The following is a 57671-nucleotide window of genomic DNA, read 5'->3' on the forward strand; positions in this document are numbered from 1 at the left end:
ACCGGCGAAGAGGTGTACGCCACCCCGATCGACGAATTCCGCCTCTCCCGCTTCGTGCTGGCCGCCGACTCCGCGCCATGCGACCTGACGGCCCCGACCCCGCAGATCCTGCTGTGCACCGCGGGCGGCGTGACGGTGGGCGAGCTGGCGCTCGCCCCAGGCGAATCGGCCTTCGTACCGGCCGGCGAGATCGTGCGCATCACGGGCACCGACGGCGGCCCGGGCACGCTCTTCCGCGCCACAGTGGTGGCCTGAGACAGCGCCCCTTCGGGGTGCTGCAACAATGGCGCACCGCAAAGGCCGGGCAAAGCCCCGGAAGCGATCGACGTCAGTACGAAGGGACACCCGGAACACATGAGCGCGTCAGGCGGCACCAAGGCGATCGTGGCGGCACTCGCCGCCAACCTCGCTATCGCGGTAGCGAAGTTCGTGGCGTTCCTCTTCAGCGGATCGTCGTCGATGCTCGCGGAGAGCGTCCACTCGCTGGCCGACTCCGGCAACCAGGGACTCCTGCTGCTCGGCGGCAAGAAGGCCCAGCGCGAGGCCACCCCGCAACACCCCTTCGGCTACGGGCGCGAGCGCTACATCTACGCCTTCCTCGTCTCCATCGTGCTCTTCTCCGTCGGTGGCATGTTCGCCATCTACGAGGGCTACGAGAAGATCAAGCACCCCCACGAGATCACGGACTGGTACTGGCCGATCGGCGTCCTCGTCTTCGCGATCATCGCGGAGGCGTTCTCGTTCCGCACCGCCATCAAGGAGTCGAACGAGCTGCGGGGCAAGCTGAGCTGGCCGCAGTTCGTGCGCCGGGCCAAGGCCCCCGAGCTGCCGGTCGTCCTGCTGGAGGACCTGGGCGCGCTGGTCGGTCTGATCCTGGCGCTGGTCGGCGTGAGCCTGGCCATCGCCACCGGCAACGGCGTCTGGGACGGCATCGGCACCCTGTGCATCGGTGTCCTGCTGATCGTCATCGCCGTCGTGCTCGCCGCCGAGACGAAGTCCCTGCTGCTCGGCGAGGCCGCCGGCACGGAAGAGGTCGAGAAGATCAAGACCGCCCTCGTGGACGGCGACGTGGTCACCCGCATCATCCACATGCGCACGCTGCACCTCGGCCCCGAGGAACTGCTCGTCGCCGCGAAGATCGCCGTCCAACACGAGGACACGGCGGCCGAGGTGGCCGCGGCGATCGACGCCGCCGAGGACCGCATCCGCCAGGCCGTGCCGATCGCGCGTGTGATCTACCTGGAGCCGGACATCTACGACGAGTCCGCGGCAGCGGCGGGCGCCGACCGCGGTGAGGCGCCGGGCGGTTCCGGCCACTGAGCCGCTGACAGCACGGGAAAGGCCCCGGACCGGTGGGCGGTTTCCGGTGGTCGTCGCAACACGTGATCACTGACGTGTGGCGGCGAGCAGTTTAGACAGACGCTCGGCTGGGGTTTCCCAGCCGAGCGTCTTGCGTGGGCGGCTGTTGAGTTCGGCAGCAACGGTGTCGAGGTGCTCACGGGTGTGCCGGGACAGGTCGGTGCCCTTGGGGAAGTACTGCCGCAACAGGCCGTTCGTGTTCTCGTTCGACCCACGCTGCCAAGGGCTGCCGGGGTTGCAGAAGTAGACCGGAATGCCGGTGGTGACGCTGAACGTGTGGTGACCGGCCATTTCGGAGCCCTGGTCCCAGGTCAGGGACCTCTTCAGGTGCTCCGGCAAGGTCTGGACAGTATCCGCCAGGGCGTCGCCGACAGCGACCGCGCCGCTGCCCTGGGGCAGGTGTACCAGCATGAGGTAGCGCGTGCTGCGCTCCACCAGCGTGGCGATGGCCGAGCGGTGGTCCTTGCCGACGATGAGGTCGCCCTCCCAGTGGCCGGGCACGGCCCGGTCGTTGGCCTCGGCCGGGCGGTCGCTGATCAGCACCATGGGGTGTGTGAACCGCTGCTGGCGGCTGTGGGCCTGGCGTTGAGGGCGGCGCATGGCGCGTCCTGTCCGCAGGGCCAGGGTCAGTTCCCGGCGGAGCTCTCCGCGGCCTTGGACGTAGAGGGCCTGGTAGATCGTCTCGTGGACCACGTGCATCTCCGGCCGGTCGGGGAAGCGCCTGCGCAGAGCGTGACAGATCTGCTCAGGGCTCCACCGCCTGGTGAGGTGGTCCTGGATGAAGTCGCGCAGCTCGGGGTTCTGACCGATCTTGCCGGGCTTGGGGCGCGGGCGGCGCTGTTGGGCCCGGCGCTGGGCGGCATGGGGCCGGTAGGCCCAGCGGAAGCGGTCGCCGCGCAGGGGCATGCCGTTTCGGCGTATCTCCCGGCTGACGGTGGACGGGCTGCGGCCCAGCTCGGCGGCGATGGCACGGACTGTCGCCTTCTCCCGGAACCGGTCGGCGATGTGGATCCGCTCGTCTTCCGTCAGGTACCGGGACGGCCCTGAGGCCACCCGCACGGCATTCGCGGGTGGCCTCGGACGCTTCTTCCGGCCCTCGGGCCGGCCGTTGCGCCACTCACGACCGGTCCGAGGGTTGACCCCGACTCGTCTGGACGCCTCAAGATTGCCGAACCCGAGCTGCATGAGCCGGAAGTATTCCTCCCGCTCCCGCTCCCGTTGCAGCTTGCGGGGCCCTTGCTCCTTGCGGCTCTTCCGGATCTTGAAGTCCATCGCATCCCCTGAACTGGGGTGTTGCGACGACCACTAGAACGGAAGGTGAGGTCCGGGGCCTTTCCCGTGAACCGCCTTCGCGCTACGGGGTGTACACCGGGGGCGGGCCGTACGGGGCGCGGCGCCTGCGTCCGGCCAGCCACCCGGCCAGCCCGCATCCCGCTCCCGTCAGCCCGGTCACCGCTCCGAGCACCATGGCCGCACCGAGCGCCACCGGCACGTTCACGTCGTCGACGATCCGGCCCTGCACGGCCGTGAGCGGCACGGCCCCTCCGCCGGCCTCGTCGTCGAAGGAGCGGGAGTCGCGGGAGTTGCCCCGGTTGTCCCCGAGCATGAACAACCGGTCCTCGGGGACCGTCACCTCGAAGGGCATCCCTCCGACGGGGTCGGCGTCCCGGACGTACGGCTCCGCCAGCGGCTTCCCGTTGACCGTGATCGGCCCGCCGTCGATGCGGCCCACGAGCCGGTCGCCGCCGACGCCGACCACCCGCTGCAGCACGGGCAGGTCTCTGTAACGGGCCGGCATGCGGTAGAGCACGACGTCCCCGCGGCGCACCTGCGAGCCGTCGACCTTTTCGTAGAAAAGCCGGTCACCGACGCCGTACGTCGGACTCATGCCCTCGCTCGCGACCGTGAGCCCCGAATAGTTCGCCCGGAACGTCAGCAGCGAGCCCAAGAACAGCGTCACGCCCAGCGGCGCCAGCACCCATCCGGCCAGGCGCAGGCCGCGCCCCGGTCTCCCCGATCCCATCTCTGTTCCCTCCCCGGAACCCGTGCCCCCGGCGACCGCCGTCGACGGGCGGTGCGGGCGCAGCGCGAAGCCCGCGCGGCGCCCGACCCTACGGGACGCCGATCACCGACCTCGCGCAGCACCTCGAGAACCGCTGACTCGCCCGGGGCGGGCATGGGGAATGACGTTCTCCTCGCCGAGCCCCGTCGTGCCCAGCTCCTCAACGCGCACGCGCACGCGCCCGCGACCAGCGCCTCGGCGTAAGCCACCTTGCCTGCCCCCATGAACAGCGTGGACATGCCGGTCTCGCGCTCCTGCTCCGAGTCAGCTCGCGCCGGATGAGGGTGGCGAGGCCCTGGCCGAGCGGCATCACCGGAATCAAAAGCGCGGAAAGCGCTGTCGGATCAGGCCCCGGACCGCGGAATCTGGCCGGAACCAGGGGCCGGGCGGGCTGGGGCCGACTGGGCTGATCGGTGTAGATTCGTCACCGGTCAGACGTCGCTGCTGATGGCGGTCGGGCGGTCCCGCGCGGACCGGCCGAGGGAGAGAGGGCCTCCGACGGACTGTCCTGCGGGCTCCCGGGCATTCGTATGTCCAGGCCGCCGCAGAGCAAGCCGTACCCACCCTCGACCCGAACCACGAGGAGCAGCTCGCATGTCGACTGTCGCCAACGGCCAGGACTTCAAGGTCGCCGACCTTTCCCTCGCCGCCTTCGGCCGCAAGGAGATCACTCTCGCCGAGCACGAGATGCCCGGCCTGATGTCGATCCGCAAGGAGTACGCCGCCGCCCAGCCGCTGGCCGGCGCCCGCATCACCGGCTCCCTGCACATGACCGTGCAGACCGCCGTGCTGATCGAGACCCTGGTCGCCCTCGGTGCCCAGGTCCGCTGGGCCTCCTGCAACATCTTCTCCACCCAGGACCACGCCGCGGCCGCCATCGCCGTCGGCCCCAACGGCACCCCCGAGAGCCCGCAGGGCGTCCCCGTCTTCGCCTGGAAGGGCGAGACGCTGGAGGAGTACTGGTGGTGCACGGAGCAGGCCCTGACCTGGCCGAACACCCCCACCGGCGGCCCGAACATGATCCTCGACGACGGCGGTGACGCCACCCTGCTCGTGCACAAGGGCGTCGAGTTCGAGAAGGCCGGCTCGGCCCCGGACCCCTCGACCGCGGACAGCGAGGAGTACGGCCACATCCTGACCCTGCTCAACCGCACCCTCGCCGAGAACCCGCAGAAGTGGACGCAGCTTGCGTCTGAGATCCGCGGTGTGACGGAGGAGACGACGACGGGCGTCCACCGTCTCTACGAGATGCACCGCGAAGGCACGCTGCTGTTCCCGGCGATCAACGTGAACGACGCCGTGACGAAGTCGAAGTTCGACAACAAGTACGGCTGCCGGCACTCGCTGATCGACGGCATCAACCGCGCCACCGACGTCCTCATCGGCGGCAAGACGGCCGTCGTCTGCGGCTACGGCGACGTCGGCAAGGGCTGCGCGGAGTCCCTGCGCGGCCAGGGTGCCCGGGTGATCATCACCGAGATCGACCCGATCTGCGCCCTGCAGGCGGCCATGGACGGCTACCAGGTCACGACCCTCGACGAGGTCGTCGAGACGGCCGACATCTTCGTCACCACGACCGGCAACAAGGACATCATCATGGCCTCCGACATGGTCAAGATGAAGCACCAGGCGATCGTGGGCAACATCGGTCACTTCGACAACGAGATCGACATGGCCGGTCTGGCCCAGGTGCCCGGCATCGTCAAGGACGAGGTCAAGCCCCAGGTCCACACCTGGACCTTCCCCGACGGCAAGGTCCTGATCGTCCTGTCCGAGGGCCGGCTGCTCAACCTGGGCAACGCCACCGGACACCCGTCGTTCGTGATGTCCAACAGCTTCGCCGACCAGACGCTGGCCCAGATCGAGCTGTTCACCAAGCCCCAGGACTACCCGACCGACGTCTACGTGCTCCCCAAGCACCTCGACGAGAAGGTCGCCCGTCTCCACCTCGATTCCCTCGGCGTCAAGCTCACCACCCTGCGCCCGGAGCAGGCGGAGTACATCGGCGTCAAGGTCGAGGGCCCGTACAAGTCCGACCACTACCGCTACTGATCACCACCGCGACACCGATCACCTCCGATCGTCACTGATCTGATCGCTGGTCCGGACTGACGGCTGGTCCGGATCTGATCGCTGGTCCGCCGCCGGGTAGCGGCGGCGGACGTGATCGGTACCAGGCAGGCCCCCGCACCCCCGTGTCGGGGGCCTGCCCCGTACCTCTCCTCGAACGGTCCGGTCAGGGCGTGTCGCCACGCCGCCGAGCCTCACCGCACAAGGACACTCACGCCCCCATGCCCCGCGGCCGTTATTCGCTCCACGATCCGCACGATCACACCCCCCTCGCTGAAGAGCACTTCCAGTGCGCCCCCGGCCCTTCCGGCTGGCGCTACGTCTCCCGCACACTCACCCCCTCCGGTGATCAGGCCGGCACCGTCGACCTGGCCATCGACGATCTCGGCCGCCCCATCCGACTCGAACTCCACGCAGCGGGCTGGCAGGTCCGAGGCGCCGCCCTGGACGGCGTCACCTGGGTCCGGACCGACCCCTCCGGTGCCCATGCCACGGAAGGCAATGTGCGCGCCCACGCCTTCACCGGCACTTCCCCCGCCTTCCTCGTCGCGACCGCCCGCCTGCTGCGTCTCACCCCCACCGCCCCCGCGACCCGCGTACGCATGGTCGCCTTCACGGACCCGGTCCTCGCCCCCCGCACCGTCGACCAGTCCTGGGCCCTGATGAAGAGTGAAGCGCACGCCACTGACAATGGCCCCCTGACCGTGGACGAATACCAGGTCAGCGCCCTGGACACGGGCGAACAGCACACCGTTCACATCGCCGGCGACGTGGTCCTCGCGGCGCCGGGCATCGAGCTGGAAGACCTCGAAAGCCCGCCGTCGGTCTTCCCCTGACGGCGGGCTCTGCGGTGGGGGCATCGGCCCGTCGGCCGCCACTGGGGAGAGGCCGGCCGGTCGGGCGGGGTCAGGCGGGTGGTGCGAATCCGGTCGACGACGGCGGCTTGACCTCGACGGGTTCCGGACGCCCTGGCGCACCGATCGGGACCGCCGCACCCACCGCCGCGACTCCGGTATCGTTCCCGGCCGCCAGGCCGGGACTCGCCCAGGAAGCCCCGCCACCCCCGCCAGAACCGGATTCGACGGATCCGTGCCCTGCGGATCCCTGATCCGAGCTTCCCCGCCGTTCGCCGCCCGACCCGGCTGGACCGGCCGACTCCGGCCCCGAACCGATACCCGCCCCGGTCGTGTCCTGCCCCGCCGTGTCCGGCGCTCGCGACGGCTCCACCGCATATGCCCCCGCGGCCGCAGCGGCACGGTCGTCGGCCTCGGCGGACCTGGCCGCCGCAGCGAAGACACGTCGTGCGTCGCGCGCCTGCCGCTCGTTCACCACAGCCGCCAGATACGCGGCGGGCGGCACACCTTCGGGCGCCGGCGTGCCCGTACGCGCCGACAGGTCTCCCGCGAGCCGCTGCGCCATCGACCAGCTCACGGCGGCGTCCAGCTGCCGCATGCGCGTCAGGTATTGGCGTATGGCGAGCCACAGGTCATCCGGCACACCCGACAGATCGAGCCCGGAGAACCGTCCGACCAGCCACGGTGGCGGCGGCGGAACCGCCAGCGCCCCGCGGGCCGCCGGCACCCGCTCCCGTACGACCAGCGTCCCGGCGAAGACGTCACCGATGCGCCGCCCCCGTGCCGAGACCAGCGAGGCGATACAGGCGATGACCCCGAACGTCATCAGGATCTCCACCACCCCCATCGCACCGCGCACCAGCGCATGCCGGAACCGGATGGGCCCTCCGTCGTCCCGCACGACCCGTAGCCCACAGGCCAGCTTGCCCAGCGACCGCCCATGACTGAGGGTCTCCACAGCGATCGGCGCACCCACGGGCACCAGCAGGAACGTCGCGATCGACACCGCCATGACCGCAGCCTCGTCGAGAGACGCCGTGGCGACCGCCAGCCCGATCGACACCAGCAGATACGCCGTCCACACCACCACCAGGTCGATCACGATCGCGAGCGCCCGGCTCGGCAACCTCGCAGGCTGCAGCCCCAGTACGACCGCGTCCCCCGTCACAAGCCCACTCACCGCTGCCACCCCTCGTCTTCCTCGACCTTCCCTGCCCCTTGGTTCCTCAGTCTGCCAAGCTGACCGGCAGCGCGCCGCAGTAGTACGGACCGTACGCACCCAGTGCCTGGAGCAGCAGCCGACCATGGACCTCGACGTCTTTGTCACCGCCCACCGCGCAGAGTGGGACCGCCTCGACTACCTCCTGCGCAGGGGAGGCCATCTCACCGGAGCCGAGGCCGACGAACTCGTCGCCCTGTACCAGCGCACGGCCACGCATCTGTCCCTTATCCAGTCCAGCGCGCCGGACCCGGCGCTCACAGGCAGGCTCACCCAGCTCGTCGCGCGCGCTCGCGCCACGGTCACTGGCACCCGGCGGGCCGGCTGGCGGGACGTCGTCACCTTCCTGACCGCGGGCTTTCCGGCGGCGGTCTACCGCTCCCGTCACTGGTGGATACCGACAGCCGTCCTCTCCACGCTGCTCGCGGCCGTCATCGGCTGGTGGATCGGCGCCCACCCCGAGGTCCAGTCCGCGATCGCCGCTCCGGAGGAGCTGCGGCAGATGACCAAGCCGGGCGGGGACTACGAGACGTACTACTCCAGCCACCCCGCGGCGTCGTTCGCCGCCCAGGTCTGGACGAACAACGCCCAGGCTGCGGCCATGTGCCTGGCCCTCGGCGCGTTCCTGTGCGTCCCGGTCATCTGGATCCTGTTCATCAATGTCCTCAACCTGGGAGTCGGCATCGGCCTGATGTCGTCCGCCGGTCGCCTCGACACGTTCCTCGGGCTGATCCTTCCGCACGGGCTGCTGGAACTGACGGCAGTCTTCGTCGCGGCCGGCACCGGTCTCCGGCTGGGGTGGACCGTCATCGATCCCGGTCCGCAGTCGCGACGGACCGCCCTCGCCCAACGGGGACGGGCCGCGATCGGGATGGCCATCGGCCTGGCCCTGGTCCTCTTCGTCTCCGGCGTCATCGAGGCCTTCGTGACCCCGTCCGGTCTCCCGACCTGGGCCCGGATCACCATCGGCGTCGTCGCTGAGCTGGTGTTTCTGGCATACGTGTACGTCCTCGGCGGCCGAGCCGCCCGGGCGGGCGACATCGGTGACGTGGACGAGGCGGACCGGAGCGCGGAGCTCCCGTCCGCGGCCTGAGGGGCGGATGTGCAGAGAGGCCCTGTGAGCTGCTAGCCTCCTCTTCGCCCACCGGACCCGTTGACACGGGAGAGGTGGGGAGGTAGATTTAGACAGTTGCCTGGACTGGACAGGTTCGGGCGTGAACATCTAGAGTCTCTCTCGCTTCCGCCGGGATCTGATTCCCGAGAAGCCATTCCGAATCTTTATCCGGATCAGCTCGCCGATTTGGTCGGCTGAAATGCTTCTGATAAAGTCGGGTCCGCCGGAAAGGGAAGCGCGAAAGCGAAGAACTGGAAAGCACCGAGGAAATCGGACGCGAAAGAGTCTGATAGAGTCGGAAACGCAAGACCGAAGGGAAGCGCCCGGAGGAAAGCCCCAGAAGATGTTCTGCGGGTGAGTACAAAGGAAGCGTCCGTTCCTTGAGAACTCAACAGCGTGCCAAAAATCAACGCCAGATATGTTGATACCCCGTCCATCTTAGGATGGTCGAGGTTCCTTTGAAAAAGTCCATCCCGCTTGCGGGATGGCAATCACAGCGAGGACGCTGTGAACGACCGGTCTTATTCCGACCGGTTGTTCCGCTCTCGGATGTGTCACCCGATCACGGGTAAACATTCATGGAGAGTTTGATCCTGGCTCAGGACGAACGCTGGCGGCGTGCTTAACACATGCAAGTCGAACGATGAACCTCCTTCGGGAGGGGATTAGTGGCGAACGGGTGAGTAACACGTGGGCAATCTGCCCTGCACTCTGGGACAAGCCCTGGAAACGGGGTCTAATACCGGATAACACTGCGGATCGCATGGTCTGCGGTTGAAAGCTCCGGCGGTGCAGGATGAGCCCGCGGCCTATCAGCTTGTTGGTGGGGTGATGGCCTACCAAGGCGACGACGGGTAGCCGGCCTGAGAGGGCGACCGGCCACACTGGGACTGAGACACGGCCCAGACTCCTACGGGAGGCAGCAGTGGGGAATATTGCACAATGGGCGAAAGCCTGATGCAGCGACGCCGCGTGAGGGATGACGGCCTTCGGGTTGTAAACCTCTTTCAGCAGGGAAGAAGCGAAAGTGACGGTACCTGCAGAAGAAGCGCCGGCTAACTACGTGCCAGCAGCCGCGGTAATACGTAGGGCGCAAGCGTTGTCCGGAATTATTGGGCGTAAAGAGCTCGTAGGCGGCTTGTCACGTCGGATGTGAAAGCCCGGGGCTTAACCCCGGGTCTGCATTCGATACGGGCAGGCTAGAGTGTGGTAGGGGAGATCGGAATTCCTGGTGTAGCGGTGAAATGCGCAGATATCAGGAGGAACACCGGTGGCGAAGGCGGATCTCTGGGCCATTACTGACGCTGAGGAGCGAAAGCGTGGGGAGCGAACAGGATTAGATACCCTGGTAGTCCACGCCGTAAACGTTGGGAACTAGGTGTTGGCGACATTCCACGTCGTCGGTGCCGCAGCTAACGCATTAAGTTCCCCGCCTGGGGAGTACGGCCGCAAGGCTAAAACTCAAAGGAATTGACGGGGGCCCGCACAAGCAGCGGAGCATGTGGCTTAATTCGACGCAACGCGAAGAACCTTACCAAGGCTTGACATATACCGGAAACGGCCAGAGATGGTCGCCCCCTTGTGGTCGGTATACAGGTGGTGCATGGCTGTCGTCAGCTCGTGTCGTGAGATGTTGGGTTAAGTCCCGCAACGAGCGCAACCCTTGTTCTGTGTTGCCAGCATGCCCTTCGGGGTGATGGGGACTCACAGGAGACTGCCGGGGTCAACTCGGAGGAAGGTGGGGACGACGTCAAGTCATCATGCCCCTTATGTCTTGGGCTGCACACGTGCTACAATGGCCGGTACAAAGAGCTGCGAAGCCGCGAGGCGGAGCGAATCTCAAAAAGCCGGTCTCAGTTCGGATTGGGGTCTGCAACTCGACCCCATGAAGTCGGAGTTGCTAGTAATCGCAGATCAGCATTGCTGCGGTGAATACGTTCCCGGGCCTTGTACACACCGCCCGTCACGTCACGAAAGTCGGTAACACCCGAAGCCGGTGGCCCAACCCCTCGGGGAGGGAGCTGTCGAAGGTGGGACTGGCGATTGGGACGAAGTCGTAACAAGGTAGCCGTACCGGAAGGTGCGGCTGGATCACCTCCTTTCTAAGGAGCACAGCACCGATTGCAGACAAACGTTCTGCACGGTCAGCTCATGGGTGGAACGTTGATTATTCGGCGCACTCGGTCACTGGTGACCGCTAGTACTGCTCCTCGGAGCGTGGAACGCGACCATCCAGGGATCGGCTGTGCCGGGCACGCTGTTGGGTGTCTGAGGGTGCGAGCGTTGCTCGCCCTTCGGGATGCCGGCCCCAGTGAACTCGCCCTGTATCGGGGTGGGGTGGTGGGTGGCTGGTCGTTGCTTGAGAACTGCACAGTGGACGCGAGCATCTGTGGCCAAGTTTTTAAGGGCGCACGGTGGATGCCTTGGCACCAGGAACCGATGAAGGACGTGGGAGGCCACGATAGTCCCCGGGGAGTCGTCAACCAGGCTTTGATCCGGGGGTTTCCGAATGGGGAAACCCGGCAGTCGTCATGGGCTGTCACCCACTGCTGAACACATAGGCAGTGTGGAGGGAACGAGGGGAAGTGAAACATCTCAGTACCCTCAGGAAGAGAAAACAACCGTGATTCCGGGAGTAGTGGCGAGCGAAACCGGATGAGGCCAAACCGTATGCGTGTGATACCCGGCAGGGGTTGCGCATGCGGGGTTGTGGGATTTTCCTTTCACGGTCTGCCGGCCGTGAGACGAGTCAGAAACCGTTGATGTAGGCGAAGGACATGCGAAAGGTCCGGCGTAGAGGGTAAGACCCCCGTAGCTGAAACATCAGCGGCTCGTTTGGAGAACACCCAAGTAGCACGGGGCCCGAGAAATCCCGTGTGAATCTGGCGGGACCACCCGCTAAGCCTAAATATTCCCTGGTGACCGATAGCGGATAGTACCGTGAGGGAATGGTGAAAAGTACCGCGGGAGCGGAGTGAAATAGTACCTGAAACCGTGTGCCTACAAGCCGTGGGAGCGTCGGACGTACTTCGGTGCGTCTCGTGACTGCGTGCCTTTTGAAGAATGAGCCTGCGAGTTTGCGGTGTGTTGCGAGGTTAACCCGTGTGGGGAAGCCGTAGCGAAAGCGAGTCCGAACAGGGCGACATAGTAGCGCGCTCAAGACCCGAAGCGGAGTGATCTAGCCATGGGCAGGTTGAAGCGGAGGTAAGACTTCGTGGAGGACCGAACCCACCAGGGTTGAAAACCTGGGGGATGACCTGTGGTTAGGGGTGAAAGGCCAATCAAACTCCGTGATAGCTGGTTCTCCCCGAAATGCATTTAGGTGCAGCGTCGTGTGTTTCTTGCCGGAGGTAGAGCACTGGATAGGCGATGGGCCCTACCGGGTTACTGACCTTAGCCAAACTCCGAATGCCGGTAAGTGAGAGCGCGGCAGTGAGACTGTGGGGGATAAGCTCCATGGTCGAGAGGGAAACAGCCCAGAGCATCGACTAAGGCCCCTAAGCGTACGCTAAGTGGGAAAGGATGTGGAGTCGCAGAGACAACCAGGAGGTTGGCTTAGAAGCAGCCACCCTTGAAAGAGTGCGTAATAGCTCACTGGTCAAGTGATTCCGCGCCGACAATGTAGCGGGGCTCAAGCGTACCGCCGAAGTCGTGTCATTGCAGTACATACCCCCAACGGGGACTGTGATGGGTAGGGGAGCGTCGTGTGCCGGGTGAAGCAGCCGCGGAAGCGAGTTGTGGACGGTTCACGAGTGAGAATGCAGGCATGAGTAGCGATACACACGTGAGAAACGTGTGCGCCGATTGACTAAGGGTTCCTGGGTCAAGCTGATCTGCCCAGGGTAAGTCGGGACCTAAGGCGAGGCCGACAGGCGTAGTCGATGGACAACCGGTTGATATTCCGGTACCCGCTTTGAAACGCCCAGTACTGAACCCGTTAATGCTAAGGCCGTGAAGCCGCCGGCTGAGTCTTCGGACGAGGTCGGAGTGGTGGAGCCGCTGACCCAAGGCGGTAGTAGGTAAGTGATGGGGTGACGCAGGAAGGTAGTCCAGCCCGGGCGGTGGTTGTCCCGGGGTAAGGGTGTAGGCCGTTGTGTAGGCAAATCCGCACAACATCAAGGCTGAGACCTGATGCCGAGCCGATTGTGGTGAAGTGGATGATCCTATGCTGTCGAGAAAAGCCTCTAGCGAGTTTCATGGCGGCCCGTACCCTAAACCGACTCAGGTGGTCAGGTAGAGAATACCGAGGCGTTCGGGTGAACTATGGTTAAGGAACTCGGCAAAATGCCCCCGTAACTTCGGGAGAAGGGGGGCCATCACCGGTGATCCGATTTACTCGGTGAGCTGGGGGTGGCCGCAGAGACCAGCGAGAAGCGACTGTTTACTAAAAACACAGGTCCGTGCGAAGCCGTAAGGCGATGTATACGGACTGACGCCTGCCCGGTGCTGGAACGTTAAGGGGACCGGTTAGCTGACTTTCGGGTCGGCGAAGCTGAGAACTTAAGCGCCAGTAAACGGCGGTGGTAACTATAACCATCCTAAGGTAGCGAAATTCCTTGTCGGGTAAGTTCCGACCTGCACGAATGGCGTAACGACTTCTCGACTGTCTCAACCATAGGCCCGGTGAAATTGCACTACGAGTAAAGATGCTCGTTTCGCGCAGCAGGACGGAAAGACCCCGGGACCTTTACTACAGTTTGATATTGGTGTTCGGTTCGGCTTGTGTAGGATAGGTGGGAGACTGTGAAGCTTGGACGCCAGTTCAGGTGGAGTCGTCGTTGAAATACCACTCTGGTCGTGCTGGATGTCTAACCTGGGTCCGTGATCCGGATCAGGGACAGTGTCTGATGGGTAGTTTAACTGGGGCGGTTGCCTCCCAAAGGGTAACGGAGGCGCCCAAAGGTTCCCTCAGCCTGGTTGGCAATCAGGTGTTGAGTGTAAGTGCACAAGGGAGCTTGACTGTGAGACCGACGGGTCGAGCAGGGACGAAAGTCGGGACTAGTGATCCGGCGGTGGCTTGTGGAAGCGCCGTCGCTCAACGGATAAAAGGTACCCCGGGGATAACAGGCTGATCTTCCCCAAGAGTCCATATCGACGGGATGGTTTGGCACCTCGATGTCGGCTCGTCGCATCCTGGGGCTGGAGTCGGTCCCAAGGGTTGGGCTGTTCGCCCATTAAAGCGGTACGCGAGCTGGGTTTAGAACGTCGTGAGACAGTTCGGTCCCTATCCGCTGTGCGCGTAGGAGTCTTGAGAAGGGCTGTCCCTAGTACGAGAGGACCGGGACGGACGAACCTCTGGTGTGCCAGTTGTCCTGCCAAGGGCATGGCTGGTTGGCTACGTTCGGAAAGGATAACCGCTGAAAGCATCTAAGCGGGAAGCCTGCTTCGAGATGAGGACTCCCACCTCCTTGAGAGGGTAAGGCTCCCAGTAGACGACTGGGTTGATAGGCCGGATATGGAAGCCAGGTAACTGGTGGAGTTGACCGGTACTAATAGGCCGAGGGCTTGTCCTCAGTTGCTCGCGTCCACTGTGTTAGTTCTGAAGTAACGAACTCGCCTTGCCGGCTGGTAGTTCGGACATCTTCATAGAGTTTCGGTGGTCATTGCGTTAGGGAAACGCCCGGTTACATTCCGAACCCGGAAGCTAAGCCTTTCAGCGCCGATGGTACTGCAGGGGGGACCCTGTGGGAGAGTAGGACGCCGCCGAACAATCATTGTGGGAAAGCCCCGGAACACTGTTCCGGGGCTTTCCTGCGTTCCGGGGTGTTTTCGATGTGGATGCTTTTCGTGCTCGGCCGGCCACAGGATGTGGACGGCCAAGCACGCTGAGGCTGCTTACGCCTTCGTCGGCGTCACAGGCGACCGGCGGCCTTCAACGCGAGGTAGGCATCTGCCAGTGCGGGGGCGAGCTTTTCCGGAGTTGCGTCGACGACCGTGACCCCGTGGCGCTGGAGTTGTTCGGCCGTTCGCTGTCGCTGGCTATGGGCCTGCGTGCCGGCTGCTGCCTCGTAGACGCCCTCTGCGCTGCCGCGCTTGGCGGTCATCTGCTCGACGTGCGGGTCGGCGACGGACGCGACCAGCACGGTGTGCCGACGAGTGAGCTGAGGGAGAACCGGCAGCAGCCCCTCGTCGATCGGAGTGGCGTCGAGGCTGGTCAAGAGGACGACGAGTGACCCGCGGGGAGCGTTCTGCAGTGCGGCGGCACTGAGTCCACGGGCGTCGGTTTCGACGAGTTCCGGTTCCAGCGGTGCGAACGCGTTGACCATGGCGGGGAGGATGTCACCGGCCGAGCGGCCTTGTACCTGAGCACGTACCCGCCGGTCATAGGCCAGCAGACCGACTCGGTCGCCGGCGCGTGAGGCAAGGGCGCTGAGGAGCAGCGCCGCATCCATGGCGGCGTCCAGTCGCGGGACGTCGCCGACCCGGCCTGCCGACGTCCGGCCGGTGTCGAGGACCACGAGAATGTGCCGGTCCCGCTCCGGCCGCCAAGTGCGGACGGCGACGGTGGTCCTGCGGGCGGTGGCACGCCAGTCGATCGAGCGGGTGTCGTCCCCGGGGACGTAGTCGCGGAGGCTGTCGAACTCTGTGCCCTGCCCGCGGATCAGGGTGCTGGTCCGGCCGTCGAGTTCGCGGAGCCTGGCCAGCCGCGAGGGCAGGTGCTTGCGGCTGGTGAAGGGGGGCAGCACGCGTACGGTCCAGGGGACATGGTGATTGCCCTGGCGGGCGGCGAGGCCAAGCGGTCCGTAGGAGCGCACGGTGACGCGCTCGGAGTGCCGGTCGCCTCGGCGGGTTGGAGTGAGCAGCGTCGTGACCCGCCGGCGCTCTCCTGCGGGCACCCCCAGGCGATGTCTGGAGGCGGACTGCTCGGTCCCGGAAGCCCAGCTGCTCGGGGGCCATGCGTCCCGGAGCTGGGCGCGGAGCGGTCGACCGGACGGATTGGTGAGGGTCAGCTCGATCTGAGCCACGTCACCGAGTCGAACAGACGTATCACCGGATCGGGTGAAACGGAGCGTGCGCACTGGCGCGGCGAGGGCGTAGTCGCACAAGATTGCGAGTGAGAGAGGCGCGTTGATAGCGAGCACCCCCGTCCAGCTGGGGGCGAGGATGCCGACGAGGAGAGAGCCAAGAGCCGCGAGAAGCGCCGTCCGTCCGGTGAGGGCCATGACCAGCCTCAGCGGGGGACGGGGACGTGGGCGAGGATGGCGGTGATGACGGAGTCGGCGGTGACTCCTTCCATCTCTGCTTCGGGGCGCAGCTGGATCCGATGACGCAGGGTGGGCAGTGCCAGAGCCTTCACGTCGTCCGGGATGACGTAGTCCCGGCCCGTGAGCCAGGCCCAGGCGCGGGCGGTGGAGAGCAGGGCTGTCGCACCGCGGGGTGAGGCGCCCAGGGTGAGCGACGGGGATTCGCGGGTGGCGCGGCAGATGTCGACGACATAGCCCGCGATCTCGGCCGAAACCGAGACCTTGGCGACGGCGGCCCGGGCCGCGGCCAGGTCGGCGGCGCCGGCTACGGGGCGGACGCCCGCGGCAGCGAGGTCGCGCGGGTTGAAGCCCTCGGCGTGACGCGTGAGGACATTGATCTCGTCCTCGCGTGAGGGGAGGGGGACGGTGAGCTTGAGGAGGAAGCGGTCGAGCTGTGCCTCGGGGAGCGGATAGGTGCCCTCGTACTCGACGGGGTTCTGCGTAGCGGCGACGAGAAAGGGCTCGGGGAGGGGCCGCGGTGTGCCGTCGACCGTCACCTGGCGCTCTTCCATCGCTTCCAGCAGTGACGACTGCGTCTTGGGAGGGGTGCGGTTGATCTCGTCGGCCAGAAGGAGGTTGGTGAACACCGGGCCTTGCTGGAAGGAGAATTCCGAGGTGTGCGTGTCGTAGACCAGGGAGCCGGTGACGTCGCTGGGCATCAGGTCGGGGGTGAACTGGACGCGCTTGGTGTCGAGTTCGACGGAGGCGGCAAGTGCGCGGACCAGCAGCGTCTTGGCGACTCCGGGGACTCCTTCGAGCAGGACGTGGCCGCGGCAGAGCAGAGCCACGACGAGACCGGTGACAGCAGGGTCCTGGCCGACCACCGCCTTGGCGATCTCGGTGCGCAGGGCCTCCAGGGAGGTGCGGGCGCGGTCCGAGTTCTCGGCTGTCTCGGGGGTCGGGGCGCTCATGAGGTGCGTACCTCTCTTTCGAGGGCGTCGAGTTGGTCGGCCAGGTGAACAAGGCTGGGGTCGTCGGCCGGGGCGGGGCCGAAGAGCAGGTCGCGGATGTCCCGGGCGGTGGCGGGCAGTTGGTCGGTGACCGCGGGGACCAGAGCGTCGGGGGATTGCGCTTCGGCCGGCGGCAGACCTAGGAGTGGGGCGAGGCGGGCCCGGGTGGCGGAGCGCAGGGAGGCGGCGGCGCGGTCGCGGGCGTTGACCTTGCGGTAGAGGCGGGCGCGGCCTTCGGTGGCCTCTGAGGCGCGGATGGCGACCGGCAGGCGCTCGGTGACCAGCGGGCCGAGGCGGCGTGCACGCCAGATGGCGGCGAGGACGGCTGCAAGCGCGAGTTGGAGCGTGCCCCAGAGCCAGCCGGACGGGATGAGGTCCAGGAAGGCGCTTTCACTCTCGGCACGTTCTTCGCCGCCGTCCCGCTCTTGACCGCTGTCTACGGCGGAGGGGTCGCTGAGCGACGGCATGTACCAGACCAGCTCGGGCCGTGACCCGAGGAGTTGAAGCGCAAGGGAGGCGTTGCCGTGTTTGTCGAGACGGTCGTTGTAGAGGATGTCCGGGGCACCGAGAAGGATGGTGTCACCGTCGGCCGGGGTGTTGACCCTGAGCAGGGACGGCAGTCCGTCGCTCGGGTAGCAGCTGTCGGCGCCAGGTGCGTCGGTGCTGTAACGCTCCCCGCCGAGTTCGGCGTTGCCCGCCCGGCGCGCGACCGGGTAGGTGCACTGCGGAGTGCGGGGCGCGACCCGTGCCGGGACGTCGGCACGGACGCCGGGAGCCAGCGTGTCGATGGAGGCGGAGCCTGCGGCAAGGAGCACTGTGCGCCCGCCGGAGGACGAGGTCGCCGAGTGGAGGGCCTCTTGCTGGGCGCTGGTCAACAAGTCTGGTTCGGTGACGAGGAGTGTGGTGCCGGGGCCGGCGGCTGCGCCTGCCGCGTCGAGTGTGGTGACTACTCGGACGGACACCCCGCGGTTCTTGAGGAGTTCGGCAACCGCGCGGCTGCCGTACTGGTCCGCGGAGCGGGGGTCGAGACGGCCGTGGTGATCTCCGGAGCGCACGGCTGCCATGGCGATGCCCGCCGCGACGAGCAGGAGGATGACGACGAGGACTCCGCGAGCACGCGTCCACACCTGGCGCGCGGTGGGGGACATGGAGGTGGTGGCGGCCCCGGTCATTCGGCGGCTCCTTGGGCGGCCTCTGTCAGTTGGGGCTTGGCGCGCTCCAGTTCGAGGTCCAGGTCTCGCAGGCGTTCGTACGACTGCCGGTCCGCGGTGCGGCCGCCATATGTGATGTCGTCGAACGCTCTGGCGGCCGCGCGGAGTTCATCGGCATGGGGCGGCAGGGAGCGGCCGGCTTCGGCGGCGGCCTCGTCGGCGGTTCGCCCCGGGCGCGGCGCGAGCAGGGCTCGCTCCTCCAGGGAGCGGACGATGGCGCGCATCCGCTCCTGGACGGCCTGGTTCCAGCGTGCGGCGGCGGCGTGTTCCTCGGCGGCGGTGCGGTGTTCGGCAGCGCTGCGGGGCCCGGCGTCGAAGAGGGAGTCCGCCGAGACGGGGGTGCGCTGGGGTGTGCCGAGACGCCACCACAGGGCTGCCGCCAGGGCGATGACGACGAGGAAGATGACGACCAGTCCGGTTGTTCCGCCGATGCCTGCACCGCCTGCGCCCTCGAAGAGACTGCCGACCCAGTCCCAGAACCTGTCCAGTGCCCGCTCGAGCAGGTTCGGATCGTTCTCGTGGTACATCGGATCGGACAGCTCGCGTTCCGCGGCCTCACGGGCGGGGACACGCGGAATGTCCACCGGTACGTCGTCGCTCGCTCGGATCAGCGGCCCAGCTGCCGTTGCGCCCCCCGCACTCAGCACCGCATCAGCCCCCGGTGGAGTGGTTGCCGGGCGGCTCGGTTCCGTAGCCGGGGACGCCTGCGGCGCGGGCGAGCTCGAGGTCGAGTGCTTCGCGGCGGATGCGCTGGTCGACGTAGAGAAGCGCGGTCACGCCGGCCGAGATCGGGTACGTGATCGAGGAGGCGATCACGGAGCCGATGCCGGTGATGATCAGGAATGGCCAGCCGAACTCGGGGGAGTTGCCGCTGAAGAAGTCGCTGAGGCTGACGCCGTCCACGGCGAAGCCTATGATGGTGAAGGGGATGGCGATGACCATGCTGACCAGGAAGGCCAGCAGGACGGTCAGCAGGGTGATGCCGAAGACGCGCCACCAGGCGCCCTGTACCAGCTTGGCGGAGCGGCGCAGCGAGGCGATGACGCCCTGGCGTTCGAGTACGAGCGCGGGGGGCGCGAGGGCGAAGCGGATCATCAGCCAGATGACGACCACGATCGCGGCGATGCCGCCGACGATCGACAGGAGCACTCCGGCTCCGCCGATCAGCACGCCGGGCAGAATGCCCACGCACAGGACCAGCGCGCTGCCCAGCGGCAGCAGCAGGATCAGGACGAGCAGGTGGGGCAGCCGGGGCCGGGCTTCCCGCCAGGCCTCGGGGAGCGTCACGGAACGGCCCAGGACGGACCGGCTGATCACCACGGTGAGCAGGGCGGTGGTCAGGAGCGTGCCGATCAGCATGATGAGCAGCGCCGGGCCCATGGCGATCATGCTGGCCTGCAGGGACTCCACGGACTGCTGCAGAGCTTCCTCGGGGGTCGCGTCGGGATTGACCTCGGGCGGTTCGGGCAGCAGATAGCGCTCGACGAGGATGCTGGCGATCTGAGTGACGACGGAGACGCTGACCGTCACGGCCAGGACTGTGCGCCAGTGAGCGCGCAGTGTCGACACCGCGCCGTCGAGGATCTCGCCGACGCCGAGAGGGCGGAGAGGGATCACTCCGGGCTTGGCCGCAGCAGGCGGACGACCCCAGCCTCCCTGCGGCGCGCCGCCCCAGCCGGGGGCGGGAGGCCGCGGGACAGAACCGGATCCGCTCGGTGCGGACCACTGCCCGGGGGGCGGTTGCTCCTTGGACCACTTCGAGGAAGGAGCGTCGGCGGGCTCGGCGGGATTCGGTACGCCGGCGTTCTGCCCGTTGGAGGGAGCCGATCCGGGCGAGGCCCAGCCCGGAGTGTCGTTCACGGTGGTCCACCTCATGGATTGGTCGCGGGGCCGGCTCGCCGAGCCGGCAGTTCACGGTGCCCTTCCGCCCGGCAGGGCGGCTGTGGCAGCCATCGTGCCACGCGGCGGCCGCCGGTGGGCGGGGGCATCGGTCACCTTCGCACCTTCATTGTCGAAGCCTCACCGTGCAGACTGGGCGGATGGCTGATCAGTACGCACAAAACCCTGCCGAGGCGGTGCCGCCGAAGCTTCCGGTGCTGCGCTGGGACGAGCCGCCCGAAGGTCCTGTACTGGTGCTTCTCGACCAGACCCGGCTGCCGGTCGAGGAGGTGGAGCTGGTCTGCACCGATGTTCCGGCCCTCGTGCGGGCCATCCATAGCCTGGCGGTGCGCGGGGCACCCCTGCTGGGGATCGCGGGCGCCTACGGTGTCGCCCTGGCGGCTGCCCGGGGCTATGACGTCGAGGAAGCGGCGGCGCTGCTCGAGAACGCGCGGCCCACCGCGGTGAACCTGGGGTACGGAGTGCGCCTGGCGGCCGCCGCGTACCGGACGGCGGTGGAAGCGGGTGCGGACGCCGAGCGGGCGGCGGCAGCGGCGCTCGCGTCGGCGCGTGAGCTGCACCGTGCGGACGCGGAGGCGAGCCGGCGAATGGCCGCGCACGGGCTGGCGCTGCTCGGGGAGCTGCTGCCCGGGGGCGGGCACCGGATCCTGACGCACTGCAACACCGGGGCACTGGTGTCCGGCGGGGAGGGCACGGCGTTCGCGGTCGCGTTGGCCGCGCACCGGGCCGGTGAGCTGCGCAGGCTGTGGGTGGACGAGACGAGGCCGCTTTTGCAGGGTGCGCGGCTCACGGCGTACGAGGCGGCGCGCAACGGTATGCCGTACAGCCTGCTGACGGACAGCGCCGCGGGCTCGCTGTTCACCGCGGGGGAGGTGGATGCGGTGCTGATCGGCGCGGACCGGATCGCCGCGGACGGATCGGTGGCCAACAAGGTCGGCAGTTATCCGCTCGCGGTGCTGGCCAAGTACCACCATGTGCCGTTCGTCGTCGTGGCGCCGACCACGACGGTGGATCCGAGTACACCGGACGGCGCCTCGATCGAGGTGGAGCAGCGCTCCGGCAGCGAGGTGACGGAGGTCACATCCCCGCAGGTAGGGGTGGCGGGGGCCGGAGCTGGTGGAGTGTCCGTAACGCCGCTCGGAACTCAGGCGTACAACCCCGCGTTCGATGTCACGCCGCCCGATCTGGTCACGGCCGTCGTCACCGAGGAGGGTGTGGTGTCGCCGGTCACGAGGGCCGGCATAGCCGAGCTGTGTGCCAGGTCACGCCAGGTAACGATTAGCTAATGGGATGATGTCGAATATGAAGGGACGAGTCCTTGTCGTCGACGACGACAACGCGCTGGCCGAGATGCTCGGGATTGTGCTGCGTGGGGAAGGTTTCGAGCCGTCGTTCGTAGCGGACGGTGACAAGGCACTTACCGCCTTCCGGGAGAGCAAGCCGGACCTGGTGCTGCTGGACCTGATGCTGCCCGGCAGGGACGGCATCGAGGTGTGCCGGCTCATCCGGGCGGAGTCCGGTGTGCCGATCGTGATGCTGACGGCCAAGAGCGACACGGTGGACGTGGTGGTGGGCCTCGAGTCCGGGGCCGACGACTACATCGTCAAGCCGTTCAAGCCGAAGGAGCTTGTCGCCCGTATCCGGGCGCGGCTGCGGAGGTCGGAGGATCCTGCTCCGGAGCAGCTGGCCATCGGTGACCTGGTGATCGACGTGGCGGGGCACTCCGTGAAGCGGGACGGTCAGTCGATAGCGCTGACGCCGCTGGAGTTCGACCTGCTGGTCGCGCTCGCGCGCAAGCCGTGGCAGGTGTTCACCCGCGAGGTGCTCCTCGAGCAGGTGTGGGGTTACCGGCATGCGGCGGACACTCGACTGGTCAACGTCCATGTGCAGCGGCTTCGCTCCAAGGTCGAGAAGGACCCGGAGCGGCCGGAGATCGTGGTGACCGTCCGGGGTGTCGGTTACAAGGCCGGGCCGAGCTGACATGTCCCTTGGCAGCGTTGCTCCGAAGCCCGGGGAGCCGGGAGTCCGTACGGGGCGGGCTGCCGGACAGGGGCGCAAGCCCGCGCGATTCGGCCGTCTGTTCCAGGGGGGCTTGCTGCTGCCGGACGGGGCGGCGTCCGGCGGGCCTGTGCCTCGGCTCGTGATGCGCTGGTTGCGCCGTCCACTGCTGCCCGCTGTCCGCCTGTGGCGGCGGAACATCCAGCTCCGCGTGGTCGTGACCACGCTGCTGATGTCGATCGGTGTGGTTCTGCTCCTCGGTTTCGTCGTGATCGGGCAGGTGCGCAACGGTCTGCTCGACGCAAAGAGCAAGGCGGCGCAGAGCCAGGCGGCCGGCGGCTTCGCCGTCGCGCGGGAACAGGCCAGTGCGCCGGTCGACCCCGTGGGCCCGGACGGCGCGGCATCGGGCAGGAACGCCAACTCGTGGCGGTCCGATCTCGTCGTGCAGCTCGCCAGCGGCGGCCAGGGCTCGTACAACGTGGTGGCTCTCAGCGCCGACTCCCAGCAGGACGGGTCCGGGCGCGCGCCGCGTACGTCGGGTCTGGTGGACCCCGCGAGCATTCCGCAGGCTCTGCGGGACGCCGTGGGCCAGGGCTCGGGGACGTACGAGACGTACGTCAGCATCCGGTACTGGAACAACGCGTTCGACCCGGAGCCCGGGCTGGTCGTGGGCACCCGGCTGAACGACATCGAGGGGCAGCCGTACGAGCTGTACTACCTGTTCCCGCTGGCGCAGGAGGAGCAGTCGCTCAACCTCGTCCGCGGGACGCTCGCCACGGCCGGGCTGTTCGTCGTGGTCCTGCTGGGCGCCATCGCGTGGCTCGTCGTGCGCCAGATCGTCACACCCGTGCGCATGGCCGCGGGGATCGCCGAGCGGCTTGCCGCCGGGCGGCTCCAGGAGCGCATGAAGGTCACCGGTGAGGACGACATCGCCCGGCTCGGTGAGGCCTTCAACAAGATGGCGCAGAACCTTCAGCTGAAGATCCAGCAGCTCGAGGAGCTGTCCCGCATGCAGCGCCGCTTCGTGTCGGACGTGTCGCACGAGCTGCGGACGCCGCTCACGACCGTGCGCATGGCGGCCGATGTCATCCACGAGGCGCGCAGTGACTTCGACCCGGTGACGGCCCGTTCCGCCGAGCTCCTCGGGGACCAGCTGGACCGTTTCGAGTCGCTGCTGTCCGACCTGCTGGAGATCAGCCGCTTCGACGCCGGAGCCGCGGCGCTGGAGGCGGAGCCCATAGACCTGCGCGAGGTGGTACGGCGGGTGATCGGCGGCGCCGAGCCGCTGGCCGAGCGCAAGGGCTCCCGGATACGGGTGGCCGGCGACGAGCAGCCGGTGGTGGCCGAGGCCGACGCCCGCCGGGTGGAGCGTGTGCTGCGCAATCTCGTGGTCAACGCCGTGGAGCACGGCGAGGGCCGGGACGTCGTGGTACGTATGGCGGCCGCCGGCGGGGCCGTGGCCGTCGCCGTGCGGGACTACGGTGTGGGACTCAAGCCGGGCGAGGCGACCCGGGTGTTCAACCGGTTCTGGCGCGCCGATCCGGCGCGCGCCCGCACCACGGGCGGGACCGGCCTCGGTCTGTCGATCGCCGTCGAGGACGCCCGTCTTCACGGCGGCTGGCTGCAGGCCTGGGGGGAGCCGGGCGGCGGTTCGCAGTTCAGGCTGACCCTGCCGCGTACGGCGGACGAGCCGCTGCGCGGTTCTCCGATCCCGCTCGAGCCCGAGGACTCGCGGCAGAACCGTGAGCGTGCGCGGTCCTCGGCCGAGGCACCGGTGAACGGGCACCGGCTGACGTCCGTGCCCGTGCAGTCCGGGGCGGAGTTCGCGCCGCTGCCCGGCCAGGTGCGTGGCGCGGCGCCGCGGGGCGTCGACCCGGCGGCGCTGCCGGGCAGTGGTGCCCGGGTCGTGGCGCGGCCGGCCGGGGAGCGGGTCGACGAGGCCGCGGGCAAGGTTCCGACGGAGCAGGAGGACACGAGTCGTGGGCGCTGATCCCCGTCGTCAGGGGCGCGCGGGTGGGGCACGTGCGGTGGCGCTGCTCGGTGCGAGCGGTGTGCTGCTCGCCGGGTGCGCGTCGATGCCGGACAGTGGCGACGTGCACCCCGTGAAGGCGTCGCAGCGCGGCGACTCGCAGGTCCGGGTGTACGCCGTGCAGCCGCGCAAGGGCGCGACGCCCGACGAGATCGTCACGGGCTTCCTCGAAGCGATGACCAGTGACGACTCGAACTTCGCCACGGCCCGTTCGTACCTCACGCCGCAGACGTCGCAGAAGTGGCGGCCCGAGGCGAGCACGACGGTTCTGGAGGCCGCGCCCGTTCCCGGCATGCCGGTCCTCGGCCGCCGGGACAACCCGGGCATGGACTATCCGCTGTTCGGCCGCCAGATAGCCACGGTGGATTCCCAGCGCGCCTATCAGCCGGTGACGCCCGCGGACTACCGCAGGACCATTCACCTGTCGCAGCAGAGCGGTCCCGACGGCAAGGAGTGGCGGATCGACAGTCTGCCGCCCGGTCTGCTGCTCGGTGCGTCGGACTTCGAGCGCAACTACGTCTCGGTCAACAAGTACTACTTCGCCTCCGGGCGGAGCGTCATGGTGGCCGATCCGGTCTACATCCGGCAGCGGCAGGACCCGGTGACCCGGCAGGACCCGGTCACGCAGGCCGTCTCCGCGCTGCTGGAGGGCCCGACGAACTGGCTGAAGCCGGTGGTCGAGTCACGTTTCCCGACGGGCACGGCCCTGAAGAAGGGCACCAGGTCGCTTTCGTTCGACGACCGGAACGGACTGAAGGTCCCGCTGAACGGCAAGGCGTCCGGCGTGGGCAGGCCGCAGTGCACGAAGATGGCCGCGCAGATTCTCTTCACGCTCAAGGACCTGTCGTCCTCGCGTGCCGAGCAGGTGGAGCTGCTGCGGTCGGACGGCAGCCAGCTGTGCGTGCTCACCGCCGGCCAGGCCGAGGAGTACGCGCCGGACCACGGCTCGGGCACCCACGACAACCAGTACTTCGTCGACGAGAAGCACCGGCTGGCGCTGCTCGCGGCCGGGACCAAGGAGATCGGCGCGCCGCAGAACGTGCCGGGGCCGTTCGGCGACGGCACTTTGTCGATGAGCTCGGTGGCGGTCTCCCGTGACGAGCGCACGGCGGCGGCGGTCTCCCCCGACGGGAGCAAACTGTACGTGGCGTCCATCGTCTCCGGTACGGAGCTGGGCGGTCCCTTGGTGACCAGCCGGGGCAAGGGCGGCAACCGTCTGTCCGCACCCAGCTGGGACGGCAGGGGAGACCTGTGGGTCGCGGACCGGGATGCCGCCGATCCGGCGCTCATGCGGGTGCCCGGTGGTGAGGAGACTCCTCAGGACGTCAAGATCGTGCCTGGTCTCGACGGCGCCCGGATCGAGGCGGTGAAGGTGTCGGCGGACGGTGTCCGCGTGGCGCTGCTGCTGACGAAGGACGGCAGGACCACGCTGAAGATCGGGCGCGTGGAGCGGCACGGTCCGAGCGACGACCTCGCCGTGACCGTGACCGAACTGCGTCCGGCGGCTCCTCAGTTGGAGACGGTGACGGCGGTGTCCTGGGCGGGTCCCAGCCGGCTGGTCGTGGTCGGCAAGGAGTCCGGCGGTGTCCAGCAGGTGCGCTACATGCAGACCGACGGGTCCACGTCTCCCAACGCGATCCTGCCCGGCCTGAACCAGGTCAAGGCCGTTGCCGCGTCGGACGACGAGAGCAGGCCGCTGGTGGCGTATTCGGAGGAGGACGGCATCGTGCGTCTGCCGGCCGGCGCGAACTGGCAGACGGTGGTCGAGAAGGGGGCGTCACCCGTCTATCCCGGCTGACAGGGACCCTTCCCCGTCCGGTGGGCGGGTTCCGGTGCGTTGTCCACAGGGGTGGCCGCCGGGCGGGGATCACGCCACAGTGGTTTGCCGTGCGGGGATGGTGGCGGGAGATCTCCGGTCTGGTGCTGCCGGTCGCCTGCGGCGGCTGCGGCAGGCCGCGTACCGAGCTGTGCGAGCGCTGCGCGGCCGCGTTGCACGGGAGGCCGGCACGGCGTGCGAGACCGGTGCCGGAGCCGGAAGGCCTGCCGGTGGTGCATGCCGCCGCCGCGTACACCGATGCCGTGCGGGCCGTGCTGCTCGCGCACAAGGAGCGGGGTGCGCTAGGGCTCTCCGGGCCGCTCGGCCGGGCCCTCGCCGGAGCGGTGCGGGCATCTGCCCGGCGGCCCCACGGCGCGGCGCACAGGGTGCTGCTGCTGGTGCCGGTGCCGTCCTCCCGCAGGGCGGTCCGGGCCCGCGGTCGTGATCCGGCCCGCCGGATCGCGCTGGCGGCGGCGGCCGAGCTACGGCGCACGGGGTGCCCCGCGCAGGTGCTGCCGGTCCTGCGCCAGCACCGGCCGGTGGCCGATCAGGCGGGGCTGACCGCCCGCGAGAGGCTCGTCAATCTCTCGGGGGCACTGCGGCTGCGGCAAGGGGCGGCGCGGCTGCTGAAGGGCGGTACAGCAGTGCTGGTGGACGACGTCATGACGACCGGCGCTTCTTTGGTGGAGGCGGCGCGGGCACTGAGTGCCGTGGAGGAGGCGGCGGGTCCGGGATTCGTACGGCCGAGTGCGGCTGTCGTGGCGGTGCCACCGGTGTCCCTCGAATAAACCGGAACTGAAGAGGAACTTGCATCGTTGCAGGTAGTGAGAGGGCAAAAACGCCTGATCGGAGGTACCTTCAGGTATCGGGTGCCGACATCCGTCCGAGCGAGCTATGTTCGGTTGTGAGGAATGGCGATGCCCGAACCTCACCGAATGCGCTGCCGATTTCCCGGCCGGGGATTCGGACAGGGACACCCTCGAAATTGGGTGGGGTGGGGATCTTGTCGACTGGGGAGGAGGAGGTGAAAGTCGCCAAGTCCGAGGCCCCGGTGATCACCGGAGCCTGGTGCAAGAGGGAGATGCTCCGCGGCCGGTGAGCCGTCGGAGCGATCCGGGAACGGAGTTCTGCGTGGACATCGTCGTCAAGGGCCGCAAGACCGAGGTGCCCGAGCGGTTCCGCAAGCACGTGGCCGAGAAGCTGAAGCTGGAGAAGATCCAGAAGCTCGACGGCAAGGTGATCAGCCTCGACGTCGAGGTGTCCAAGGAGCACAACCCGCGGCAGGCAGACCGTTCCGACCGCGTGGAGATCACGCTTCGCTCCCGCGGCCCGGTGATCAGGGCGGAGGCAGCTGCCGCCGACCCATACGCAGCGCTCGACCTCGCCACCGGCAAGCTGGAGGCACGGCTTCGCAAGCAGCACGACAAGCGCCACACCCGGCGCGGCACCGGTCGGCTGTCGGCGGCAGAGGTGGCCGATGTGGTGCCCGGTGTCGCCGAGTTGAACGCCAATGGCAAGACTCTCGCCGAAGAGGCGACGGAATCCATTCCCACCACCAGGATCGGTTCGCTCGAAGTGCAGGGCGAGGGACCGCTGGTGGTTCGCGAGAAGCTGCACACGGCAGCGCCGATGTCGCTCGACCAGGCTCTCTACGAGATGGAGCTGGTCGGCCATGACTTCTATCTTTTCGTCGACTCCGAGACGAAGCAGCCGAGTGTCGTCTACCGGCGGCATGCCTACGACTACGGCGTGATCCGCCTGGAGACCGACCCGCTGGCCGGTTCCGAGGCAGGTGGAGCCGGAGGTGCGCTGGGCGGCTGACCCCGGCGCGTACTGAGCCCCGTCAGCGATGAAGTGGTGCCCCTGGAGCGCCCTGTGCGCCCCCCAGGGGCACCCCCGTGCAACCACTGGATCACCGCTCTGTCGTCCGGGCATGAAAGCATGACGTGGCAAGCCAACGGATGTGCGTCGCACTGAGGTTGGCAGACCAGACATGATCTTCGGGCCACGGCCTTCAGGGGGAGGAACGATGGCGGACAGCTTCGGGCCGGTGCACAGCGAAGCGGGCGGCCGCCCCGCAGTCGTCGACACCGAGGCGGAGGAGTCGCGCGGCTCCCGCGCGGCCGAGCCGATCCGGGTGCTCGTGGTGGACGACCACGCGCTCTTCCGGCGAGGGCTGGAGATCGTCCTCAAGCAGGAGGAGGACATCCAGGTCGTGGGCGAGGCCGGTGACGGGGCCGAGGCGGTGGACAAGGCGGCCGACCTGCTGCCCGACATCGTGCTGATGGACGTGCGGATGCCCAAGCGCGGCGGTATCGAGGCATGCACCTCCATCAAGGAGGTGGCCCCGAGCGCCAAGATCATCATGCTGACGATCAGCGACGAGGAGGCCGACCTCTACGAGGCGATCAAGGCCGGCGCCACGGGCTATCTCCTCAAGGAGATCTCCACGGACGAGGTCGCGACCGCGATCCGCGCCGTCGCCGACGGCCAGTCGCAGATCAGTCCCTCCATGGCCTCCAAGCTGCTCACCGAGTTCAAGTCGATGATCCAGCGCACCGACGAGCGCAGGCTCGTGCCCGCCCCCCGGCTGACCGACCGGGAGCTGGAGGTGCTCAAGCTCGTCGCCACGGGGATGAACAACCGCGACATCGCCAAGGAGTTGTTCATCTCCGAGAACACCGTGAAGAACCACGTCCGCAACATCCTGGAGAAGCTGCAGCTCCACTCCCGGATGGAGGCCGTGGTCTACGCGATGCGGGAGAAGATTCTCGAGATCCGCTGACACCGGCGGCGGTGCGGGGGCGCTCAGCCCAGTGCCCGGACCAGATCCGCCGCGAGCTCGGGACGGTCGGCCTTCTCGACGCGGACGGCATCGCACCCCACCCATTCGGCTGCCTCGCGCAGCGCCTGCGCCATCGGGGCGACCGCCTTGGGGCCTGCGAGGGACACCTGCCGGGCCACGAGCGTCCGGCCCTCGCGCGCCGGATCAACCCGGCCGAGGAGCCGCCCGCCCGCCAGCAGCGGCATCGCGAAGTATCCGTGGACGCGCTTCTGCTTGGGGACGTACGCCTCCAGGCGGTGGGTGAAGCCGAAGATGCGCTCGGTGCGCGCCCGCTCCCAGATGAGCGAGTCGAAGGGGGAGAGCAGCGTCGTCCGGTGCCGGCCGCGCGGCGGGGACGCGAGGGCCGCGGGATCGGCCCATGCGCGCTTGCCCCACCCCTCGACCGTGACCGGCACCAGACCGGAGTCCGCGACCACGGTGTCGAACTGCTCTCCCTTGAGACGGTGGTAGTCCGCGATGTCCGCGCGGGTCCCCACTCCCAGCGCCTGGCCGGCCAGGCGGACGAGGCGGCGCAGGCACTCCCTGTCATCCAGGTCGTCGTGCAGGACGGCGTCCGGGATCGCCCGCTCCGCGAGGTCGTACACGCGCTTCCAGCTGCGCCGCTCGGTGCACACCACCTCCCCGTACATCAGGGCACGCTCGACGGCGACCTTGGAGGCGGACCAGTCCCACCACTCGCCGCCGTTCTTCGCGCCGCCCAACTCGGTCGCGGTGAGCGGGCCTTCGGCGTGCAGCTGCTTGATCACCGCGTCGTACGCACCGTCCGGCAGGTCGTGGTACCAGTGCGGGCGGGAGCGGTAGGCGCGGCGGCGGAAGGCGAAGTGCGGCCATTCCTCGACGGGGAGGATGCACGCGGCGTGCGACCAGTACTCGAAGCTGTGGCCCTCCGTCCAGTACGCGTCCTCGACCGTCCTGCGGCCCACGGCGCCCAGACGCGCGTACGGGATGAGCTCGTGCGAGCGTGCCAGCACCGAGATCGTGTCCAGCTGCACCGCTCCGAGGTGGCGCAGCACGCCGCGGACGCCACCGCGCCGGTCCGGCGCGCCGAGGAGTCCCTGGGCGCGCAGCGCGATGCGGCGCGCCTCGTCGGCGGACAGGTCGATGACGGGCGGTGGCAGCGTGGTCATGGTGGGCACCCTAGAGGCCGTCACTGACAACCGGCTGGGGCCTGCGGTCACGCACTGGCGGGCAGATAGGGGTGGGCGCTCGTCAGGCCGAGATCGGAGGGCAGCAGGGAGCCGACCCACACGTCACGGAGCGTGCCCTTGTTGAGCAGGGCGGCGCGCAGCTCGCCCTCGATGCGGAATCCGGCCTTCTCGGCGACCGCGCGGGAGCCCTTGTTCCCCACCTCGGCCCGCCATTCCAGCCGGGTGGCGCCGAGCCGCATGAAGGCCCAGTGCGAGACGGCGGCGACGGACTCGGCCATCACCCCGCGTCCCCGGTGCTCCTTGCCTGTCCAGAAGCCGATCTCCCACGTGCCCGAGAAGGTACGCAGAGTGACCGCGACCGAGGCCATCAGCGGCCCGCCCACGCGCGGCAGCACGGCGAAGGTGCACATGGTGCTGTTGCTCCAGCCGTCCGGGACCATGTGCTCGGTGAACTCGACGGCGTGCTGTCGTTCGTACGGCGACGGAACCGTCGTCCACCGCTGGATGTCCGGGTCCTGACAGGACTGGTAGACGGCCTCGGTGTCCGCGTCCGTGAAGGTACGCAGCAGCAGGCGCTCGGTGGTGAGTGTGATCGGCTCCATGCCGGGATTGTGGACACCTCCGCCGTCCGATGCGAGCACTTTTGGCCGGTCCCCGGCACCTTCGGCGCTTCCCGTGCGTTCTCCTGTAGGGCGGACGGCAGGCCCGCGTGGCGATGGACCTCCCGACGTGGCGGTGTCCTCGCTTACGATGGCCGATGCGGTGGGGACCACCTGCCGTGCCCGCGCCAGTGTCCGTCACACGACCCAGTGCCAGGCCCGACCGGCAAGGAGACCAGCCTCAGTGTCCGTCTTCAACAAGCTCATGCGTGCAGGCGAAGGCAAGATCCTGCGCAAACTGCACCGCATCGCGGACCAGGTCAACTCCATCGAAGAGGACTTCGTCAACCTCTCCGACGCCGAGTTGCGGGCGCTCACCGAGGAGTACAAGCAGCGCCACGCCGACGGCGAGAGCCTGGACGACCTGATGCCCGAGGCGTTCGCGACCGTCCGCGAGGCCGCCAAGCGCGTTCTCGGCCAGCGCCACTACGACGTCCAGCTCATGGGCGGCGCCGCGCTCCACCTCGGGTACGTCGCGGAGATGAAGACCGGTGAGGGCAAGACCCTCGTCGGCACGCTCCCCGCGTATCTGAACGCGCTGTCGGGCAAGGGCGTCCATCTGATCACGGTCAACGACTACCTCGCCGAGCGTGACTCGGAGCTGATGGGCCGGGTGCACAAGTTCCTCGGCCTGACCGTCGGCTGCATCCTGGCGAACATGACGCCCGCGCAGCGCCGCGAACAGTACAACTGCGACATCACGTACGGGACGAACAACGAGTTCGGCTTCGACTACCTGCGCGACAACATGGCGTGGTCCAAGGACGAGCTGGTCCAGCGCGGCCACAACTTCGCCTGTGTGGACGAGGTCGACTCGATCCTCGTCGACGAGGCCCGTACGCCGCTGATCATCTCCGGGCCCGCCGATCAGGCCACCAAGTGGTACGGCGACTTCGCCAAGCTCGTGACGCGTCTCACCAAGGGCGAGCCGGGCAACCCGCTCAAGGGCATCGAGGAGACCGGCGACTACGAGGTCGACGAGAAGAAGCGCACCGTCGCCATTCACGAGGCGGGCGTCGCCAAGGTCGAGGACTGGCTGGGCATCGACAACCTCTACGAGTCGGTCAACACCCCGCTCGTCGGTTACCTGAACAACGCCATCAAGGCCAAGGAACTGTTCAAGAAGGACAAGGACTACGTCGTCCTGGACGGCGAAGTCATGATCGTCGACGAGCACACCGGCCGTATCCTCGCCGGCCGCCGCTACAACGAGGGCATGCACCAGGCGATCGAGGCGAAGGAAGGGGTGGACATCAAGGACGAGAACCAGACCCTCGCCACGATCACCCTGCAGAACTTCTTCCGCCTGTACGACAAGCTCTCCGGCATGACCGGTACGGCCATGACCGAGGCCGCCGAGTTCCACCAGATCTACAAGCTCGGCGTCGTGCCGATCCCGACCAACAGGCCGATGATCCGCAAGGACCAGTCGGACCTGATCTACCGGACCGAGGTCGCCAAGTTCGCGGCCGTCGTGGACGACATCGCGGAGAAGCACGAGAAGGGGCAGCCGATCCTCGTCGGCACCACTTCGGTCGAGAAGTCCGAGTACCTCTCGCAGCAGCTCAACAAGCGCGGCATCCAGCACGAGGTGCTCAACGCGAAGCAGCACGACCGTGAGGCGACGATCGTCGCCCAGGCCGGCCGCCGCGGCGCCGTCACCGTCGCCACCAACATGGCCGGCCGTGGTACCGACATCAAGCTCGGCGGCAACCCGGACGACCTGGCGGAGGCGGAGCTGCGCCAGCGCGGGCTCGACCCGGTCGAGCACGTCGAGGAGTGGGCCGCGGCCCTGCCCGCCGCGCTGGAGCGCGCCGAGGCGGCCGTGAAGGCGGAGCACGACGAGGTCAAGGAGCTCGGCGGGCTGTACGTGCTGGGCACCGAGCGGCACGAGTCGCGCCGCATCGACAACCAGCTGCGCGGTCGTTCCGGCCGTCAGGGCGACCCGGGCGAGTCCCGGTTCTACCTGTCGCTGGGCGACGACCTGATGCGACTGTTCAAGGCGCAGATGGTCGAGCGCGTCATGGCGATGGCGAACGTCCCCGACGACGTCCCGATCGAGAACAAGATGGTGACCCGGGCGATCGCCTCCGCGCAGTCCCAGGTCGAGCAGCAGAACTTCGAGACGCGCAAGAACGTCCTCAAGTACGACGAGGTGCTCAACCGTCAGCGCGAGGTCATCTACGGCGAGCGCCGGCGCGTCCTGGAGGGCGAGGACCTGCACGAGCAGGTGCGCCACTTCATGGACGACACCATCGACGACTACATCCGCCAGGAGACCGCCGAGGGCTTCGCGGAGGAGTGGGACCTCGACCGTCTGTGGAACGCGTTCAAGCAGCTCTACCCGGTCAAGATCACGATCGAGGAGCTGGAGGACGAGGCGGGCGACCGGGCGGGCATCACCGCGGAGTTCATCGCCGAGGCGATCAAGGAAGACATCCACGCGCAGTACGACGAGCGCGAGAAGCAGCTCGGCTCGGACATCATGCGTGAGCTGGAGCGTCGCGTGGTCCTCTCCGTGCTGGACCGCAAGTGGCGCGAGCACCTCTACGAGATGGACTACCTCCAGGAGGGCATCGGCCTGCGCGCGATGGCGCAGAAGGACCCGCTGGTCGAGTACCAGCGCGAGGGCTTCGACATGTTCACCGCGATGATGGAGGGCATCAAGGAGGAGTCCGTCGGCTACCTGTTCAACCTGGAGGTCCAGGTCGAGCAGCAGGTCGAGGAGGTCCCGGTGCAGGACGCCGCCGAGAAGACGTCGCTGGCCAAGGAGGACGCGGTGCCGGCGGGCGCGGCGCGCCCGGAGATCCGTGCGAAGGGCCTGGAGGCCCCGCAGCGTCCGGACCGCCTGCACTTCTCGGCGCCGACGGTGGACGGCGAGGGCGGCGTCGTCGAAGGCGACTTCGAGAACGACGGCGGGCCGCGCTCGGAGACGGACGGCATGACCCGCGCGGAGCGCCGCAAGGCGGCGAAGGGCGGCGGTCGCCGCCGCAAGAAGTAACGGGGCGGGTTGATCGATCCGGGGCCGGACACCGAGGGGTGTCCGGCCCCGGTGTCGTGTAGGCGCGCAGGCCGGGAGGGCGGACTGGGCTGCCTTTGGACGGGGCCTCCTACCTCGTGCGCCCAGGTGACGTTCTGGCCCCGGGGAGGCCCCCGCTGGGGGCTCTCGGACCCGGCGAGTCCGGGAGGTTGGTCCTCCGGCTCGTGGCAGCACTCCGCTGCGTGGGCGCCCGGCCCTCGGCCGAGCGCCCAACGGGTGTCCGGTCTGTTCAGTTGGAGCGTCGCCCTCTGGCGCGAGGCCTTCGTCTGCGCCCGAGCGGTCGGCGGGCTGCGCCGGGCTGACCGGGTCTGCGTCCCCGCTGGCTGCGGGTGCCGCCATGGGGCCGACCAGAGCCCATGCCGACCCCGACGGGTCGCGCCCGCCCCACGCCCAGCGGGGGCTGGCCCTGCGCCGCACCTGGGCGGAGTGGCATCTGCACCGCGCGCCGCCTGGAGAACCAGTCCAGCGGCGGGTTGCACCCTCGTCCCAAGGCGCGGCCTGCAGTTGCGCAGCGCCGTAGGGCGGCTGGCACGCGGTCCCCAGTGCGCGGGGCCACCGTGCCCACCAGGGGCGAGGTGGCCGTCGCCCACGGGCCGCGGCCGCCCCTACGGGCGGGCTGCTTCCGTGTCCACCTGCGGGCGCCGCCTGCCGCGGACACGCCCGTGGCAGGCCGCGGCCGCCCAGCCGCCCTGCGGGATGGCTGCTTCCGTGTCCACCCGCGGCCGCCGCATGCCGCGGACGCGTGCCCGCGCCCGCATCGGCCTGTGGCCCCACTGGATCGGACCGCCGCCGTGTCCACCCCAGGGTGGATCGGCGGCCGTCCCGACCGGTCGCGCCCGCACTCGCTCCATCCGGCCTGGTGGCCACGTGCCCCGGACGTGCGGCCGCGCTTCCAGCAGCGGGCATGCGGCCCGGAGCCGGTTGGCTGCGCCGGCACGTGCGTGCGTTCGCGTCGGCCTGCGGCCCGGGTGGGTGGGGCGGCGGGCCAGTCGCCCGCCCCAGCGGGCGGGCCGCGCCCGTCGCCCAGCCCGCCCGGGTCAGGCGCGGCCCTCCGCCGTGTTGCGTTCGCCGCCCAGTTCCACCGCTGCGCAGCGCCAGCGGCGGTCCGAGCCCTGTTCCAGGCGGAACGCCATCGCGCTGACCCGGTCGCCCGAGCCGATGCGGGCGAATGCCTCGATCACGCCCGGGCCCGGGTGGAACTCGCCGCAGTGGCGGACGACCGGCATCACGCGGTCCGCCGGGCGCAGCGGCGCTCCCGGGGCCAGGTGGACCAGTTGCTCGTACGCCTCGCCGATCGTGTGCCCGAGCATCCAGTGCACCGGGCGCTGGCCGCTCAGGACCGCCAGCAGGCGGTCGGCGAACCAGTAGTGCGGTTTGTGCTGCCTGCCTCGTGCGCGGGTCAGCGCCGTGGCCGCCGCCGCGGCGGGCCTTCGCTGGTCGCGTCGGCCCGCGGGCCGGGTCCTGTCCATGCAGATCGCCCCCGATGTGCCTGGTTCCCAAGGGGATACCGGGAAGTAGCTTCGACGGGGAACTTGTACGGCGCGCCCGGACCGGCTGCAACAACCCCGGCCCTCCTGTCGGCTGCCCGGGAAGGATCACCTATCAGGGTGGACCGGCCCATGGCACGCCTGCGCGCACGCCGTGCCGAAAGTGCGCGCGGTGGACGCCCTGAGAGGCGCGGGCGGACCCCCGAAGGGGGACGTCGCACGTATCCTGAGGGCGCATTTCCGACTACGAAAGCGGCCAGCCATGCGCGTCTACGTCCCCCTGACCCTTCCCGGTCTCGCAGAGGCGCACAAGACGGGCGAGCTCGGCCCCGGCCCGCTGTCCGCGTACGCGGTCACCCCGGGCCTGCGCGAGTGGTACGTGTCCGACGACATCGAGGAGCTGGAGTACGCGGCGCTCAGCCGTGCCGCCGCCGCCTCCCTGCGCCTGCTGGCCGGTGCCCCCGACGCCCCCCGCCGCCGCGTCGTCGTCGCCGTCGACGTGCGCGACCAGGACGCGGTCGCCGATCCCGACCAGGTCCTCGACGCGAGCGCGCTCGGCGAGGTCCGTATCGCCGCCGCCGTGCCCATGTCCAAGGCCGCGGCCGTCCATGTCGACGCCGACGACGCCGTGCCCGACGTGACCGCGGCGGTGGACGCGCTCGGCGCCGCCGACCACGGGGACGACGACGCCCGGTTCACCGTCGACGGCGCCGAGGACCACGAGCTGCTCTGGTACGGCGTGCAGGAGATCCCGAACATCGTGGGCTGAGACGGGGGCCGGAGCCTCGTTGTCGTACCCGGCCGGTACCGTTTCTCGGCATGGGGAATTCGGGGCACCACAGCGCCCACCTGGTGTGGGACTGGAACGGCACACTGCTCGACGACATCGCCGCGGTCATCGAGGCGACCAATGCCGCCTTCGCGGAGACAGGGCTCGAGCAGATCACGCTCGAGCGCTACCGCGAGCTGTACTGCGTGCCCGTTCCGCGCTTCTACGAGCGGCTGATGGGCCGACTGCCCACGGACGCGGAGTGGCTCGTCATGGACGCCGCCTTCCACAAGCACTACTGGGCGAGGGCCGACGCGTGCGGTCTGGCGGCGGGCGCTGCCGAGCTGCTCGCGGGACGGCAGCAGTCCGGTCTGACACAGTCGCTGCTGTCCCTGGCCCCGCACGAGCATCTGATACCGATCGTGCGCCGGCACGGCATCGAGGAGCGGTTCGTCCGGGTGGACGGGCGCGTCGGCGCCTCGACCACGGGCAAGGCGGAGCACATGGTGCGCCATCTGGCCGCCTTGGAGGGCGTGACGCCGGACCGCGTCGTGGTCATCGGTGACGCGGTGGACGACGCCGTGGCAGCGGGCCACGTCGGGGCGAAGGCCGTGCTCTACACGGGCGGATCGCACAGCAGGGGCAGTCTGAAGAAGGCGGGGGTGCCGGTGGTGGACTCGCTGCACGAGGCCGTGGCCGTGGCGGAGGAGCTCGTGACGGCGGCGTAGCCGCCCGACCGGGGCCGGGCGGCGGCGTACGCCCGCCGGTCAGTCCCGCGTGACGGGCGCCTTCTCGCGCAGCACTTCGAGGAACGCGCGCATCCAGGCCGGGTGGTCCGGCCATGCCCGCGACGAGACGAGGGTGCCGTCGACGACGGCCTCCGAGTCCTTGAACGACGCTCCGGCCGCCTGCATGTCGAGTTCCAGAGCGGGGTATGCGGTCACGCGGCGGCCCTCCATGCCGCCGATCGCCGCCGTGAGCAGGGGACCGTGACAGATCTGCGCCACGGGCTTGTCCGCGTCGAAGAAGGCCTTGAGAATCTTGCGCAGCTCGGCGTCGTTGCGCAGGTACTCCGGGGCACGCCCGCCGGGGATGACGACGGCGGCGTACGCCCCGGTGTCGACCTCGGAGAAGGCCAGATCGGCGGGCCAGGTGTAGCCCGGCTTCTCGGTGTAGGTGTCGAAGCCCGGCTCGAAGTCGTGCACGACGAACTGGAGCTTCTTGCGGGTGGGGGCCGCGATGTGCACCTCGTACCCCTCCTCCAGCAGCCGCTGGTAGGGGTAGAGGACTTCGAGCGACTCGGCGGCGTCCCCGGTGACGATGAGGATCTTCGTGGTCATGGCTGCTCCCGGTGAGTGGTTGCCAGAAGGGCCTGTGTCGCTGTCCAGAGTGTCAAACTTCGGGGCCCTCTTTTGTACACATACGGCTCATGACGGTTCGGGGGTCAGGGGCGATAGCCTGGGGGCGTGATCAGCGCGATACGCCGTGGGGGCAGCGAAGCCCCCGGCCTGCGCCCGGAGCGCCACCGTGCCCGGGCGATACCTGATCTTCTCTGTCCGGCCTTCCCGCCTGAATCGGCTGAAAGCGGATCGGACATCTCTCATCGCGGCATAACGTCGACTGCGACCGGACACCCCGCGTCGTGGCGTTGCGTCGCAGCATCTTTCACCTACGTCACGCAACGGCGCGCGACAGGAGCCAGAGGACATGCAGACCAAGCTGGACGAAGCCAAGGCCGAGCTGCTCGCACGGGCTGCCCGGGTAGCTGAGAACAGCCCGGTCGGGGGGCACCTTCCGACTGGGGCCGAGCAGGGGAAGCGTCCCGACCGGGACACCGTGCTCTCGTTCCTCCAGCGCTACTACCTGCACACTGCTCCCGAGGACCTCACCGACCGTGACCCGGTCGATGTCTTCGGTGCGGCACTTTCCCACTACCGGCTCGCCGAAAACCGCCCCCAGGGCACGGCGAACGTCCGGGTCCACACCCCGACCGTGGAAGAGAACGGGTGGACCTGCAGCCACTCCGTCGTCGAGGTCGTCACCGACGACATGCCCTTCCTCGTCGACTCGGTCACCAATGAGCTCTCCCGGCAGGGCCGCGGCATCCACGTCGTGATCCACCCGCAGGTCGTCGTCCGCCGCGATGTGACCGGCAAGCTCATCGAGGTGCTGCCGGCCGAGCCGAGCGCCAAGGGCCTGCCGCACGACGCGCTGGTCGAGTCCTGGATCCACGTCGAGATCGACCGGGAGACCGACCGCGCCGACCTGAAGCAGATCACCGCCGACCTGCTGCGCGTCCTGTCCGACGTCCGCGAGGCCGTCGAGGACTGGGAGAAGATGCGCGACAGCGCGCTGCGCATCGCCGACGAGCTGCCGAACGAGCCGACCGCCGACGACCTGCGCGAGCAGGACGTCGAGGAGGCCCGCGAGCTGCTGCGCTGGCTCGCCGCCGACCACTTCACGTTCCTCGGCTACCGCGAGTACGAGCTCACCGACTCCGACGCGCTGGCCGCCGTCCCCGGCACCGGCCTCGGCATCCTGCGCTCCGACCCCCACCACAGCGAGGACGAGGCGCACCCGGTCAGCCCCTCGTTCAGCAGGCTGCCCGCCGACGCCCGGGCCAAGGCCCGTGAGCACAAGCTGCTCGTCCTGACGAAGGCCAACAGCCGTGCCACCGTGCACCGGCCGTCCTACCTGGACTACGTCGGCGTCAAGAAGTTCGACGCCGAGGGCAACGTCGTGGGCGAGCGCCGCTTCCTCGGCCTGTTCTCCTCCGCCGCGTACACCGAGTCCGTGCGCCGCGTCCCCGTCATCCGCCGCAAGGTCGACGAGGTCCTCCAGGGCGCCGGCTTCGCGCCCAGCAGTCACGACGGCCGCGACCTGCTGCAGATCCTGGAGACGTACCCGCGCGACGAGCTGTTCCAGACCCCGCCCGACGAACTGCGCGAGATCGTCACCAGCGTCCTCTACCTGCAGGAGCGCCGCCGGCTGCGGCTGTACCTGCGCCAGGAGGAGTACGGGCGGTACTACTCGGCCCTCGTCTACCTGCCGCGCGACCGCTTCAACACCACCGTCCGCGAGCGCCTGACCGGCATCCTCAAGGAGGAGCTGGGCGGCACCAGCGTCGACTTCACCCTCATGAGCACCGAGTCGGTGCTCACCCGGCTCCACTTCGTCGTGCGCGTCGCGACCGGCACCGAGCTGACCCACCTCACCGACGCCGACAAGGAGCGCATCGAGGCCCGGCTGGTCGAGGCCGCCCGCTCCTGGGCCGACGGCTTCGCCGAGGCGCTCAACGCGGAGACCGGCGAGGAGCGCGCCGCCGAGCTGCTGCGCAAGTACAGCAACGCCTTCCCCGAGGGCTACAAGGCAGACCACTCGCCGCGCTCCGCCGTCGCCGACCTGGTCAACCTGGAGCAGGTCACGAGCTCCGGCCGCGACTTCGCGCTCTCCCTGTACGAGCCGGTGGTCGCCGCGCCGGGCGAGCGCCGCTTCAAGATCTACCGGATCGGCGACCAGGTCTCCCTCTCCGCCGTGCTGCCGGTCCTCAACCGGCTCGGCGTCGAGGTGATCGACGAGCGTCCGTACGAGCTGCGCTGCGCCGACCGTACCCACGCGTGGATCTACGACTTCGGCCTGCGCATGCCGAAGTCCGACGGCAACGGCGACTACCTCGCCGACGACGCCCGCGAGCGGTTCCAGGACGCGTTCGCCGCGGTGTGGACCGGCCAGGCCGAGAACGACGGCTTCAACTCCCTGGTGCTGGGCGCCGGGCTGAGCTGGCGCCAGGCCATGGTGCTGCGCGCGTACGCGAAGTACCTGCGCCAGGCCGGCTCGACCTTCAGCCAGGACTACATGGAGGACACCCTCCGCAACAACGTCCACACCACCCGGCTGCTGGTCTCCCTCTTCGAGGCCCGGATGTCGCCGGAGCGCCAGCGTGCGGGCACCGAGCTGACCGACGGCCTGCTGGAGGAGCTGGACGGCGCGCTCGACCAGGTCGCCTCGCTCGACGAGGACCGTATCCTGCGCTCCTTCCTCACCGTCATCAAGGCGACGCTGCGCACCAACTTCTTCCAGAAGACGGAAGACGGCGGGCCGCACGGCTACATGTCGATGAAGTTCGACCCGCAGGCCATCCCGGACCTGCCCGCCCCGCGCCCCGCCTTCGAGATCTGGGTGTACTCGCCGCGCGTCGAGGGCGTGCACCTGCGCTTCGGCAAGGTCGCGCGAGGCGGTCTGCGCTGGTCCGACCGGCGCGAGGACTTCCGTACGGAGATCCTCGGCCTGGTCAAGGCGCAGATGGTCAAGAACACCGTGATCGTGCCGGTCGGCGCGAAGGGCGGCTTCGTCGCCAAGCAGCTCCCAGACCCGTCCGTGGACCGCGACGCCTGGCTCGCCGAGGGCATCGCCTGCTACCGGACCTTCATCTCGGCGCTGCTCGACATCACCGACAACATGGTCGCGGGCGAGGTCGTTCCGCCGGCGCAGGTCGTCCGGCACGACGAGGACGACACCTACCTGGTGGTGGCCGCCGACAAGGGCACCGCGTCGTTCTCCGACATCGCCAACGAGGTCGCCGTCTCCTACGACTTCTGGCTCGGCGACGCCTTCGCCTCGGGCGGCTCGGCCGGTTACGACCACAAGGGCATGGGCATCACGGCCCGCGGCGCGTGGGAGTCCGTCAAGCGGCACTTCCGCGAGCTGGGCCACGACACCCAGACACAGGACTTCACGGTCGTCGGCGTCGGCGACATGTCCGGTGACGTGTTCGGCAACGGCATGCTGCTGAGCGAGCACATCCGGCTCGTCGCGGCCTTCGACCACCGGCACATCTTCATCGACCCGACGCCGGACGCGGCCGTCTCGTACGCCGAGCGGCGCAGGCTCTTCGAGCTGCCGCGCTCGTCGTGGGCGGACTACAACACGGAGCTGCTGTCGCACGGCGGCGGCATCCACCCGCGCACCGCCAAGGCGATCCCGGTCAACGCGGCGATGCGCGAGGCACTGGGCATCGACCCGGGCGTCTCCAAGCTGACGCCCGCCGAGCTGATGCAGTCCATCCTCAAGGCGCCGGTCGACCTGCTGTGGAACGGCGGCATCGGCACGTACGTCAAGGCGTCGACCGAATCGCACGCCGATGTCGGCGACAAGGCCAACGACGCGATCCGCGTCAACGGCGAGGACCTGCGCGTCCGCGTCGTCGGCGAGGGCGGCAACCTCGGTCTGACCCAGCTGGGCCGTATCGAGTTCGACCGCCACGGGGGCAAGGTCAACACGGACGCGATCGACAACAGCGCCGGTGTGGACACCTCCGACCACGAGGTGAACATCAAGATCCTGCTCAACGGGTTGGTCACGGACGGCGATCTGACCGTCAAGCAGCGCAACCAGCTGCTGGCGAAGATGACCGACGAGGTCGGCGCGCTCGTCCTGCGCAACAACTACGCGCAGAACGTCGCCCTCGCCAACGCGGTCACGCAGTCGCCGTCCCTGCTCCACGCCCACCAGCGCTTCATGCGGCGCCTCGAGCGGGACGGGCACCTGGACCGGGCGCTGGAGTTCCTGCCCAACGACCGCCACATCCGGGAGCTGCTGAACGCCGGCAAGGGGCTCAGCCAGCCGGAGCTTGCCGTGCTGCTGGCGTACACCAAGATCACGGTGGCCGACGAGCTGATCCGTACGTCGCTGCCGGACGACCCGTACCTGCGCCGGCTGCTGCACGCGTACTTCCCGAAGCCGCTGCGCGAGCAGTACGGCGACGCGATCGACGCGCATGCGCTGCGGCGCGAGATCATCACGACCGTGCTGGTCAACGACACGGTGAACACCGGTGGTTCGACCTTCCTGCACCGCCTGCGGGAGGAGACCGGCGCGTCGGTCGAGGAGATCGTGCGGGCGCAGACCGCGGCCCGCGAGATCTTCGGTCTCAGCACGGTGTGGGACGCGGTGGAGGCGCTGGACAACACGGTCGCCGCCGATGTCCAGACGCGTATCCGGCTGCACTCGCGCCGGCTCGTCGAGCGCGGCACGCGCTGGCTGCTGGGCAACCGGCCGCAGCCGCTGGAGCTGGCCGAGACCGTCGACTTCTTCGCCGAGAGGGTGGAGGACGTGTGGGCCTCGCTGCCGAAGATGCTGCGCGGCGCGGACCTCGAGTGGTACCAGAGCATCCTGGACGAGCTCACCTCGGCGGGTGTCCCGGAGGACGTCGCACTGCGGGTGGCCGGGTTCTCGTCGGCGTTCCCGACGCTGGACATCGTGGCGATCGCGGACCGTACGGGTCAGGAGCCGCTGGCGGTGGCCGAGGTGTACTACGACCTCGCCGACCGGCTCTCGATCACCCAGCTGATGGACCGGATCATCGAACTGCCGCGGGCGGACCGCTGGCAGTCGATGGCCCGCGCCTCGATCCGCGAGGACCTGTACGCGGCGCACGCGGCGCTGACGTCGGACGTCCTGTCGGTGGGCAACGGCAGCGCGACGCCGGAGGAGCGGTTCAAGGCCTGGGAGCAGAAGAACGCGGCGCTGCTGGGGCGGGCGCGGTCGACGCTGGACGAGATCCAGGGGTCGGACACGTTCGATCTGGCGAATCTGTCGGTGGCGATGCGGACGATGCGGCAGTTGCTGCGGATGCACCGCTGAGGGCTGTGGGCGGGGTGGTGTTCCCCACCCCGCCCCTTCCCGTGACTGGGGCTGCGCCCCAGGCCCCCGTGGGAGGTGTGGCTGAGGCCCCACGCCCCCGGTGGCGGCTTCGCGTCGCGTGCCTGCGGGTCTGGCTTGCGCCAGGCGCCCTCACGCGCCGCGCGCGGTGTTGACGCCGCCGTGCCCACTGGGACGGCGGCTTCGCGTCGCGGGCGCGGTGCGGATCCGGCTTGTGCGGGTGCGTTTCCTGACAGGTGTGGGTGCTTCGCCGTGCATGCCATCGGTATGCGGGTCCTGACGGCCCCGCCCCGGCGGCGGCTTCGCGCCCGCGCGTGAGGACCCGTTCCGGCGGCTTGAATCAGCGCCAGGGGGATGTGCGGGGGTCCGGGGGGAAGGTGGAGCGGTGGATCGCGGTGACCGCCGCTGTTACGGACGGCGGTAGCCAGTCCGGGGAGTGGTGGGGCGGCGTGCACAGCGACGCCACGTCGGCGGCCGGCGGGCGGTCCTCCGTGCGGGGCGCGAGCGTCGCCGTCAGGAGGCGGCGCAGCGGTTCGGGGTGGGCGCTCAGGTCCGGGGGCTCGTGGGCCGTGCCCGCGATGCGGGTCGCGACGACCAGGCCGCCGCCCTCGCCGTACGGGTGGCGTCCCGTCGCAGCCTCCGCGGCGACGAGGCCGAGCGTGAACACGTCCGACGCGGGCGTCAGCGCACGGCCCAGCGCATGTTCCGGGGACATGTACTTCGGCGTCCCGACCATCCGCCCCACCGTCGTCAGCGCGGACGTGCTGTCCGCGGCCCGCGCGATGCCGAAGTCGAGCAGCCACGGTCCCCGCTCGGTCAGCAGCAGGTTGGCGGGCTTCACGTCCCGGTGGATCAGCCCGGCCGCGTGCACCGCGCTCAGCGCCCGCGCCGCGCAGGCCGTCAGCCGCAGGACGCAGTCGAGCGGGAGCGGCCCGAACTCGCCGAGCGCCTCGTCGAGCGGCAGGCCGGGCACGTAGCGGGTGGCGAGCCACGGGCGTTCCGCGTCCGCGTCGTGGTCCATGACGGGCACCAGATGGTGGCCCTGGACCGTGTGCGCCGCCTCCACCTCGCGGGCGAAGCGGCGCCGGAACTTCTCGTTCTCGGCGTGCTCGCGGCGGATCAGCTTCAGCGCGACGGGCAGACCGTCGTCGCGGCCGCGGGTGAGGAAGACCGTTCCCATGCCGCCTTCGCCGATACGCGCCGTGAGGACGTACCCCGCGATCTCCCGCGGATCCTCGTCCCGCAACGGCTCCGGACCACGCGTGCCCCTCATCCCGACCCCCTCGCCGACGGCAGGGGAGCCTACCCCGCCGCCGTCACTTCCTCCCTCCGGTGAACTCCTCGTACGCCGCCACGACTTCCTTCGCGGGCCCGTCCATCCGCAGGACTCCCGCCTCCAGCCAGATCGCGCGGTCGCAGGTCTCGGTGATCGTCGAGTTGCTGTGGCTGACCAGGAACACCGTGCCCGCCTCCTCGCGCAGCTCCTCGATGCGCTGCCGGCTGCGGCGGCGGAAGCGGGCGTCGCCCGTGGACAGGGCCTCGTCGATCAGCAGGACGTCGTGGCTCTTGGCGGCGGCGATGGAGAAGCGCAGCCGGGCGCCCATGCCGGAGGAGTACGTGCGCATCGGCAGCGAGACGAAGTCGCCCTTCTCGTTGATGCCCGAGAAGTCGACGATGTCGTCGTACCGTTCGCGGATCTGCCGGCGGGTCATGCCCATCGCGAGGCCGCCGAGGACGACGTTGCGTTCGCCGGTGAGATCGGACATCAGGGCCGCGTTGACGCCGAGGAGCGAGGGCTGGCCGTGGGTGAAGACCTTGCCCTTCGCGGTGGGCAGCAGCCCCGCGATGGCCTTGAGCAGGGTGGACTTGCCCGAGCCGTTGGAGCCGATGAGGCCGATCGCCTCGCCCTTGTACGCGGCGAAGCTGACGCCCTTGACGGCGTGCACCTCGCGCACACCGGGCGTGGCGCGGCGGGAGACGATCCGGCTGAGCGCGGAGGTGGCGCTGCCCCTGCCGGTGCGGGCGCCGTTGACCTTGTACGTGATGTGGACGCCGTCGACGACGACGGTGGGGACGCGCTCTGCCGGATCAGCCACGGCCGTACTGCTCCTCTGCCTTCCAGAAGTACAGGAAACCGCCGGCGCCTGCGAGCACGGCCCAGAGCAGGGCGGCGGCCCACACGTGCGGGGGCAGCCGGTCGGCGGTGAAGGACTCGATGAACGCGAAGCGCACGAGGTCGATGTAGAGCGCGGCCGGGTTGTACCGGATCAGGACGGCCACGAGGTGGGGCAGCCGGTCGCTGCCGAGGACCTTGTCGATGGACCACATCACGCCGGACGCGTACATCCAGGTGCGCAGGACGAACGGCATGAGCTGAGCGACGTCGGGGGTGCGGGCGGCGATCCGGGCCATGGCCATCGACAGGCCGGTGTTGAACGTGGCCTGGAGGACGAGCGCGGGGATCGCGAGCAGCCAGGAGCCCCTCGGGAACTCGCCGAAGCAGAACAGGATCGCGACGAGCGCGCCGAGCGAGAAGAGCAGCTGCTGCAGCTGTTGGAGGGCGAGGGCGATGGGCAGGGAGGCGCGGGGGAAGTGCAGCGCGCGCACGAGCCCGATGTTGCCGGAGATGGCGCGGGTGCCGGCCATGATCGAGTTCGCGGTGAACGTCCAGATGAAGACGCCCGTGACGAGGAACGGCACGAAGTCGGGGACGTCGTCGCCGGTGCCGAGCAGCTTGCCGAAGATCAGGTAGTAGACGGCGGCGTTGAGCAGCGGGGTCGCGAGCTGCCAGACCTGCCCGAGGCGCGCCTGGCTGTACTGGGCCGTGAGTTTGGCCGTGGCGAAGGCGGTGATGAAGTGCCGCCGCGACCAGAGCCGGCGGATGTACGCGCCGAGGGAGGGCCGGGCACCGCTGACGGTCAGGCCGTGGCGGGCGGCGAGCGCGGCGAGGTCGGTGGGCGGAGCGGGGGCGGCCGGGGACGGCCGGGAGGCGGTGGCTGTGGTCACGCGGGGTCGCTTTCGTGGTGACGGCGGAAAGCAGTTTCGACGGAACGGGACCGTATCGTCGCTACGGCGAGAGTAGGACGGTCGCGCGTCGGAACGCAACCGTTTCGTCGTGACGGGTATGATTCCGGCCATGCCTACGGACTCCGGAACCCCGCGCCGCGCCCCGGCAGGAGCCGCCGTGCTCCGCGAGGAGGTGACCGACGCGATCCGCAAAGCCGTCTTCGAGGAACTGGCGGCGGTCGGCTTCGCGCGCATGTCGATCGAGGGGATCGCGCGACGGGCGGGCGTCGGCAAGACGGCCGTCTACCGCCGCTGGAAGTCGAAGCTGTCGCTGGTGCTGGACCTGGTCTCGGCCGTCGCCGTCCAGGGTCTGCCCGCACCGTCGACCGGCTCCCTCCACGGAGACGTACGAGCGCTGCTGGAAGTGGCGGCTCACGCGCTGCGCCACCCCGTCGCCTCGCAGGTCATCCCCGACCTGCTGGTGGAGTCGGCGCGCCACCCCGAGATCTCGGACGCGATCAAGGCGGCCCTGCTGGACAGCCAGCAGGGCGTGGCGGCGGTGGTCGTCCGTGAAGCGGTCGCACGGGGCGAACTCCCCGAGGGCACGGACCCGGACAGGGCCCTCGACCTGATCGTGGGACCGCTGTACTGGCGGCTGGTGGTGGTGCGCGGCGGGCTGCCGAAGGGATACCTGGACGGGCTGGCGAGGGCGGCGGTGGCGGCGCTGCAGTCGTGACGCCCCGGCAGGGCGCACCGCGGGTCCGTCCTCGGCGCACGCGCACCCGGTGCGCGCCCCCGGGATCACCCGTTCGGCGCAGGGCGCGGTGACCCTCGGGCGGTGGGCCGGTTGTCCTGCGCAGCAACCCCGCGCTCTTGAACGGACGTGTTCACCATGCCGATTCGGCTCAGCGTCGTCGTCCCCGTCCACAATGTGGAGGACTATCTCGAGGAGTGCCTGCGCTCCCTCGCCGAGCAGAGTCTGCGGGACGTCGAGGTCGTCATGGTCGACGACGGCTCCACCGACGGCAGCGGTGACATCGCACGGCGCTTCGTCGCGGAGGATCCGCGGTTCACGCTCGTCTCGCAGGAGAACGCCGGGCTCGGAGCCGCGCGCAACGCCGGGATCGGGCGGGCGCGCGGCGAGTTCCTGGCGTTCGTCGACAGCGACGACGTCGTGCCGGCCGACGCGTACGAGAAGATGGTCGGCTCGCTCGACGCCTCGGGGTCCGACTTCGCCACCGGCAACGTCCACCGGCTGCGGGCCGGCGGCAGGACGCAGCAGTCGCCCATGTTCCGCGAGCCGATGGCGACCTCCCGTACCGCCACGCACGTCACCCGGGACTGGGCGCTGCTGTACGACCGCATCGCCTGCAACAAGGTCTTCCGCAGGGACTTCTGGGACCGGAACTCCTTCGCCTTCCCCGAGGGCGTCCTCTTCGAGGACATCCCCGTCGTCGTCCCGGCGCACTTCCTCGCCCGCTCCGTCGACGTCCTGCACGACACGGTCTATCTGTGGCGCGACCGCGACGGGTCGATCACCACCCGCAGGGCCCGGCCGGAGGCCGTGCGGGACCGGACCGCCTCCGTCACCGCGGCACGCGGCCTCCTGGGCGGCGAGGCGCGCCGGCGCTACGAGGCGAGCGTTCTCGCCAGTGACCTGATGCTCTTCATGGACGCCCTGCCCGACGGCGACGACGACTACCGCGAAGCCTTCCTCCGGCACGCGGGGGACTTCGTGACCAGCGTGTCCCGGCCCGTCCTGGAGGGGCTCGCGCTGCACCAGCGCGTCAAGTGGCAGCTGGTCCGCGAACGGCGCCTCGCCGAACTCCTCGCGCTCCTCGCCTTCGAGAAGAAGGAGGGCCGCGACGTCTTCCGCATCCGCGGTCCGCGCGCCCGCCGCGCCGAATACCCGGCGCTCACCGCGCCCCTCCCGCGCGGCGTCGACCGGCCCGCCCCCGCCGACCTGCCGGTCCTGTCCGACATCACCGAGGCGGTGTGGCGGGACGGAAAGCTGCACCTCAAGGGCTACGCGTACGTTCGCAACCACCCGGCGGGCGAGCGACGGCCCCGCACGTTCGCCTGGCTGCGGTCCGGGCGCAGACGGGTGGTCCCGCTGCGGCTGCGTCCCGCGGACGTGCCCGAGGCGAACGCCGGCTCCCGCCAGAGCCTGCATCCGTACGACCGGGCGGGCTTCGAGGCCGTCGTCGATCCGGCCCGGCTGAGGACCGGCACGTGGAACCTCGAGGTCGGCATCCTCGCGGCCGGGACGCTGCGCCGCGGCCCTCTGCGACTGCTCGGCAGCCGGGCGGCCCCCGCCGTCCACGATGTGGGCGACGAGCTGCGCATCGTTCCCGAGCTGTCCGGCGACAAGCTGCGCCTGAAGGCGGAACGCGTCGCGGCCAGGCTCACCGCCCACGGGGCCACGGACGACGGCGTGCGGATCGAGGGGATCGCCACCGGCCCCGCCCCGACCGCGGTGCGGCTGCACAACCGCCACACGGGGGAGGAGCGCGAGGTGCCCGTCGTCCCCGGCCCGTCCGGCGCCTTCACCGCCGACATCGCCCTCACGAGCGCGGGAGCCGACGCACCGCGCACCTCGCCCTGGACCGTCCGCCTCGTCCGCGCCGACGGCAGCCGGGTGCCCGTCGCCGTCCCGCGTACGACCGCACCCGGGCGGTACGGGCTGGGCGACCCGGCCCGGGAGCTCGCCGTCACCGCGAGCGCGGCGGGCAACCTCGTGCTGAGCGACCAGTGCCCCCAGCCCGTGGTCGACGCCTTCTCCTGGACCCCCTCCGGCGAACTCGTCGTCGAGGGCGGCTTCCCGCAGCACGCCCTGCGGCGGCCGGAGCTGGTGCTCCAGCACAGCGGTTGCCAGGAGGAGGCCGTCTTCGCGCACGAGCTGCGCGACGGCCGCTTCCGCGCCGTCGTCGCCCCCGCCGCCGTCGACGGGCCCGGCGGCGAACTGCCGCTGGCCGAGGGCCGGTGGTTCCTGTTCTTCCGCGAACGGGGCGAGAGCGACCCGGCGTGCTACGCCCCCGTGCGCCTCGCGTTCGCCGAGCACGCCGCCGTACCCTCCGTGCGGAGCATGCGGGGGCGCGACTTCGCGCTCGACCGCCGCTACCACGACCAGCTCCTCGTGGAGTCGGGCCCGGTCCTCGGCGCCCGCGAGCGCGGCGGTGTGGCAGAGCGGCGGATGCGGGAGCGGTTCGCCACCCTGCGCGGCGGCCCCCGGCGCGAAACCGTCCTGTTCAGCAGCTTCGACGGCCGCCAGTTCTCCGACTCGCCGCGCGCCGTCCATGAGGAACTGCTGCGCCGCAAGAGCCCGTTCGAGCACCTGTGGGTGGTGCGCGACCAGCAGGCCGGGCTGCCCGCAGGCGTGCGGGCCGTCCCCCACGGCGGCGCCGAGTGGCACGAGGAACTGGCCACAGCCCGGGTGGTCGTGACCAACACCCAGCTGCCCGAGTGGTTCGAGCGCGGCACCGACCAGTTCGTGGTGCAGACCTGGCACGGCACACCGCTCAAGCGCATCGGCCGGGACCTGCTGGGCACCTCCCAGGCCAACCGGCCCTACATCGAGTCTCTTCCGGCCCGCGCCGCGCAGTGGAGCGTGCTCGTCTCGCCCAACCGCTTCTCCACCCCCGTCCTTCGCCGCGCCTTCGGCTACGACGGCGAGGTCGTCGAGTCCGGCTACCCGCGCAACGCCCTGCTGCACGCCGAGGACCGGGCCAAGGTCGCCGCGAGCGTCCGCGAGCGCCTGGACCTCCCCGAGGACAGGACCGTCGTCCTGTACGCGCCGACCTGGCGCGAGGACCGCGCCAAGGGCGGCGGCCGCTACGCGCTCGACCTCCGGCTCGACCTCGCCGCCGCACGCGCCGCGCTCGGCGACAGCCATGTGCTGCTCGTGCGCCGCCACTACCTGGTGGGCGACCGGCTGCCCGACACCGGCGGCTTCGCCCGCGACGTCTCGCGCCATCCCGACGTCGCCGAACTGATGCTGGTGAGCGACGTGCTGGTCACGGACTACTCCTCGCTGATGTTCGACTTCGCGCAGACCGGCCGCCCCATGCTGTTCCACACCTACGACCTGGAGCACTACCGGGACGCGCTGCGCGGCTTCTACTTCGACTTCGAGAAGCAGGCCCCCGGGCCGCTCGTCGCCGACGGCGCCGAGCTGATCGAAGCGCTGCGCGACCCGGCCGCGGCGACCGCCGGTCACGAGGAGGCGTACGCGGCGTTCTGCCAGGTGTTCTGCGACCTCGACGACGCGAACGCCGCCGCCACGGTCGCCGACCGGATCCTGAAGGAGACCGCGCCCTGAGGGAATGGACCTTCCGGGTGATTCGCGTGCCGGGACTTTGCCAAAGATCGCAGCGCAGTCAACTGTCCAGCATTCAGTGTGTTTATCGGTTGCCAGCCGCCGACGTCGACGATTGCTACGTTCGGCGGCCATGGACCTGCGAAAGCGAACGAAAACGAGAACGGGAACGCCCGACGTGCGCCGGGCGCGATCCGTCGTCCTCACCGTGTCGGCACTCGCCTTCGTCGCGAAAATGGTTCTTGCCGCACAGACACGCGGCCCCGCCGACGTCCGGTTCTTCGACGCGTTCGCCCGGGCGATCGCCCAGGTCGGCCCCGTGCGCATCTACGAACACCCGATGCCGCGCCTGCCCGTCTACAACCATCCGCCGCTCGCGAGCTGGATGCTCCTCGGGCTCGACGAGCTGGACCGGCTGGGAATTCCCTTCGCGGTTCTGATCCGTACGCCCGCCTGCCTCGCCGATTTCGTCTCCGCCGTTCTCGTATTCGAGATCCTCCGCCGCCGGAGGTCCACCGGAACGGCCATGGCGTGCGCCCTCGGCTGCGCCCTCAGCCCCGTTCTCTTCGCCACGTCCGGATATCACGGCAACACCGATTCGGTCGCCGTCATGTTCGCCGTTCTCGCCGCCCACCTCCTCGCCGACCGCAGGGCACCGCTCGCCGCGGGGATCTGCGCCGCCGTCGCGGTGAGCATCAAGCTCATCCCGGTCGTCGCGATCCCCGCCCTGCTCGTGGCGGCCTTCCGCGCCGGGCGCCCCGTCCTCGTACGCTTCGCCGCCGGCCTCGCCGCCGTCATGCCGGTGCTGTGGGGGCCGGTGCTCGTGACCGTGCCGGAGCCGCTGCGCCAGAAGGTCCTCGAATACGAGGGCGGGCGGGCGAGGCTCTGGGGCTTCGTACGGTTCGCCGACTGGGCGGGCGCCTCCGACGCGTTCATCGTCGCCCTCCACAGCGACTTCAGCCTCCTGTTCGTGCTCGTGTGCATGGCGGCCGGTGTCTGGCTCGCGTGGGTGCGGCCCACCGCGCCCGCCTACGCGGTCGCCCTGTCGCTCACCCTGCTGCTTCTGCTCAGCACCGGTTCGGCCGTCCAGTACCTCGCCTGGCCGGTGGTCGGCCTGTGCCTGTTCGGCCTCTGGGAGGGCGCCGCGTTCGGCGTGGTCGTCGGTGTCGTCACGGTGTGCGTGTACTCGGGACCCAGCGCCGTCCGCTGGAACGACTGGGCGCTGAACCTCGCCGCCCTCGGCTGGCTGCTGCTCGCCGCCGGGATCGTGACCGGCCTGCGCCGCGTGCTCGCCGAGCCGCCCCCGGCGCTCCCGCACCGGACGCTGCCCGTGGTGGCGCCCAGGGAGAAGAGCCCGTCCGCCCCCGCATCCCCTGTCAACTGAAGCGAACCGACGAAAGAGTAGAGAAGCGCTGGTGATGGAGAGCACGCTGGAGAGCTCGCGGACCGCCCCCCACGGCGGCCGGCCGGCCGGCCCGGGACCGCGGATCGGCATCCTCGTGGTGGCGTACAACGCCGAGGCCACGCTGGAGAAGACGCTCGACCGCATCCCGAAGGACTTCCGGTCCCGCATCGCCGAGATCCTCATCCTCGACGACGCGAGCAGCGACGAGACGTTCACGGCGGGCTGCCGCTGGTCGCAGCTGCAGGGCATGCCGCCGACCGTCGTCATGCGGCACACCAAGAACCTCGGCTACGGCGGCAACCAGAAGGCGGGCTACGCCCTGGCCGCCGAGCGCGGACTCGACATCGTCGTCCTGCTGCACGGCGACGGCCAGTACGCCCCCGAGCTGCTGCCCGACATGGTCGCCCCCATCGAACGCGGCGAGTGCGAGGCGGTGTTCGGCTCGCGGATGATGAACCCGGGCAGCGCGCTCAAGGGCGGTATGCCGTTCTACAAGTGGCTCGGCAACCGCGTCCTCACCCGCTTCGAGAACGGGCTGCTCGGTTCCCGGCTCAGCGAGTTCCACTCCGGGTACCGCGCCTACAGCGTCGCCGCACTGCGCCGGCTGCCCATCGACCGCAACACCGACGCCTTCGACTTCGACACCCAGATCGTCGTCCAGCTGATCGACGCGGGCATGCGGATCCGCGAGATCCCCATCCCCACCTACTACGGCGACGAGATCTGCTACGTCAACGGCATGCGCTACGCCAAGGACGTGGTCAAGGACGTGCTCGAATACCGGCTCGCGCTCAAGGGCTTCGGCACCTGCCCGTGGATCCCCAAGCCCGTCGAGTACGCCTTCAAGGAGGGCGACGGCTCCTCGCACTCGGCGATCCTGCGGCTCATGCGCACGATGCCGCCCGGCCGCGTCCTCGACGTCGGCTGCTCCGGCGGCCTGTTCGCCGAGCGCCTGGAGGCCCTCGGCCACACCGTCACCGGCCTGGACTTCGTCGAGATTCCGGGCGTACGCGAGCGCTGCACCGACTTCGTCCTCGCCGACCTGGAGGAGGGCCTGCCGCCGGACATCGCCGCCGACTACGACTACGTGATCGCCGCGGACGTCATCGAGCATCTCTCCCGGCCCGAACGCGTCCTGTCCGGCCTGCGGGACGTCCTGCGCCCGGGCGGCCGTCTGCTGCTCTCCGTACCGAACTTCAGCCACTGGTACGCACGGCTGCGCGTCGTCCTCGGGGCGTTCGGGTACGACCGGCGCGGCATCCTCGACGAGACGCATCTGCGCTTCTTCACCCGCGCCAGCCTGCGCCGCACGGTGCGGGCCGCCGGCTACGACGAACTGCGGCTCACCGCCACCGGGGCGCCGTTCTGGTCCGTGCTCGGCGGTGGACCCGTGGCGAAGGTCCTGGGCGGGGCGTCCCGGCTGCTGACCCGTGTGCGGCCGACACTCTTCGGCTACCAGTACGTCGCAGTGCTCACCCCGCATGCGGCGCAGACGATCATCGCCGGGGAGCACGTCGATGTCCAAGACATTCTCAACCGCCAGTACGTCCCCGCCGAGCGGGCCGACCGCGTGGGCGCCACGACCTGAGCCGAAGCCCCGGCCCCCGCGCAGGAGGAAGATCTTGACGCTGTCCAGCCTGTTGCTGCTGCTCTTCGCGGTGTTCTCGTCGGCGGGCGGCCAGATCATGCTCAAGCACGGCATGCGGTCCGCCGCCGCGGCCGCCCAGCACGGCGGCGGCTCGCTGGTGATGCGGGCCGCCACGACCCCGTGGGTCGTCATCGGACTGGTCGTCTTCGCCGTCTCCGCGGTGGCGTGGATGTCGACGCTGGCCCGCGTGCCGCTGAACATCGCGTACCCCTTCAACGCCCTGGGGTACCTGCTGATCGTCCTCGCGAGCTCCACCGTGCTGCACGAGCGGACGTCGCCGTGGACCTGGGGCGGCTCGCTGATGGTGGTGGCGGGACTGGTGACGGTGATGGCCGGCCAGCAGTGACGACGGGCGGCTCGGGCGAGAGGACCGAGCCGCCCGTCGGCTCAGACCGCCGTCCCGGCCGGTGCCTCGCTCTGCTCGGCCGCCGCCTGCCGCGGGAGCGCCACCGCGCCCCGCTCCTCGGGCGGCGTCACCGGAAGCAGCTCCCGTTCCCCCAGCAGCACGTGGCGCACCACGCGCTCGGCCGCCCGGCCGTCGTCGAACGCGCAGAAGCGGGCCCGGAAGGCCGCGCGCAGCCCGGCGTTCGCCGCGCTGTTCCAGGTGCCGTCCGTGAAGACGCGGATCAGCTCGTCGGTGCTGCGGGTGACCGCTCCGGGGGTGTCTCCCGGGGCCCCCGACAGCAGGTCGAAGCAGACGCCCCGCACCGCGCGGTAGATCTCCCAGTCGGGGGCGTGCACCACGATGGGCCGGTCCAGGTTGGCGTAGTCGAACATCACGGAGGAGTAGTCCGTGACCAGCGCGTCCGCGGCCAGGCACAGCTCCTCGGTGCTCGGATGGCCGGAGACGTCCATGATGCCCGGGTGTGCGCCGAGTCCGCTGCCGTCGTGGAAGTAGTGGGCCCGGATCATGAGCACCGTGTCCTCGCCCAGCTCCCGCGCGATCCGGGCGAGGTCGAGCCGGCAGGTGTAGCCGCGCTCGTGGTCGCGGAAGGTCGGCGCGTACAGGACGGCGCGCTGTTCGGGGCGGATGCCCAGCGAGGCGCGAACGGCGGCGACCTGCTCGGGCGTGGCGTTCACGAGGACGTCGTTGCGGGGGTAGCCGGTCTCCAGGTGGCGCACGGCGCTCGGGTAGGCGCTCGTCCATGCCTCGGTGGAGTGCGGGTTGGACGACAGACTGACGTCCCAGCGGTCGACGCGGTGCAGCAGATCGGGGAAGTTGAGACCCTGCGCGGCCGCCGGGTACTGGTACTGGCCCACGCCCATCACCTTCAGCGGAGTCCCGTGATGGGTCATCACATGGATCTGACCGCGACGCTTCACCACCTGGTTGGGGAAGTTGACGTTGCTGATGAAGTACGTGGCGCGGGCCATGACCGCCCAGTAGCGGCGCGAGCCCGGCACGACGTGGTCCACGCCGGGCGGGAGGGAGGCGGCCGCCTTCTTCGACACCACCCACACCCCGTGGACGTCAGGGGCGAGCTCGGCGGCCTTGTGGTAGATGGCCGCCGGGTTGCAGCTCATGCCGCGGTTCCAGTACGCGCTGTACACGGCGAGCCGGGGGTCCAGCGGGCGCAGCCGGTGGAGCCGGTACAGCACGGGGAGCACCCTGCGTGCCAGCCGGGACCGGCCCCCGGCCGCCGCGGCCCGCATCCCGCGCCGCACGATGAGCGCCGCGTCGAACCCGCGCAGCGCGGCCGTCCGGCCGCCGGCGAGGAGCCGCAGCCGCAGCGAGGCGAGGCCGCCGGGCGGCCGGTACCCGCGGGGCCGGTACTCCCGGTGGAAGGCGGCCACGGCCCGCACGTACGCGCGCCGGCGGCGTGAGACCTCCGCGTACGTCTCCAGCAGGTGCTGCGAGGCCAGCTGGAACAGCGGGGCGTGCACCCCTGCGAAACGCGGCGTGCCGCGCAGGGCGTCGAACAAGTCGCAGAACTGCTCGACCACGTCGTGCGGGGCGACCCTCTCCGCGGGGTCGTCGAGCCCGGGGACGTACCGCCGCCGGCGGTGCTCGACGCAGGGGACGGGCAGCGCGGCGACGGTCTCCGCCGTCGCGAGCGTGCCGAGCGCGTACATCCGGTCCCCGTACGGGCCGGGGGCGAAGGGCACCTGGCCGCTCTGGTGGAAGTCGCGGCGGACCGCGCGGTTCCAGCAGACGGCCGCGACCCCGAGCAGTTCCGGGCGGCCGGCGAGCGTGCACAGGTCGGTGTCGCCCATCTCCGTCAGCAGCTGCAGCGAACGGCTCGGCAGCGGCAGTCCCCGGAACGGCCTGCGGACATGCCCGAACAGCAGCACGTCCGGGTCCTTCGCCGTCTCCAGCCGGTCCGCGATCAGCTGGAGCGCGCCGGGCAGCAGGACGTGGGAGCCCTCCAGGAACAGCAGGTAGTCGCCCGTCGCGCGCTCGGCGCCCGCCGTGCGGCGGCCGTCCGAGCCCGCCGGTTCGGCGAGGTGCACGGCGCGCACGCGGGGGTCACGGGCGGCGATCTCGTCGAGCAACTGCCCCGAGCCGTCCGGTGATCCGTCGGCGACCCCGATGATCTCGACATCGGCGAACGACTGCGTCAGTACCGATTCGAGGCACTCGCGCAGGCTTCCGCGCACTCGACGGACAGGGACGACGATGCTCAGGCGGGGCATGAAGGCTCTTTCTCGTACAGGTCACAGGGGGCGGGCGGAGAGCGGGGCGCCGGTGGCGGGCCGTGGGCAGGGCAGCTGCGGGACGGCCCCGGCCGGCGGGACCGGGATCCGTTCGGCCGGCGGGACGAAGGCGGGCAGGCCCCCGGTCTCGTTCAGGAAGACCCGCCGTACGACACGCTCCGCCGCGTGGCCGTCGTCGTACGGGCAGAACCGCTCCCGGAACGCGGCCCGCAGCTGGGCCGAGCGCGAGCCGCGCCAGTGGCCCGTGGTGAAGATGTCGATCAGCTCCTCCTCGGTGCGGGCCACCGCGCCCGGCGGGCACGTGCGCACGTCGAAGTAGGTGCCGCGGGCCGCCTGGTAGGCGTCCCAGTCGGAGGTGTGCAGCACGATCGGGCGGTCCAGGCCCGCGTAGTCGAACATCAGGGACGAGTAGTCGGTGACGAGGGCGTCCGAGGCGAGCGCCAGGGATTCGACGCTCGGATGTCCGGAGACGTCCACGACCCGGTGAGCCGCTCCGAACGCGTTGCCGTCGGCGAGGTAGTGGGCGCGGGCGAGCACCACGAAGCGGTCGCCGAGCGCGTTCGCGAGCCGCGCCGGGTCCAGGGGCGGCCGCTGGGTGCGGCGGTAGTCGCGATGGGTGGGCGCGTACAGGATCGCGGTGCAGCCCTCCGGGACGCCGAGCGCGGCGCGCAGCCGGACCACGTCGGCGGGCGTGGCCCGGTGGAAGACGTCGTTGCGGGGGTAGCCGTACTCGAGGACGGTGCGGGCCGCGGGGTACGCGCGCTCCCACACGAGCGTCGAATGCCGGTTGGCGGACAGGGAGTAGTCCCACTTGTCGGCGTTCGCGAGCAGCTGCTCGAAGTCCATGTCACGCGCCGCGGCCGGGCGTTCGCGAAGATCGATGCCCATCGTCTTCAGCGGGGTGCCGTGGTGGGTCTGGAGCATGATCTGACCGGGGCGCTTGACCATCCGGCGGTCGAAGTTCACGTTGTTGACCAGGTACTTGGCGCGGGCGAGCGCCGACCAGTGGGCGAACGAACCAGGCCGCAGACGCCGTGTCGCCGCCGGAATCGTGTGCTGGTGGGCGGGGTCCGCGATCCAGGCGGTGCGGATGTGCGGTGCGAGGTCGCGGACCTTCTCCTCGATCGCGGCCGGATTGCACGCGTAGCCGCGGTTCCAGTACGCGGAGAACACGGCCAGGTCCTTGCGGACGGGCAGCCTCAGCTGGATGCGGTAGTGCACCCGCACCGCGGCGGCGTGCAGCACCCGGCGGCCGGCGCCCGCGACGCGGCGGGCCCGCGCGCGCAGCAGGTCCGTCGTCCACAGCAGGCGGTAGACGCGGTGGCAGCCGTGCCGCATCAGCACGTGCCGAAGCCGCCCGCGCAGCGAGGGACGCGCCCCCGGCGCGCGGTGGCGGGCGCAGTGCGCGCGGGCGCGGCGGAAGAACTCGGGGCGGCTGCCGCGGGGCAGCCGGCCGCGGGTGGTGGCGAGTGTCGAGAAGTGGTCGACCATGCGGCAGAACAGGACGCCCCGCCAGTGCGCGAGCTCCGGCCGCGCGTCGAGGAACGCGAAGACGCGGTCGTACTGGTCGAAGATGTCGAAGTGCCTGCGGCTCGTGGTGGCGAGGATGTTGCCGCCCTCCCGGCGCTGGCGGTAGTGCACGCACACCCGGTCCAGAGTGGCGACGGTGGACGCCGCCAGCAGCGCCGGATACGTGAACGGGGTGTCCTCGTAGTAGCCCGGCGGGAAGGCCAGCCGCTCGCGCTCGACGAACTCCCGCCGGTACGCCTTGTTCCAGGCCACCATCAGCAGTTTCAGCAGCCCGGGCCGGTCCTCCAGACGGAACGTCGCCGGCTCCTGCTCGCTCAGCAGCGCGGCGAACTTGTTCCGTGTGATCTCACCGGTCCAGTAGGTGCGGGCGTAGTCGTAGACCAGGACGTCGGGCTCGTCCGTGTGCTTGAGCCGGTCGGCGATCGCCTGGAGCGCGCCGGGTACGAGGGTGTCGTCACTGTCCAGGAAGATCACGTACTCGCCGCACGCGCGGGCGAGTCCGGCGTTGCGCGCACCGCCCAGGCCCGCGTTCTCCGGCAGGTGCACGGCCCGCACGCGCGGGTCGCGCGCCGCGGCCTCGTCGATGATCGCACCGCAGGAGTCCGGCGAGCAGTCGTCGACGGCGATCAGTTCGAGGTCGTCGAAGCTCTGACTCAGCACCGAGTCAAGGCATTCGTGC

The 57671-nt window shown here is 69.8% G+C and carries 39 protein-coding genes and 3 rRNA genes (2 of these 42 running past the window's edge); 24 read left to right on the forward strand and 18 right to left on the reverse strand.

What is annotated here, in order from left to right; translation table 11 throughout:
- Together manA and QFZ82_RS24375 are read left to right on the forward strand one after the other, a co-directional pair.
- Positions 1 to 255, forward strand: partial view of a mannose-6-phosphate isomerase, class I gene (gene manA, locus QFZ82_RS24370; protein WP_307715183.1) — the 3' portion only. It extends 924 nt beyond the left edge of the window; the window shows 255 of its 1179 coding nt (coding positions 925-1179); its start codon lies beyond the left edge, outside the window; it ends in the stop codon at positions 253 to 255.
- A 99-nt stretch (positions 256 to 354) separates the two neighbouring features.
- The gene (locus QFZ82_RS24375; RefSeq protein WP_307715184.1) at positions 355 to 1320 is read left to right on the forward strand and encodes a cation diffusion facilitator family transporter; all 966 of its coding nucleotides are present in this window, start codon (positions 355 to 357) and stop codon (positions 1318 to 1320) included.
- Between the two features lie 66 nt (positions 1321 to 1386).
- Here the strand turns inward: QFZ82_RS24375 and QFZ82_RS24380 are convergent, their stop codons facing one another.
- Both QFZ82_RS24380 and lepB read right to left on the reverse strand, forming a co-directional pair.
- Entirely contained in the window at positions 1387 to 2544 is a 1158-nt protein-coding gene (locus QFZ82_RS24380; RefSeq protein ID WP_307717827.1) for an IS30 family transposase, read from the reverse strand.
- A gap of 169 nt (positions 2545 to 2713) precedes the next feature.
- Positions 2714 to 3382 (reverse strand): signal peptidase I, encoded by a 669-nt coding sequence (lepB, locus tag QFZ82_RS24385; protein WP_307715185.1) that lies wholly within the window; start codon positions 3380 to 3382, stop codon positions 2714 to 2716.
- A gap of 633 nt (positions 3383 to 4015) precedes the next feature.
- Here lepB and ahcY point away from each other — a divergent pair.
- Both ahcY and QFZ82_RS24395 read left to right on the forward strand, forming a co-directional pair.
- Positions 4016 to 5473, forward strand: coding sequence for an adenosylhomocysteinase (ahcY, locus tag QFZ82_RS24390; RefSeq protein WP_307715186.1), 1458 nt, complete (start codon positions 4016 to 4018; stop codon positions 5471 to 5473).
- A gap of 239 nt (positions 5474 to 5712) precedes the next feature.
- The gene (locus QFZ82_RS24395; RefSeq protein ID WP_307715187.1) at positions 5713 to 6327 is read left to right on the forward strand and encodes a hypothetical protein; all 615 of its coding nucleotides are present in this window, start codon (positions 5713 to 5715) and stop codon (positions 6325 to 6327) included.
- 70 nt (positions 6328 to 6397) lie between these two features.
- Here the strand turns inward: QFZ82_RS24395 and QFZ82_RS24400 are convergent, their stop codons facing one another.
- Positions 6398 to 7525 carry an RDD family protein gene (locus QFZ82_RS24400; protein WP_307715188.1) on the reverse strand — a complete coding sequence of 376 codons (1128 nt, stop codon included), beginning with the start codon at positions 7523 to 7525 and terminating at the stop codon, positions 6398 to 6400.
- 124 nt (positions 7526 to 7649) lie between these two features.
- Here QFZ82_RS24400 and QFZ82_RS24405 point away from each other — a divergent pair, with 124 nt between their 5' ends.
- Complete coding sequence (locus tag QFZ82_RS24405; protein ID WP_307715189.1) at positions 7650 to 8657, forward strand: stage II sporulation protein M; 1008 nt, start codon at positions 7650 to 7652, stop codon at positions 8655 to 8657.
- Positions 8658 to 8851: 194 nt separating this feature from the next.
- Here the strand turns inward: QFZ82_RS24405 and QFZ82_RS24410 are convergent, their stop codons facing one another.
- The gene (locus QFZ82_RS24410; RefSeq protein WP_307715190.1) at positions 8852 to 9115 is read right to left on the reverse strand and encodes a hypothetical protein; all 264 of its coding nucleotides are present in this window, start codon (positions 9113 to 9115) and stop codon (positions 8852 to 8854) included.
- A 138-nt stretch (positions 9116 to 9253) separates the two neighbouring features.
- Between QFZ82_RS24410 and QFZ82_RS24415 the strand changes: the two genes are divergently transcribed.
- The 3 genes from QFZ82_RS24415 (at position 9254) to rrf (ending at position 14387) form a co-directional block, all read left to right on the forward strand.
- Positions 9254 to 10780: ribosomal RNA gene (locus QFZ82_RS24415) — 16S ribosomal RNA — on the forward strand.
- A 289-nt stretch (positions 10781 to 11069) separates the two neighbouring features.
- Positions 11070 to 14191: ribosomal RNA gene (locus tag QFZ82_RS24420) — 23S ribosomal RNA — on the forward strand.
- A 79-nt stretch (positions 14192 to 14270) separates the two neighbouring features.
- Positions 14271 to 14387: ribosomal RNA gene (gene rrf / locus QFZ82_RS24425) — 5S ribosomal RNA — on the forward strand.
- The 16S, 23S and 5S rRNA genes sit together here, the layout of an rRNA operon.
- A 143-nt stretch (positions 14388 to 14530) precedes the next feature.
- Here the strand turns inward: rrf and QFZ82_RS24430 are convergent.
- Genes QFZ82_RS24430 through QFZ82_RS24450 form a run of 5 tightly spaced genes read right to left on the reverse strand, consistent with a single transcriptional unit; the run spans position 14531 to position 19943 of the window.
- Positions 14531 to 15841, reverse strand: coding sequence for a DUF58 domain-containing protein (locus QFZ82_RS24430; protein ID WP_307715191.1), 1311 nt, complete (start codon positions 15839 to 15841; stop codon positions 14531 to 14533).
- Between the two features lie 8 nt (positions 15842 to 15849).
- The gene (locus QFZ82_RS24435) at positions 15850 to 16833 is read right to left on the reverse strand and encodes a MoxR family ATPase (RefSeq protein ID WP_307715192.1); all 984 of its coding nucleotides are present in this window, start codon (positions 16831 to 16833) and stop codon (positions 15850 to 15852) included.
- The gene (locus QFZ82_RS24440; protein ID WP_307715193.1) at positions 16830 to 18044 is read right to left on the reverse strand and encodes a DUF4350 domain-containing protein; all 1215 of its coding nucleotides are present in this window, start codon (positions 18042 to 18044) and stop codon (positions 16830 to 16832) included. Before QFZ82_RS24440 ends, QFZ82_RS24435 begins: the two co-directional genes overlap by 4 nt.
- Positions 18041 to 18730: a DUF4129 domain-containing protein gene (locus QFZ82_RS24445; protein WP_307715194.1), complete on the reverse strand. Its 690-nt coding sequence runs from the start codon at positions 18728 to 18730 to the stop codon at positions 18041 to 18043. The genes QFZ82_RS24440 and QFZ82_RS24445 overlap by 4 nt, the downstream gene beginning before the upstream one ends.
- A 4-nt stretch (positions 18731 to 18734) precedes the next feature.
- Complete coding sequence (locus QFZ82_RS24450) at positions 18735 to 19943, reverse strand: glycerophosphoryl diester phosphodiesterase membrane domain-containing protein (RefSeq protein WP_307715195.1); 1209 nt, start codon at positions 19941 to 19943, stop codon at positions 18735 to 18737.
- A 179-nt stretch (positions 19944 to 20122) separates the two neighbouring features.
- On the opposite strand from QFZ82_RS24450, the gene mtnA reads away from it, so the two are divergent.
- The 7 genes from mtnA (at position 20123) to QFZ82_RS24485 (ending at position 28610) form a co-directional block, all read left to right on the forward strand.
- Complete coding sequence (gene mtnA / locus QFZ82_RS24455) at positions 20123 to 21268, forward strand: S-methyl-5-thioribose-1-phosphate isomerase (RefSeq protein WP_307715196.1); 1146 nt, start codon at positions 20123 to 20125, stop codon at positions 21266 to 21268.
- 4 nt (positions 21269 to 21272) lie between these two features.
- Entirely contained in the window at positions 21273 to 21962 is a 690-nt protein-coding gene (gene mtrA, locus QFZ82_RS24460; RefSeq protein WP_307715197.1) for a two-component system response regulator MtrA, read from the forward strand.
- A 1-nt stretch (position 21963) separates the two neighbouring features.
- A complete protein-coding gene (gene mtrB / locus QFZ82_RS24465; protein WP_307715198.1) occupies positions 21964 to 23970 on the forward strand; it encodes an MtrAB system histidine kinase MtrB in 2007 nt (668 codons plus the stop codon).
- Complete coding sequence (locus QFZ82_RS24470; RefSeq protein WP_307715199.1) at positions 23960 to 25807, forward strand: LpqB family beta-propeller domain-containing protein; 1848 nt, start codon at positions 23960 to 23962, stop codon at positions 25805 to 25807. Before mtrB ends, QFZ82_RS24470 begins: the two co-directional genes overlap by 11 nt.
- 89 nt (positions 25808 to 25896) lie before the next feature.
- Positions 25897 to 26613: a ComF family protein gene (locus tag QFZ82_RS24475; RefSeq protein WP_307715201.1), complete on the forward strand. Its 717-nt coding sequence runs from the start codon at positions 25897 to 25899 to the stop codon at positions 26611 to 26613.
- A 343-nt stretch (positions 26614 to 26956) separates the two neighbouring features.
- Entirely contained in the window at positions 26957 to 27646 is a 690-nt protein-coding gene (hpf, locus tag QFZ82_RS24480) for a ribosome hibernation-promoting factor, HPF/YfiA family (RefSeq protein WP_177153255.1), read from the forward strand.
- Positions 27647 to 27854: 208 nt separating this feature from the next.
- Positions 27855 to 28610 carry a response regulator transcription factor gene (locus tag QFZ82_RS24485; protein WP_307715202.1) on the forward strand — a complete coding sequence of 252 codons (756 nt, stop codon included), beginning with the start codon at positions 27855 to 27857 and terminating at the stop codon, positions 28608 to 28610.
- A gap of 23 nt (positions 28611 to 28633) precedes the next feature.
- Here QFZ82_RS24485 and QFZ82_RS24490 read toward each other — a convergent pair whose 3' ends face one another.
- The gene (locus QFZ82_RS24490; RefSeq protein ID WP_307715203.1) at positions 28634 to 29797 is read right to left on the reverse strand and encodes a winged helix-turn-helix domain-containing protein; all 1164 of its coding nucleotides are present in this window, start codon (positions 29795 to 29797) and stop codon (positions 28634 to 28636) included.
- A 47-nt stretch (positions 29798 to 29844) separates the two neighbouring features.
- Positions 29845 to 30420, reverse strand: a complete 576-nt coding sequence (locus QFZ82_RS24495; protein WP_307715204.1) for a GNAT family N-acetyltransferase — start codon at positions 30418 to 30420, stop codon at positions 29845 to 29847.
- 241 nt (positions 30421 to 30661) lie between these two features.
- On the opposite strand from QFZ82_RS24495, the gene secA reads away from it, so the two are divergent.
- Positions 30662 to 33478 (forward strand): preprotein translocase subunit SecA, encoded by a 2817-nt coding sequence (gene secA / locus QFZ82_RS24500; protein ID WP_307715205.1) that lies wholly within the window; start codon positions 30662 to 30664, stop codon positions 33476 to 33478.
- A 1076-nt stretch (positions 33479 to 34554) separates the two neighbouring features.
- Here secA and QFZ82_RS24505 read toward each other — a convergent pair.
- Entirely contained in the window at positions 34555 to 34986 is a 432-nt protein-coding gene (locus tag QFZ82_RS24505) for an Rv3235 family protein (protein WP_307715206.1), read from the reverse strand.
- Positions 34987 to 35266: 280 nt separating this feature from the next.
- Here QFZ82_RS24505 and QFZ82_RS24510 point away from each other — a divergent pair, with 280 nt between their 5' ends.
- Positions 35267 to 35773 (forward strand): hypothetical protein, encoded by a 507-nt coding sequence (locus tag QFZ82_RS24510; RefSeq protein WP_307715207.1) that lies wholly within the window; start codon positions 35267 to 35269, stop codon positions 35771 to 35773.
- A 50-nt stretch (positions 35774 to 35823) separates the two neighbouring features.
- Positions 35824 to 36501 carry an HAD family hydrolase gene (locus tag QFZ82_RS24515; RefSeq protein WP_307715208.1) on the forward strand — a complete coding sequence of 226 codons (678 nt, stop codon included), beginning with the start codon at positions 35824 to 35826 and terminating at the stop codon, positions 36499 to 36501.
- A 39-nt stretch (positions 36502 to 36540) separates the two neighbouring features.
- Here the strand turns inward: QFZ82_RS24515 and QFZ82_RS24520 are convergent, their stop codons facing one another.
- The gene (locus QFZ82_RS24520; RefSeq protein ID WP_307715209.1) at positions 36541 to 37113 is read right to left on the reverse strand and encodes a DJ-1/PfpI family protein; all 573 of its coding nucleotides are present in this window, start codon (positions 37111 to 37113) and stop codon (positions 36541 to 36543) included.
- Between the two features lie 367 nt (positions 37114 to 37480).
- Between QFZ82_RS24520 and QFZ82_RS24525 the strand changes: the two genes are divergently transcribed.
- A complete protein-coding gene (locus QFZ82_RS24525; protein WP_307715210.1) occupies positions 37481 to 42415 on the forward strand; it encodes an NAD-glutamate dehydrogenase in 4935 nt (1644 codons plus the stop codon).
- A gap of 358 nt (positions 42416 to 42773) precedes the next feature.
- On the opposite strand, the gene QFZ82_RS24530 is transcribed toward QFZ82_RS24525, so the two are convergent.
- The 3 genes from QFZ82_RS24530 to QFZ82_RS24540 are packed head-to-tail and all read right to left on the reverse strand — an operon-like array spanning position 42774 to position 45439.
- Positions 42774 to 43706: a serine/threonine-protein kinase gene (locus QFZ82_RS24530; RefSeq protein WP_307715211.1), complete on the reverse strand. Its 933-nt coding sequence runs from the start codon at positions 43704 to 43706 to the stop codon at positions 42774 to 42776.
- Between the two features lie 43 nt (positions 43707 to 43749).
- On the reverse strand, positions 43750 to 44529 hold the full coding sequence (locus QFZ82_RS24535; RefSeq protein ID WP_307715212.1) for an ABC transporter ATP-binding protein: 780 nt from the start codon (positions 44527 to 44529) through the stop codon (positions 43750 to 43752).
- Positions 44522 to 45439, reverse strand: coding sequence for an ABC transporter permease (locus QFZ82_RS24540; protein WP_307715213.1), 918 nt, complete (start codon positions 45437 to 45439; stop codon positions 44522 to 44524). Before QFZ82_RS24540 ends, QFZ82_RS24535 begins: the two co-directional genes overlap by 8 nt.
- 118 nt (positions 45440 to 45557) lie before the next feature.
- Between QFZ82_RS24540 and QFZ82_RS24545 the strand changes: the two genes are divergently transcribed.
- From QFZ82_RS24545 to QFZ82_RS24565, 5 genes are all read left to right on the forward strand, one after another.
- Positions 45558 to 46175: a TetR/AcrR family transcriptional regulator gene (locus tag QFZ82_RS24545; protein WP_307717828.1), complete on the forward strand. Its 618-nt coding sequence runs from the start codon at positions 45558 to 45560 to the stop codon at positions 46173 to 46175.
- A gap of 156 nt (positions 46176 to 46331) precedes the next feature.
- On the forward strand, positions 46332 to 49757 hold the full coding sequence (locus tag QFZ82_RS24550) for a bifunctional glycosyltransferase/CDP-glycerol:glycerophosphate glycerophosphotransferase (RefSeq protein WP_307715214.1): 3426 nt from the start codon (positions 46332 to 46334) through the stop codon (positions 49755 to 49757).
- 175 nt (positions 49758 to 49932) lie between these two features.
- A complete protein-coding gene (locus QFZ82_RS24555; protein WP_307715215.1) occupies positions 49933 to 51138 on the forward strand; it encodes a hypothetical protein in 1206 nt (401 codons plus the stop codon).
- Positions 51139 to 51172: 34 nt separating this feature from the next.
- Positions 51173 to 52747 (forward strand): bifunctional glycosyltransferase/class I SAM-dependent methyltransferase, encoded by a 1575-nt coding sequence (locus tag QFZ82_RS24560; protein WP_307717829.1) that lies wholly within the window; start codon positions 51173 to 51175, stop codon positions 52745 to 52747.
- Positions 52748 to 52781: 34 nt separating this feature from the next.
- On the forward strand, positions 52782 to 53153 hold the full coding sequence (locus QFZ82_RS24565; RefSeq protein WP_307715216.1) for a hypothetical protein: 372 nt from the start codon (positions 52782 to 52784) through the stop codon (positions 53151 to 53153).
- 41 nt (positions 53154 to 53194) lie between these two features.
- Here QFZ82_RS24565 and QFZ82_RS24570 read toward each other — a convergent pair whose 3' ends face one another.
- Together QFZ82_RS24570 and QFZ82_RS24575 are read right to left on the reverse strand one after the other, a co-directional pair.
- A complete protein-coding gene (locus QFZ82_RS24570) occupies positions 53195 to 55441 on the reverse strand; it encodes a bifunctional glycosyltransferase family 2 protein/CDP-glycerol:glycerophosphate glycerophosphotransferase (RefSeq protein ID WP_307715217.1) in 2247 nt (748 codons plus the stop codon).
- Positions 55442 to 55462: 21 nt separating this feature from the next.
- Positions 55463 to 57671: the 3' portion of a bifunctional glycosyltransferase family 2 protein/CDP-glycerol:glycerophosphate glycerophosphotransferase gene (locus tag QFZ82_RS24575; RefSeq protein WP_307715218.1), read on the reverse strand. The gene runs 50 nt beyond the window's last position; the window shows 2209 of its 2259 coding nt (coding positions 51-2259); the start codon falls outside the window, past its right edge — the gene reads right to left on this strand; the stop codon is at positions 55463 to 55465.

The organism is Streptomyces sp. V4I23 (assembly GCF_030817975.1).
GTDB lineage: Bacteria > Actinomycetota > Actinomycetes > Streptomycetales > Streptomycetaceae > Streptomyces.

Coding starts and splice junctions, on each gene's coding strand:
- QFZ82_RS24375 (WP_307715184.1), top strand. CDS start 355: ATGAGCGCGTCAGGCGGCACCAAGGCGATCGTGGCGGCACTCGCCGCC.
- QFZ82_RS24380 (WP_307717827.1), bottom strand. CDS start 2,544: ATGCAGCTCGGGTTCGGCAATCTTGAGGCGTCCAGACGAGTCGGGGTC.
- lepB (WP_307715185.1), bottom strand. CDS start 3,382: ATGGGATCGGGGAGACCGGGGCGCGGCCTGCGCCTGGCCGGATGGGTG.
- ahcY (WP_307715186.1), top strand. CDS start 4,016: ATGTCGACTGTCGCCAACGGCCAGGACTTCAAGGTCGCCGACCTTTCC.
- QFZ82_RS24395 (WP_307715187.1), top strand. CDS start 5,713: ATGCCCCGCGGCCGTTATTCGCTCCACGATCCGCACGATCACACCCCC.
- QFZ82_RS24405 (WP_307715189.1), top strand. CDS start 7,650: ATGGACCTCGACGTCTTTGTCACCGCCCACCGCGCAGAGTGGGACCGC.
- QFZ82_RS24410 (WP_307715190.1), bottom strand. CDS start 9,115: ATGGACGGGGTATCAACATATCTGGCGTTGATTTTTGGCACGCTGTTG.
- QFZ82_RS24430 (WP_307715191.1), bottom strand. CDS start 15,841: ATGGCCCTCACCGGACGGACGGCGCTTCTCGCGGCTCTTGGCTCTCTC.
- QFZ82_RS24435 (WP_307715192.1), bottom strand. CDS start 16,833: ATGAGCGCCCCGACCCCCGAGACAGCCGAGAACTCGGACCGCGCCCGC.
- QFZ82_RS24440 (WP_307715193.1), bottom strand. CDS start 18,044: ATGACCGGGGCCGCCACCACCTCCATGTCCCCCACCGCGCGCCAGGTG.
- mtnA (WP_307715196.1), top strand. CDS start 20,123: ATGGCTGATCAGTACGCACAAAACCCTGCCGAGGCGGTGCCGCCGAAG.
- mtrA (WP_307715197.1), top strand. CDS start 21,273: ATGATGTCGAATATGAAGGGACGAGTCCTTGTCGTCGACGACGACAAC.
- mtrB (WP_307715198.1), top strand. CDS start 21,964: ATGTCCCTTGGCAGCGTTGCTCCGAAGCCCGGGGAGCCGGGAGTCCGT.
- QFZ82_RS24485 (WP_307715202.1), top strand. CDS start 27,855: ATGGCGGACAGCTTCGGGCCGGTGCACAGCGAAGCGGGCGGCCGCCCC.
- QFZ82_RS24490 (WP_307715203.1), bottom strand. CDS start 29,797: ATGACCACGCTGCCACCGCCCGTCATCGACCTGTCCGCCGACGAGGCG.
- QFZ82_RS24495 (WP_307715204.1), bottom strand. CDS start 30,420: ATGGAGCCGATCACACTCACCACCGAGCGCCTGCTGCTGCGTACCTTC.
- QFZ82_RS24505 (WP_307715206.1), bottom strand. CDS start 34,986: ATGGACAGGACCCGGCCCGCGGGCCGACGCGACCAGCGAAGGCCCGCC.
- QFZ82_RS24510 (WP_307715207.1), top strand. CDS start 35,267: ATGCGCGTCTACGTCCCCCTGACCCTTCCCGGTCTCGCAGAGGCGCAC.
- QFZ82_RS24515 (WP_307715208.1), top strand. CDS start 35,824: ATGGGGAATTCGGGGCACCACAGCGCCCACCTGGTGTGGGACTGGAAC.
- QFZ82_RS24520 (WP_307715209.1), bottom strand. CDS start 37,113: ATGACCACGAAGATCCTCATCGTCACCGGGGACGCCGCCGAGTCGCTC.
- QFZ82_RS24525 (WP_307715210.1), top strand. CDS start 37,481: ATGCAGACCAAGCTGGACGAAGCCAAGGCCGAGCTGCTCGCACGGGCT.
- QFZ82_RS24530 (WP_307715211.1), bottom strand. CDS start 43,706: ATGAGGGGCACGCGTGGTCCGGAGCCGTTGCGGGACGAGGATCCGCGG.
- QFZ82_RS24545 (WP_307717828.1), top strand. CDS start 45,558: ATGATTCCGGCCATGCCTACGGACTCCGGAACCCCGCGCCGCGCCCCG.
- QFZ82_RS24550 (WP_307715214.1), top strand. CDS start 46,332: ATGCCGATTCGGCTCAGCGTCGTCGTCCCCGTCCACAATGTGGAGGAC.
- QFZ82_RS24560 (WP_307717829.1), top strand. CDS start 51,173: ATGGAGAGCACGCTGGAGAGCTCGCGGACCGCCCCCCACGGCGGCCGG.
- QFZ82_RS24570 (WP_307715217.1), bottom strand. CDS start 55,441: ATGCCCCGCCTGAGCATCGTCGTCCCTGTCCGTCGAGTGCGCGGAAGC.